45 protein-coding genes and 1 pseudogene (1 of these 46 running past the window's edge) are annotated in these 57,671 nt (G+C 67.8%); 28 read left to right on the forward strand and 18 right to left on the reverse strand.

What is annotated here, in order from left to right; all coding sequences use genetic code 11:
- Positions 1 to 31: 31 nt before the first annotated feature.
- The 3 genes from AAH991_RS14235 to AAH991_RS14245 form a co-directional block, all read right to left on the reverse strand.
- A complete protein-coding gene (locus AAH991_RS14235; protein ID WP_346226270.1) occupies positions 32 to 586 on the reverse strand; it encodes an HD domain-containing protein in 555 nt (184 codons plus the stop codon).
- Positions 587 to 650: 64 nt separating this feature from the next.
- A complete protein-coding gene (locus tag AAH991_RS14240; RefSeq protein WP_346226271.1) occupies positions 651 to 1,130 on the reverse strand; it encodes a GntR family transcriptional regulator in 480 nt (159 codons plus the stop codon).
- Positions 1,114 to 1,467 (reverse strand): hypothetical protein, encoded by a 354-nt coding sequence (locus AAH991_RS14245; RefSeq protein ID WP_346226272.1) that lies wholly within the window; start codon positions 1,465 to 1,467, stop codon positions 1,114 to 1,116. The genes AAH991_RS14240 and AAH991_RS14245 overlap by 17 nt, the downstream gene beginning before the upstream one ends.
- Positions 1,468 to 1,632: 165 nt before the next feature.
- Here AAH991_RS14245 and AAH991_RS14250 point away from each other — a divergent pair, with 165 nt between their 5' ends.
- On the forward strand, positions 1,633 to 2,358 hold the full coding sequence (locus AAH991_RS14250; RefSeq protein WP_346226273.1) for an XRE family transcriptional regulator: 726 nt from the start codon (positions 1,633 to 1,635) through the stop codon (positions 2,356 to 2,358).
- Between the two features lie 553 nt (positions 2,359 to 2,911).
- Here AAH991_RS14250 and AAH991_RS14255 read toward each other — a convergent pair.
- Positions 2,912 to 4,266: pseudogene (locus AAH991_RS14255) on the reverse strand (IS481 family transposase); the annotation flags it as partial.
- Between the two features lie 1,115 nt (positions 4,267 to 5,381).
- Between AAH991_RS14255 and AAH991_RS14265 the strand changes: the two are divergent.
- From AAH991_RS14265 to AAH991_RS14295, 7 genes are all read left to right on the forward strand, one after another.
- On the forward strand, positions 5,382 to 7,829 hold the full coding sequence (locus AAH991_RS14265; RefSeq protein ID WP_346226274.1) for an McrB family protein: 2,448 nt from the start codon (positions 5,382 to 5,384) through the stop codon (positions 7,827 to 7,829).
- Positions 7,826 to 9,133, forward strand: coding sequence for an McrC family protein (locus tag AAH991_RS14270; RefSeq protein ID WP_346226275.1), 1,308 nt, complete (start codon positions 7,826 to 7,828; stop codon positions 9,131 to 9,133). Before AAH991_RS14265 ends, AAH991_RS14270 begins: the two co-directional genes overlap by 4 nt.
- A gap of 109 nt (positions 9,134 to 9,242) precedes the next feature.
- On the forward strand, positions 9,243 to 12,437 hold the full coding sequence (locus AAH991_RS14275; RefSeq protein WP_346226276.1) for a helicase-related protein: 3,195 nt from the start codon (positions 9,243 to 9,245) through the stop codon (positions 12,435 to 12,437).
- Entirely contained in the window at positions 12,437 to 13,195 is a 759-nt protein-coding gene (locus AAH991_RS14280) for a DUF4391 domain-containing protein (RefSeq protein ID WP_346226277.1), read from the forward strand. The genes AAH991_RS14275 and AAH991_RS14280 overlap by 1 nt, the downstream gene beginning before the upstream one ends.
- A gap of 17 nt (positions 13,196 to 13,212) precedes the next feature.
- A complete protein-coding gene (locus AAH991_RS14285; protein ID WP_346226278.1) occupies positions 13,213 to 15,141 on the forward strand; it encodes a site-specific DNA-methyltransferase in 1,929 nt (642 codons plus the stop codon).
- Between the two features lie 13 nt (positions 15,142 to 15,154).
- A complete protein-coding gene (locus tag AAH991_RS14290; RefSeq protein ID WP_346226279.1) occupies positions 15,155 to 18,121 on the forward strand; it encodes a type III restriction-modification system endonuclease in 2,967 nt (988 codons plus the stop codon).
- A 769-nt stretch (positions 18,122 to 18,890) separates the two neighbouring features.
- On the forward strand, positions 18,891 to 20,651 hold the full coding sequence (locus tag AAH991_RS14295; protein ID WP_346226280.1) for an ATP-binding protein: 1,761 nt from the start codon (positions 18,891 to 18,893) through the stop codon (positions 20,649 to 20,651).
- A 510-nt stretch (positions 20,652 to 21,161) separates the two neighbouring features.
- Here AAH991_RS14295 and AAH991_RS14300 read toward each other — a convergent pair.
- From AAH991_RS14300 to AAH991_RS14315, 4 genes are all read right to left on the reverse strand, one after another.
- Entirely contained in the window at positions 21,162 to 22,220 is a 1,059-nt protein-coding gene (locus AAH991_RS14300) for an ATP-binding protein (protein WP_346226281.1), read from the reverse strand.
- 30 nt (positions 22,221 to 22,250) lie between these two features.
- A complete protein-coding gene (locus AAH991_RS14305) occupies positions 22,251 to 22,568 on the reverse strand; it encodes a hypothetical protein (RefSeq protein WP_346226282.1) in 318 nt (105 codons plus the stop codon).
- Between the two features lie 144 nt (positions 22,569 to 22,712).
- Entirely contained in the window at positions 22,713 to 23,183 is a 471-nt protein-coding gene (locus AAH991_RS14310) for a hypothetical protein (protein ID WP_346226283.1), read from the reverse strand.
- Entirely contained in the window at positions 23,183 to 23,791 is a 609-nt protein-coding gene (locus AAH991_RS14315; RefSeq protein WP_346226284.1) for a hypothetical protein, read from the reverse strand. The genes AAH991_RS14310 and AAH991_RS14315 overlap by 1 nt, the downstream gene beginning before the upstream one ends.
- A gap of 379 nt (positions 23,792 to 24,170) precedes the next feature.
- On the opposite strand from AAH991_RS14315, the gene AAH991_RS14320 reads away from it, so the two are divergent.
- Positions 24,171 to 24,485 carry an endonuclease/exonuclease/phosphatase family protein gene (locus AAH991_RS14320; RefSeq protein ID WP_346226451.1) on the forward strand — a complete coding sequence of 105 codons (315 nt, stop codon included), beginning with the start codon at positions 24,171 to 24,173 and terminating at the stop codon, positions 24,483 to 24,485.
- A gap of 40 nt (positions 24,486 to 24,525) precedes the next feature.
- Here AAH991_RS14320 and AAH991_RS14325 read toward each other — a convergent pair whose 3' ends face one another.
- The gene (locus AAH991_RS14325) at positions 24,526 to 26,382 is read right to left on the reverse strand and encodes a serine hydrolase domain-containing protein (RefSeq protein ID WP_346226285.1); all 1,857 of its coding nucleotides are present in this window, start codon (positions 26,380 to 26,382) and stop codon (positions 24,526 to 24,528) included.
- 167 nt (positions 26,383 to 26,549) lie between these two features.
- On the opposite strand from AAH991_RS14325, the gene AAH991_RS14330 reads away from it, so the two are divergent.
- Together AAH991_RS14330 and AAH991_RS14335 are read left to right on the forward strand one after the other, a co-directional pair.
- On the forward strand, positions 26,550 to 27,701 hold the full coding sequence (locus tag AAH991_RS14330; RefSeq protein WP_346226286.1) for a sensor histidine kinase: 1,152 nt from the start codon (positions 26,550 to 26,552) through the stop codon (positions 27,699 to 27,701).
- Positions 27,679 to 28,332 carry a response regulator transcription factor gene (locus tag AAH991_RS14335; protein ID WP_346226287.1) on the forward strand — a complete coding sequence of 218 codons (654 nt, stop codon included), beginning with the start codon at positions 27,679 to 27,681 and terminating at the stop codon, positions 28,330 to 28,332. Before AAH991_RS14330 ends, AAH991_RS14335 begins: the two co-directional genes overlap by 23 nt.
- Before the next feature lie 119 nt (positions 28,333 to 28,451).
- Here the strand turns inward: AAH991_RS14335 and AAH991_RS14340 are convergent, their stop codons facing one another.
- The 3 genes from AAH991_RS14340 to AAH991_RS14350 form a co-directional block, all read right to left on the reverse strand.
- Positions 28,452 to 30,125 carry a hypothetical protein gene (locus AAH991_RS14340; RefSeq protein ID WP_346226288.1) on the reverse strand — a complete coding sequence of 558 codons (1,674 nt, stop codon included), beginning with the start codon at positions 30,123 to 30,125 and terminating at the stop codon, positions 28,452 to 28,454.
- 226 nt (positions 30,126 to 30,351) lie between these two features.
- Positions 30,352 to 30,873 carry a hypothetical protein gene (locus AAH991_RS14345; RefSeq protein ID WP_346226289.1) on the reverse strand — a complete coding sequence of 174 codons (522 nt, stop codon included), beginning with the start codon at positions 30,871 to 30,873 and terminating at the stop codon, positions 30,352 to 30,354.
- Positions 30,874 to 30,990: 117 nt separating this feature from the next.
- Positions 30,991 to 31,794 (reverse strand): helix-turn-helix domain-containing protein, encoded by an 804-nt coding sequence (locus AAH991_RS14350; protein WP_346226290.1) that lies wholly within the window; start codon positions 31,792 to 31,794, stop codon positions 30,991 to 30,993.
- 119 nt (positions 31,795 to 31,913) lie between these two features.
- On the opposite strand from AAH991_RS14350, the gene AAH991_RS14355 reads away from it, so the two are divergent.
- From AAH991_RS14355 to AAH991_RS14370, 4 genes are all read left to right on the forward strand, one after another.
- Positions 31,914 to 32,336 carry a hypothetical protein gene (locus AAH991_RS14355; protein WP_346226291.1) on the forward strand — a complete coding sequence of 141 codons (423 nt, stop codon included), beginning with the start codon at positions 31,914 to 31,916 and terminating at the stop codon, positions 32,334 to 32,336.
- Positions 32,337 to 32,341: 5 nt separating this feature from the next.
- On the forward strand, positions 32,342 to 32,956 hold the full coding sequence (locus tag AAH991_RS14360; RefSeq protein ID WP_346226292.1) for an alcohol dehydrogenase catalytic domain-containing protein: 615 nt from the start codon (positions 32,342 to 32,344) through the stop codon (positions 32,954 to 32,956).
- Positions 32,957 to 32,970: 14 nt separating this feature from the next.
- On the forward strand, positions 32,971 to 33,807 hold the full coding sequence (gene lgt, locus AAH991_RS14365; RefSeq protein ID WP_346226293.1) for a prolipoprotein diacylglyceryl transferase: 837 nt from the start codon (positions 32,971 to 32,973) through the stop codon (positions 33,805 to 33,807).
- A gap of 329 nt (positions 33,808 to 34,136) precedes the next feature.
- Positions 34,137 to 35,558 carry a cellulase family glycosylhydrolase gene (locus tag AAH991_RS14370; RefSeq protein ID WP_346226294.1) on the forward strand — a complete coding sequence of 474 codons (1,422 nt, stop codon included), beginning with the start codon at positions 34,137 to 34,139 and terminating at the stop codon, positions 35,556 to 35,558.
- A gap of 107 nt (positions 35,559 to 35,665) precedes the next feature.
- On the opposite strand, the gene AAH991_RS14375 is transcribed toward AAH991_RS14370, so the two are convergent.
- The gene (locus AAH991_RS14375) at positions 35,666 to 36,139 is read right to left on the reverse strand and encodes a hypothetical protein (RefSeq protein ID WP_346226295.1); all 474 of its coding nucleotides are present in this window, start codon (positions 36,137 to 36,139) and stop codon (positions 35,666 to 35,668) included.
- 673 nt (positions 36,140 to 36,812) lie between these two features.
- On the opposite strand from AAH991_RS14375, the gene AAH991_RS14380 reads away from it, so the two are divergent.
- From AAH991_RS14380 to AAH991_RS14410, 7 genes are all read left to right on the forward strand, one after another.
- Positions 36,813 to 38,318, forward strand: a complete 1,506-nt coding sequence (locus tag AAH991_RS14380; protein ID WP_346226296.1) for an endo-1,4-beta-xylanase — start codon at positions 36,813 to 36,815, stop codon at positions 38,316 to 38,318.
- Positions 38,319 to 38,674: 356 nt separating this feature from the next.
- Positions 38,675 to 39,811: a lytic polysaccharide monooxygenase auxiliary activity family 9 protein gene (locus AAH991_RS14385; protein WP_346226297.1), complete on the forward strand. Its 1,137-nt coding sequence runs from the start codon at positions 38,675 to 38,677 to the stop codon at positions 39,809 to 39,811.
- Between the two features lie 414 nt (positions 39,812 to 40,225).
- On the forward strand, positions 40,226 to 42,151 hold the full coding sequence (locus AAH991_RS14390) for an AfsR/SARP family transcriptional regulator (protein ID WP_346226298.1): 1,926 nt from the start codon (positions 40,226 to 40,228) through the stop codon (positions 42,149 to 42,151).
- A 148-nt stretch (positions 42,152 to 42,299) separates the two neighbouring features.
- Positions 42,300 to 43,733, forward strand: coding sequence for an aspartate aminotransferase family protein (locus AAH991_RS14395; RefSeq protein ID WP_346226299.1), 1,434 nt, complete (start codon positions 42,300 to 42,302; stop codon positions 43,731 to 43,733).
- The gene (locus AAH991_RS14400; protein WP_346226300.1) at positions 43,715 to 44,755 is read left to right on the forward strand and encodes an NAD-dependent epimerase/dehydratase family protein; all 1,041 of its coding nucleotides are present in this window, start codon (positions 43,715 to 43,717) and stop codon (positions 44,753 to 44,755) included. Before AAH991_RS14395 ends, AAH991_RS14400 begins: the two co-directional genes overlap by 19 nt.
- A 15-nt stretch (positions 44,756 to 44,770) precedes the next feature.
- The gene (locus AAH991_RS14405) at positions 44,771 to 45,754 is read left to right on the forward strand and encodes a UbiA prenyltransferase family protein (protein WP_346226301.1); all 984 of its coding nucleotides are present in this window, start codon (positions 44,771 to 44,773) and stop codon (positions 45,752 to 45,754) included.
- A 21-nt stretch (positions 45,755 to 45,775) separates the two neighbouring features.
- Entirely contained in the window at positions 45,776 to 46,567 is a 792-nt protein-coding gene (locus AAH991_RS14410) for an AfsR/SARP family transcriptional regulator (RefSeq protein ID WP_346226302.1), read from the forward strand.
- On the opposite strand, the gene AAH991_RS14415 is transcribed toward AAH991_RS14410, so the two are convergent.
- The 5 genes from AAH991_RS14415 to AAH991_RS14435 all read right to left on the reverse strand — a co-directional run bounded on the left by AAH991_RS14415 (position 46,553) and on the right by AAH991_RS14435 (position 51,565).
- Positions 46,553 to 47,713, reverse strand: coding sequence for an endonuclease/exonuclease/phosphatase family protein (locus AAH991_RS14415; protein ID WP_346226303.1), 1,161 nt, complete (start codon positions 47,711 to 47,713; stop codon positions 46,553 to 46,555). The genes AAH991_RS14410 and AAH991_RS14415 overlap by 15 nt on opposite strands.
- Positions 47,714 to 47,777: 64 nt before the next feature.
- Entirely contained in the window at positions 47,778 to 48,818 is a 1,041-nt protein-coding gene (locus AAH991_RS14420) for a glycosyltransferase family 2 protein (RefSeq protein WP_346226304.1), read from the reverse strand.
- A 3-nt stretch (positions 48,819 to 48,821) separates the two neighbouring features.
- Positions 48,822 to 49,853, reverse strand: coding sequence for a glycosyltransferase family 2 protein (locus tag AAH991_RS14425; protein WP_346226305.1), 1,032 nt, complete (start codon positions 49,851 to 49,853; stop codon positions 48,822 to 48,824).
- Entirely contained in the window at positions 49,850 to 50,551 is a 702-nt protein-coding gene (locus tag AAH991_RS14430) for a sulfotransferase family protein (RefSeq protein WP_346226306.1), read from the reverse strand. The genes AAH991_RS14425 and AAH991_RS14430 overlap by 4 nt, the downstream gene beginning before the upstream one ends.
- Positions 50,552 to 50,557: 6 nt before the next feature.
- Positions 50,558 to 51,565 carry a glycosyltransferase family 2 protein gene (locus tag AAH991_RS14435; protein ID WP_346226307.1) on the reverse strand — a complete coding sequence of 336 codons (1,008 nt, stop codon included), beginning with the start codon at positions 51,563 to 51,565 and terminating at the stop codon, positions 50,558 to 50,560.
- 208 nt (positions 51,566 to 51,773) lie between these two features.
- On the opposite strand from AAH991_RS14435, the gene AAH991_RS14440 reads away from it, so the two are divergent.
- The 6 genes from AAH991_RS14440 to AAH991_RS14465 form a co-directional block, all read left to right on the forward strand.
- Positions 51,774 to 53,036, forward strand: coding sequence for an endonuclease/exonuclease/phosphatase family protein (locus tag AAH991_RS14440; protein ID WP_346226308.1), 1,263 nt, complete (start codon positions 51,774 to 51,776; stop codon positions 53,034 to 53,036).
- Positions 53,037 to 53,054: 18 nt separating this feature from the next.
- Positions 53,055 to 54,137: a glycosyltransferase gene (locus AAH991_RS14445; protein ID WP_346226309.1), complete on the forward strand. Its 1,083-nt coding sequence runs from the start codon at positions 53,055 to 53,057 to the stop codon at positions 54,135 to 54,137.
- Positions 54,134 to 55,129, forward strand: coding sequence for a lysylphosphatidylglycerol synthase domain-containing protein (locus AAH991_RS14450; RefSeq protein ID WP_346226310.1), 996 nt, complete (start codon positions 54,134 to 54,136; stop codon positions 55,127 to 55,129). Before AAH991_RS14445 ends, AAH991_RS14450 begins: the two co-directional genes overlap by 4 nt.
- 57 nt (positions 55,130 to 55,186) lie before the next feature.
- A complete protein-coding gene (locus AAH991_RS14455; RefSeq protein ID WP_346226452.1) occupies positions 55,187 to 55,537 on the forward strand; it encodes a cellulose binding domain-containing protein in 351 nt (116 codons plus the stop codon).
- Positions 55,538 to 55,875: 338 nt separating this feature from the next.
- Positions 55,876 to 56,895 (forward strand): hypothetical protein, encoded by a 1,020-nt coding sequence (locus tag AAH991_RS14460; protein WP_346226311.1) that lies wholly within the window; start codon positions 55,876 to 55,878, stop codon positions 56,893 to 56,895.
- A gap of 153 nt (positions 56,896 to 57,048) precedes the next feature.
- Positions 57,049 to 57,671 carry the beginning of an MATE family efflux transporter gene (locus AAH991_RS14465; RefSeq protein ID WP_346226312.1) on the forward strand. It continues 691 nt past the right edge of the window, so 623 of the gene's 1,314 nt are visible here — the first part of the coding sequence; its start codon is at positions 57,049 to 57,051; its stop codon lies off the right edge, out of view.

The following is a 57,671-nucleotide window of genomic DNA, read 5'->3' on the forward strand; positions in this document are numbered from 1 at the left end:
TACCTCAGATCGCCTAATGCAGTCGGGCGGTTCAGGCCCGTTGCGCAGCCAACGCGATCTCGACCGCCTGCACCGCGGTCAGAATGCAGGGCGTAGAGGTCGTGATGGAACGGCTCACCAGATGCTCGGGGCCATAACGGGAGTGGATCTCGGCTAGTCGCTCATGTACGTCGAGGTGCCGGCCGTCGGGGCCGGTGGTCATGTCGCAGTAAGTCAGCGCGTCGGCCAGCTCTCGCCGCTCTGGGGCGAACTCCTTGGTCAAGGCGTCGTACAGGTCGCGTTCGGTGGCCTCGTTGACGGCGCAGGAGTGATGGGCGACCAGGCGGCACAGGCGCTCGTCGGCGCCCGCCACATCACGCAGGTAGCGGGCGCCGTCGAGGGGGTGAAACCCGGTGTCGACCAGCTCCGGGGAGTAGCCGATGTCATGGAGGTAGGCGGCGGCTGCCAGCGTGTCGGCCTCCTCGCCGAGGATCGGGGCCAGGGACGCGGCCCGCGCCGCAACACCCTGGGTGTGCGCCCAGCGTCGGGGCAACGGCTTGGCTAGGAGTCGTTCGGCCAGATCACGCGCCCACTCAGCTTGTCCCATGAGACAGACGATAGGCACTCCGCAGCCCTGACCTAGAGCTCCAACCCGGACGTCCCAGGACGTCTCACTCCTGGTGCTGCACGAACCGGCCCTTGCCCTGCTGGGACACGATCAGGCCCTCTCGCTCCAACTCCGCGAACGCCTGCCGCACCGTGTTGCGCGACGCCTCATACAGCCACCGGAGTTCGGCTTCGCTGGGCAGCAGGTCTCCGGGGCTGAGGTCGCCCCGCTCGATTCGCCGCCGCAGCTCGCGGGCGATGAGCTGGTAACGATATGAGGCATCGACCGGCGCGTCAGCGCCTTGCACGAGCCGCCCCTTCGAGGGGACCGTCACAATCAACCCCTCTGACTCCAAGGTCCGCAACGCACGACGCACTGTGTTGCGGGCAATGCGGAACTCCGCCGTCAGAGCGGTCTCCGAGGGCAGCGCCCGCCCCGCCGGATAGACACCCGTCGTAATTCGCTCGCGCAGCCGCTCAGCCAGCTTGCCGGAGACGCGCTGCCCGGTCAGCCACGCCTTGCGCCGTTCAGGAGCGGTGTGCATCGAGGATCTTCGTCAGGTCGATCCCGAGCTCTCCCTGTTCGCCCTCGCGCCAGCCGTCCCGCGCAGCCTTCTCGATCCGGTCGGCCGCCAGCAGCAGGCGCAGGCATGAGACCCGCTCGTCATGCTGGTCACCCCAGTAGAACCACAAGAACGCCAGATGGACATAGACACGGCGGGGCCGCAGCCGGCTGTCGGTCACGTCCAGGGCGGGCCGGTTCTTTTCATCCAGGATCAGGACCGCCGTGGTCCCGCGCTGTTCCAGCTCATCCCGCAGCTCCGTCAAGAGCTGTTCCTGATACTCGCGCTGCCGCTTCTGGATCGGCCGCAGTTGCTCCATGCCCTGACACGCTCCTTTCGGCTTGGCGGTGGGCGCGTTCATCGCGCCCATGCCGAACGAGCTTCCGTCGAGGCGGGGGAACCTCTACACCGCAACTGAGGGACGTCTAGGGACGTCTCATGTTAACTTCGCAGGCAGAGCCGCCGCCCCCAGGAGGTACACCCCGTGAGCGACACCCTGCGCCATGCCCTTGCCCGGGCCAGACTCGGAACCGTCGACGTCGCCGCCGCCCTCGAAGTGGACCCCAAGACGGTCGACCGCTGGCTCAAAGGCCGAATCCCCTACCCGCGCCACCGCTGGGCGCTCGCCGACATGCTGCAACTCGACGAGGGGGACCTGTGGCCCGACGTCGCCCAACCGCGGCGAACCATTTCCCACGAAGTGAAAGCCGTCTATCCCCACCGCTGGGTCGTACCGCAGGCTATCTGGCGGCGGCTCTTCCAGGGCGCGAGTCGCGAGGTCGACATCCTGACCTACAGCAGCCTGTTCCTCGCCGAGGACACCGGCATGATCCGCCTGCTGGCCGGCAGAGCCGAGGTAGGCGTGAAGATCCGCGTCCTTCTCGGCGACCCGGACAGTCCCGAGGTGGCCGCCCGAGGAGACGAAGAAGGGATCGGAGCCGACGTCATGGCCGCCCGAGTACGGAACGCCCTCATGCTGTACCGGCCGCTCCAGGAGGTCGACGGAGTGGAGATCCGCCTCCACCGCACAACGCTCTACAACTCCATCTACCGGGCCGACAGCGAGCTTCTCGTGAATGTCCACGCCTATGGCACACCAGCAGCTCAAGCCCCCGTGTTGTACCTCACGGCCACCAAGGACGAAGACAGCGCAGTCGTCTACCTCACCAGCCTCGAACGCGTCTGGGCCACGGCCGAACCGCTCCGTTGACGACACGTCCCGCGACTGTCTAGTCCCATGAGATGCCTGACGTTTCTGTCCCAGGACATGGACGACAGGTGATCTAGGAAACATGGTCGACCTTGCGGGGTCGGTGAGCTTTGTGGTTCCGGATCGGGATGTCGGTGGTCCGTCGCACCGTGCGCGGCCCCTCGTCCAGGTCGATCGTGAAGGTCGTGTCGCTGACGTGCACGGTGACGACCTCGCCGGCGTGCCGGCGGCCCAGGGAGACGGTCTGACGGCACACCATGATCACACCGAAGGAGTTGGCCCGGCGCTGCACCGTGACCGGTGACCGGGCCAGCACAGGAGGCGGACCGGCGGGACGGGCACCTCGCAGCAGCAAGCACTTGGGCCAGATCAGCGGGTTGGGCCGGGTACGCAGCAGCTCTCGAGTGTCGGGGTCGAGGAACATCAGCGTGGTCTCCTCGATCCGGATGGTGACCCGGCGCCTGGCCAGGATCTCGGCGGCCAGCAGGTAGCGCCCTCCCAGGCTGACCATGCCGTACTTGGTCACCGTCCGCTCGACCTCGAGCGCAGCGTCGGTCTCGGCCTGCGGCAGCGGGGACGGCCCGGCGGCACGGCCACCGCGGGCGAACAACGCGGCCAGGTCCGCCGTCGACAGATGCGAACGCAGGCTCTTGAGCCGCACCCCACCGGCCAGCAGATGGATCACATCCGTATCGGCCCAGAAGGTGAGCACCTGCCCGGCGCGGGAGGTCCCGAGCCAGAACTGCTTGCCCGCCACGCCGAGGTTGCCGCTGGGCGGCACCACCCGCTCGAACTCGATCGGCCCGCCCTGCCACACAGCAGACACCGGGGCCGGTTCCACCTGCCCGACCCCGGCCTGATCGCCGCTGACCTCACCGGGCGGCTCCTGGTGCCTGGGGTCGGCGACATCGGCAGGCAGCTCAACAGGCGGCTCAGCGGCGGCAGATGAGGGTTGCGGCGCCCCGGTCAGGATGGGCGGCACCCGCAGCGGCAGCAGGTCCCGCTCAGCCTCCGGGACCGGGTTGAACCGCTCGGCTGGGCAGGCCATGTCCAGGCTCTGATGCGGCCGGACGGTGTTGTAGCCGGCCACCCAGGCATCCAAGGCGGCCTGCACCGCGGCCAGATCCTCAAACGGGCCGGCGTCGTCGAGTAACTCCCGGCCCATGCTCTGATGAAACCGCTCCACCTTCCCCGTGGTCGTCGGCGAGCGCGGCTGGGTGAGCCGATGGGTGATGCCGTTGTCGCGGCAGATCCGATCGAACAGCACCTCACCGCCATGACCGAACCGCGCGGTGAACTGCTTGCCATTGTCCGTCAGCACCTCACCCGGCGCCCCGAACGCGCGCAGTGCCTCGACGAACGCCAGGCAGACCGCCCGCCCGGTGGCCCGCAGCACCGCCTTAACGATGACGCAGTAGCGGGACTGATCATCGACGCCGGTCACCACCTTGACCTCGCGACCATCGGCCAAGAACACCCCGCCGACGATGTCCATCTGCCACAGCTCCATCGGCGCGTCCCGCTCCCAGCGGCGGAAGACCTGCTTACGACGACCCGTCCCGGGCTGGATCAGGCCATGACGCACCAGCGCCCGATACACCCCATCCGCGACGGCACCGGAACCACGCCCCGCCGGGCGACCTCATGCGCCAGCCGGACCGGACCCCACCGCGGATGCTGCCGCCGCAGCTCACACACCAGCACCTCCACCTGCGCCGGCATCTGCGACGGCGACGAGAGCGGACGCCGCGAGCGATCCACCAACCCGCCAAGGCCCGACTCCCGATAGCGCGACACCCACCCCGACAACGTCTGCCGCGCCACTCCCACCTCGCGCGCGACCTCGGTGACCGTCGCGCCGGCCAACACCGCCAGCACCGCCCGATACCGCTGCTCGACAACGGACAACTCCACCAGGGCCAATCCCGGCCTCCTGACGCGCGACGCCCGCAAACGACGCACGCCAGACTGACCGACAACGGCACCTGTCACCCATGTCTTGGGACCGGAGTGTCAAGCATCTCCCGGGACACGACAGGCACACCTGATCACTGCCGGAAGCAACTTTTCTTCTCGCCATCGAGGCGGTCCGCCTGCGGCGGCCCGCGTCGCGCGCCGGTCGGCCAGCCGGCCGGGCATGCGGCTCTCCGGCCGGTCCCGGCCGACGCCGCCCGCGCGCTCCTGAACCACCGACACCGGACGCCCCAGACGAGCAAAGATCACCGAAGCCAGCACCGGGACCAGGACGACGCGGACATGTCCGCCGAGGAGCCGGGGAAGAACCGCAAGGGGCTCCGCCCCCTGCACCCCCGGCCCTCCTTGGAGATGAGCCGGAAAGGGTACGGGTGGCCAGGCGGTCATCTCCTCGCCGGCCACCACGAGGGATGCCGGACCAACCGCCCGAGGTCAAGCCGCCGAGTGCGGGCAGGCCAACCAGCAGGCGAGGAAGGTCACCGGGACGCATGCACACACGACCGACGGCTTGACCCCAGGCGTCCGGCCCGGCATGGCTACGCCTGCCCGACGAGGAGATGCCCACCCACAGCGCTCGCTGCTTGTGGCACGTTGCGTTCCTCAGCCAGGTTTCGACATGAAAGCCGCCATTTGAGATCACACTTCGGCCGCTCTTTACTACTTGCTGCTACGCGTCGCTAGGCTGCTTGAGGATCTAGACGAGGAGGTGGCGAGTGTCTGACCATGTCATTGAGAAACGGATCATTAACTCGCCCTACGTGCGGCCGAGCACGCACTTTGAGTTCAACAGCTACGGAGTGCCCGGCCATGACGACCGGCTCGCCGACGTGTCTGCAAACCCAGGGCCGTAACGACGAGGCCCAAGTCTGGGCTCCGCGGCCTGCAGACGGTTAGGACCAAGCTCGGCATCCCGGAACTGCTCGACAACCACCTCTCCACCAGCGGAATGCAGCTCAACCTTCTCATGAAGTATTCGGAACGGTTGGGAAGCCAATCAGGCCGCCCTCGCCCACCTCGCCAACCACCGTCGCTGCCTGACCAGGAGCACCATGACCGAGCACATCATCCACTACGAGGGCCGGGACTACGACCTCGTCCCATCCACCGGCCGCGTCATTTGCTCGGGCCGTGGCTATGCCCTGCATCATCTGGAGGACTGCACCCACCTTGAGGGTGGGGCGCAGGAAACCTGGCGCTTCTACGATGATCCCGACGGTCTGACCTGGCGCCGCCTCATCGATTCCGCGCCCAGTGCGGACAGGCAGTCACGCCGCGAGTTCGCGGCGAAGGCGGGCCTCCTCAACGGCCAGGGAGCTCCCATTACGAGCACCTGCGAGAGCTGCCTGTTGAAACCGATCTCGGGGACTCGGATCTTGCCGCTCGACGAGGCTTTCGCGCAGTTCGACCGGACATCCGTCGCCGACCGCGTCGCCCAAGCTAAGGACGACATCGAGCGGACGCAACGGGACTTTCCCCGAGATGGCTGGACATCTATGCCGCTGGAGCGTTACGCGCTGGGCGTGGACGACTACAAGAACGCCTTCTGTTACCGCCTGGAGTTCGGTACGCGGGCGATCGCCAACATTACCGGCGGCAGTGCCCGCAAGCATCTGATCTTCCTGCAGAAGAAGGACAAGACCTGGTATCACGATGCCGCGTACTCCAACGAGCAGGCTGCATGGGCGGCCGTCCGTCAGGGCTTCGTGGATGCGTTCGACGCGGTCGAGGCGGGCAACCTGCAAGTGGTCGACGAGATCGACGCCCTCCGCTCAGGCGCCTCAGTAGCGGCCAAGGCATGTTATGTCTACTTCCCCCACCGGTTGCTGCCGATCTTCGGCAAGGACCACGTCCACCACTTCATCAGGCTGCTGTCCGACCATGACCCTAAGCACCTCGGCCGATTCGCCGCTATCGAGCTGCTGAAGAAGATAACCGACGACACCGGCCTGTTCACCGGCTGGCACACCCTGGAGATCGCCCGTTTCCTCTACTGGTGGTCTGACCCCCGGCAGGGCTTCTCGATGGTGAAGATCTCTCCTGGTAAGGAGGGCGTGCACTGGGAGGAGTGCCTGGCCGGCGGCTACATCTGCGTCGGCTGGGACGAGATCGGTGATCTCACGGCCTTCACCTCGGAAGAAGAGTTCATGGACACCTTCCGCGTCGTCTACGCCAATGTGTATGGCAACCAGAGCAAGATGACCGCGAAGGCTCGGGAATTGTGGCGGCTCACGCAGCTGAAGCCCGGCGATCGGGTCATCGCCAACCGAGGTACTCACGAGGTTCTCGGCCTGGGCACCGTAACTGACCCTGGCTATATCTGGAACGACGAGCGTGCGGAGCAGCGTCACACTGTGACGGTAGATTGGGACACCTCCTACGCTCAGACCCTGCCCGAACCGGAGAAACGCTGGGGCATGGTCACCGTCGCGGACGTCCCGCAGCGGTTATGGCGGGTCATCCTGTCAAACGACCGGACTGCCCCCGAGATCGAACCAACGACAATGCCGGTCCCGATCACCATCGAAGATCCGTATCTGACCAAGCTGGCCGATGCCCTGGAGCGCAAGGGCCAAGCTGTCCTGTACGGCCCGCCCGGCACGGGCAAGACCTACACCAGTCTGCGCTTCGCGGTCTGGTGGCTTTCGACTCGCCTGGGGCACGGCCTGTCGCCCGCCGACACCGACTACGGCAGCACTGAGTTCCGGGCGACCCTGGATCGGCTTGCCACGCGTCAGGGACGTGCCGCCGCCTACCTCACCCAGGTCACCTTCCACCCCGCCTACGGGTACGAGGACTTCATCGAAGGGTTCCGGCCCGTCGATGACGGCGCCGCCGGGCTGCGGCTGTCGCTGGTGGACGGCGTCTTCAAACGCATCTGCCAGACCGCCGAGCAGGACCCTGGTAACCCGTACCTGTTGTTGATCGACGAGATCAACCGCGGCGACATGCCAAAGATCTTCGGCGAGCTGATCACCCTGCTCGAACGGGACAAGCGCGGGCTGGCTCTCATCCTCCCGCAGAGCGGCCAAGAGTTCCGCGTCCCGCAGAACGTGTACGTCCTGGGCACCATGAACACCGCCGACCGCAGCATCCGCCTGCTCGACTCGGCCCTGCGCCGCCGTTTTTCGTTCGTGGAACTCCTGCCGGACACCTCAGTTCTGGAAGGCTTCCACGTCGGCAAGGTCCACCTGGCCGACCTGCTACGCGAGCTCAACCTCCGAGTACTTCGCGAACTCGGCCGCGAACGCCAGATCGGTCACTCCTTCTTCCTGACCGGCGGCTCCCCCATCAACGACGAGACCGTCCTGGGTGCGGTAATCCGCGACGAGATACTTCCGCTCCTGCAGGAGTACGCCTACGACGACTTCTCCATGCTGGCCCGCTTCCTGGGCGCCGACATCGTGGACGTCGTGGGCCACCGCCTCCACGACCTCAACGACGACGAACTCCTCGACGCGCTGTACGCCGAACTTCAGGTCGACGCGAGCCAGCGATGACGATCGTTGAACTGGACGAATACCGGACCGTCCGAGTCGCCGGGCTACGTCCCAGCCCGGCCGACCGCGACCTGGCCGTCTCACCGGAGCTGCGCAAGCGGCTGGAGCTCCGCTGGCTCGCCGACGGCGACCTGGAGATCACCGCGGGTTCGCACGTCGGGGTGGTCTCCCTAGACTGCGCGTCTATCCACATCCGGCCCAAGCTGGTCGGGCGTGAGCTGGCCGTCCTGCGGATGCTCGACTACGCCAGCGGCCTGTCGGCCCTGCGTCACCTGGACACGGTCCGGGATCTCCCCGGTGCTGGTCCTCACCTACGCGACCTGGTGTGTCTGTTGCTGACCGTCGAGTGCGAAGCGCTTCTACGGCACGGCCTGCGCCGCGACTACGTCCGGCGCGAGGAGTCCCTCCCCGCCGTCCGGGGCCGGCTGCTTCACGACCGGCAGCTCCTGCGCCGCTTCGGGCAGCTTGACCGGCTCGAATGCCGCTTTGAGGAGTTCGACGCGAACATCCTCGACAACCAGCTGTGCACCACGGCCCTGGACCTGGCCGCCCGAACCACCGCCGACGAGAAAGTCCGTGCCCGGGCCCGGCGGGCCTCCACCGAGTTCTCCAGCCTCTGCCCAGCCGTCGTCGTGGACCATCGGCTGGCCGCACAGGTGCTCACCTATCACCGTCACAACGAGCACTACCGCCAAGCCCACTGCTGGGCGTTGCTCTTGCTTGGGCACGGCGGTTTCGCCGATCTGTACGCCACGAGCGGCCCCAGCGGGCAGACGTTTCTACTGGATCTGAACTCCCTGTTCGAGGCCTTCGTGACTCGGCTACTGGAGGAGGCCTTCCACGGCACGGGCATCGCCGTCCGGGCCCAGCCCGAGCTGAAGGAGAGCATCGGCTACCGGGACGGGCGGCGGTACACCACGATCACGCCCGACATCCAGCTGACCCGAGGGCACGGGCAGACGGCCTGGCGCCGGTCGGTGGACGTCAAGTACAAGCTCTACACCGACCGCAAGATCAAGCCCGCCGACCTGTACCAGAGCTTCGCCTACGCGACGGCGCTCAGCCACGTGGGCTCAACCGAGACCCCGACCGCGCACATCCTCTACGCCAGCGACCGGGACCACACACCCGAAGAGGTCACCCTCCGCCGACATGACGGCTCCACGGCAGCCCAGATCACTGCGCTCGGCCTGAACGTTCCCAGCCTCATCGCGGCCCTGGGGACACCGAAACTTATGCTCGCTCTCACCGGGATCCGTACAGCAGTGACTTCTGGGGAACCTGTGCCGCGAATTACTCATTAGCGCAAAAATCATGAACAATATCAACAGCACGTCTCGGGGTACGGCTGGACATTTCAGCTGACCGAGGTCGGGGATCACGTCCAACACCTATGGGTTAGGAAGTAGCAACGTGAGGCTTGTCGCCAATCATGGAACAGATCGCGTCATCGACCTGATGCGCCCGTGGCTCCAACCTGGCAACCAGCTGGACATGATCACCTCGGAACTCTCCCTCTTCGCCTTCAACGAACTCCAAGACGCCCTGGCCAATCTGACAAAGCTCCGAGTGCTTCTCCCGGCGGACGGCGCCGCCCTTGCCCTCCTAGGAGGTCCGGAAGATCGAGCCGCCCGAAACCAACTGCGGACTCGATGGCTGGCTGCCCGAACCGCTGACTGGCTTGAAGGACAAGGCGAGGTGCGGCGTGCGCGAGGCTCGATCCCTCAGGGGAGCCTGGTACTCCGTGACGCAGAGGCCTCGCCCCAGCAGACGATCTCCGGCGCGCTGGCCTTCAGCACGCAGGGGCTGGGCACCACACCCGGAAACCCACTGAACATCATCCACGCCTCCGAGAGCAGGATGGAGAGTGCGGCATTGGCCGCCTTCTTCGACGCACAATGGGCGTCTCTGGGTGGAAGCAGAGACGCCCGCGCCGATGTCGTGGAGGCACTGCGGTCGATCGCCGCAGAGAAAGATGCCTCCGCCCTCTATCACCTGATCCTCCAGCACCTCTTTGGTGAACGCGATGACGAGCTTAACGAAGAGAAAATCGTCAATTCTGCCACAGGTATCCGAGAGACAGTCGTCTGGAACAAGCTCTACAAGTTCCAGCGCGACGGTGTTGTCGCAGCCATCGACAAGCTGAACCGCTTCGGCGGCTGCATAATTGCCGACAGCGTCGGCCTGGGTAAGACCTTCGAGGCACTGGCCGTCATCAAGTACCACGAGCTGCGCAACGACCGTGTTCTTGTCCTGTGTCCGAAACGGCTGCGCGACAACTGGACCTTGTACACAGCTAACGACAAGCGCAACATCCTCGCCTCGGACAAGTTTAACTACGACGTTCTCAACCACACCGACCTTTCGCGTGAGCGTGGGCATTCCGGTGACATCGACCTCTCCCATATCAATTGGGGGAACTATGACCTCGTCGTCATCGACGAGTCCCATAACTTCCGCAACAAGAAGTCCCCGAAGCAGGGCAGCGAGACCCGCTACGACCGGTTGATGCGCCAGATCATCAAGGAGGGCGTCAAGACCCGAGTGCTCATGCTTTCCGCGACACCAGTGAACAACCGCCTGGCAGACCTCCGAAACCAGATCGCCTTCGCCACGGCCGGAGATGACAACGCGCTCTCTGAGCGCGGCATCACCAGTATCAACCAAACAACTCAGGTCGCGCAGAAGCAGTTCAACCGCTGGCTAGACCTGGCGGAGGAGGACCGCACCCCCGCGAGGCTGGTGGAGATGCTGGGCTTCGACTACTTCACCCTGCTCGACCAACTCACAATCGCCCGTTCCCGTCGTCACATCGAGAAGTACTACGACACCGCGGAGGTCGGGCACTTCCCCGAGCGCCTGAAGCCACTTAACTTCAAGCTCGACGTCGACCTAGCCGGGGAGTTCCGTCCAATCCGGGAGCTCAACCTCGAAATCCGCAAGCTCAACCTCGGCGTCTACGCCCCTATGCAGTACGTCCTGCCGCACAAGCAGGCAGAGTATGAGGCGAAGTACTCCACCAAGCTCGGCAGCGGGAAAGGGATCTTCAAACAGGTCGACCGTGAGCGCAGCCTCATCAACCTGATGCGGGTCAATGTCCTCAAGCGCCTGGAGAGCTCCGTCCACTCGTTCGCGCTCACGGTGGAACGCATGATGCATGCGGTCGACGATCTCCTCGACCGCATCGCGGCGCAGTCCGGTGAGATCGAGGAACCCGACATCACCGAACTCGATATCGATGATCCCACCTTCGAGAGCCTCCTTGTCGGCAGGAAGGTGAAGGTCCTGCTCACCGACCTCGATCTTGTACGGCTCACGCAGGACCTGAGAGAAGACCGGCAACGTCTCAACTCCATGCACCGGGCCGCTCAGGAGATTGACGCCAGCCGCGACGCCAAGTTGCACGCCCTCCGCGACATCATCGGCAGCAAGTGCGACAACCCCATCAACGCCGGCAACCGCAAGATCATCGTCTTCACCGCCTTCGCTGACACCGCCGCCTACCTTTATTCCGAGCTCGCGGTCTGGGCGAAGGAGACCCTGGACGTGGAAAGTGCCCTGGTTACGGGGTCCGGCGGCAACAAGACCACACTCCCCGGCCTGCATAAGGATCTTGGTTCCATCCTGACCGCGTTCTCCCCGCGCTCGAAGGAGCGCCCCGAAGAGTTCGCGGCGGAAGGGGAGCTTGAGCTGCTCATCGCCACCGATTGCATCTCGGAGGGCCAGAACCTGCAGGACTGCGACTGGCTCATCAACTACGACATCCACTGGAATCCGGTCCGGATCATCCAGCGCTTCGGCCGGATCGACCGTCTGGGCTCGACTAACCAGCAGATCCAGCTGGTCAACTTCTGGCCCAACATGGAGCTGGAGGAGTACATCGACCTGGAGCGACGCGTCAGCGGCCGGATGGTCTTGCTGGACATCTCCGCCACCGGCGAGGAGAACCTGATCGAGCAGGACGCCGGAGACCAGATGAACGATCTGGAATACCGGCGCAAACAGCTCCTGAAGATGCAGGACTCCGTCGTCGACCTGGAGGACCTGTCTAACGGCATCTCCATCACCGACATGACGCTGACGGATTTCCGGATCGATCTCGCAGAGTATCTCAAAGCGCATCCCGGCGAGTTGGACGCGCTTCCCTTGGGGACGAGCGCGGTCATCACCACCGGCGAGGCGGACATCCCGCCCGGCGTCATCTTCTGCCTGCGCGTCGAAGGCGAAGCCGCCGCCCGAATCGCCGAGCCGGGCTATCCGCTCGCTCCTTACTACCTCGTCCACATGAGTAGCGACGGCGCTGTGTTATTGCGGCACGTTCAGGCCCGGCAGATCCTCGACCGGCTTAAGCGTCTGGGGTCAGGCCGCGACATGCCCGACACGGCGGCCTACGCACGGTATGACGAGGCGACCGCGCGTGGCCGGGACATGCATGCCGCACAGAAGCTCCTTGCCGGAGCGGTGCGATCGGTCACCGGCAGGAGCGAAGAGCGCGCCGTCGCGAGCCTTTTCACTCCGGGTGGCACTCACGCGCTAAAGGGCGAGTTCGCCGGCGTCAACGACTTCGAGGTGACCGCCTTCCTGGTCGTGCTCTCCGAGGAGCTCTGATGAGGGCAGCGGATCTGATCGCAGCCCTTGGGCTGCCCGCCGATACAACGATCGCCAAGCGTGTCCCAAAGTCCGAGCTGGTGGAGCACGGCCGCTTCACCGCGGCCGACAAGCGCCAGATCAACGCCGTGGTTGGGGAGCTCCGGTGGGAGGCGTCGCTCAAGCCGAACACCGTAGGTATCGCCGCTTATCGCGACGACAAGCACGAGTATCTCGAGATCCCGGTTCTGGCGGCAGTGCTTCGTGAAGGTGCCAGGTCGCCCCGGCTCAACGTGCTACTCCACCGGGCCGTGCCCTATCCCGTAGTGCTGGTCACAGAGCAGAGCGAGTCCGCGACGTTGTCGCTTGTCGGCAAGCGCAGGTCACTTAACGAGGCCGAGGCATTCGTCATCGAGGGTGAGCCGACCGAGGTCACCTTGGACGCTGGGGTCACCTCTGACCTGCTCCAGCCCTTCTTGGACGCCCTCGCCCTCTCACGTCAGCCGCGATACACCCTACGCGACCTCTACCTGGACTGGACTGAGACGGTCGAGGCGCTCCACGCCGCCCGCATCACCGGCACATTCTCCCTGGCGGCAACCCGGGAGCAGGCCGCTGTGCGGCGGCGCGCTCTGAGCGACTACGCCCGGCTGGAGACCGAGCTGTTGCGGTTGCGTGCCCAGGCGGGCAAGGAAAAGCAAATGCAGCGCCAGATCGACTTAAATAATAAGATCGGACGCCTCAAGGCCGAGTGCGCTGCGGCTCGCGACCACCTATGACCACGGAGCGAACCCTCGTGAAGAAGATCACCGCTGGCAACCCGGAGTTCAGCTCGATGGACCTCACCGCCGCGAACCTCACGCACCTCAAGGCGTTGTTCCCGGAAGCCTTCACCGAAGGAAAGATCGACTTCGAGGTCTTGAGGCAGCTCCTCGGCGGGGTTGTTGAGGAGCGTGAGGAGAAGTACGGCCTGAACTGGCACGGCAAGCGCCGCGCCCGGCAGCTTGCCCTCACCCCCAGCCTCGGTACTCTGCGCCCCTGTCCCGAGGAGAGCGTGGACTGGGACACTACCCAGAACCTCATGATCGAGGGCGACAACCTCGAGGTGCTGAAGCTCCTCCAAAAGAGCTACTCCGGCAAGGTCAAACTGATCTATATCGACCCGCCCTATAACACGGGCAAGGACTTTATCTATCGCGATGACTTTCGGGACAATATCAAGAACTACCTGCGGCTGACCGGACAAGTAGACGGTAACGGCTACACGCTGTCTAGTAATACCGAGGCCTCCGGCCGCTTCCACACCGAGTGGCTCAACATGATGTACCCTCGCCTGAAATTGGCCCGCAACCTCCTTAAAGAGGATGGAGGAGTAATCCTCGTTTCGATCAACGATGTGGAGGCAGCATCTCTCCGCTTCATGCTTGACGAGATATTCGGCGAAGAGAATTTTCTCTGTCAATTCATATGGAACAATGAAGGAAACGTAGACCAGCAGAGCAAGATCAAGGGCGTACACGAGTATGTGCTCGCATATGCAAGAAATCTGGCCACTATTGCTTCACCAGAAGTTATTGATCCAAATATCGAAGAGACCAGCAAGCTTTATAAAGATCGAGTAGAAAACACAATCACGAAGAATGGCCCAGCAAACCCACCATCGATTGTGACATTGCCGAAAGGATTCCCGGCAGTCTTTGATAATGGGATGATTAAGGAACGGACGGATGCATGGCCGCACATCTTGGATGATCTAGTTGTGAAAGACGGTAAGCTGGAAAAGCCTGGCAGGGTTAAAAGCGGCTGGAGTTCACGAAATCTTCTGCAGCTGTTCATCGATAATGGCTGTATTCCCATTCAAGATGGCGCGGGAAAGGAAACCAGCTTTGCACTCACCGCCCAAGGTGCCATCTATGTGTACAAGCAGCGGCAGCAGAATGGAGGGCACGTTGTTTCGGTAATTCGAAACGTGGGCACGTCGAAGCAGAACAGCATGAGACTGGCCAATTGGGGCATTAATTTTCCATACCCCAAGCCCTTGCTGCTAATTCAATATCTCGTCCAGATCTTTACTCGCAATAATGATAATGATGTCGTTATGGACTTTTTTGCGGGATCTGGAACCACGGGGCATGCAGTTTATCGCTTGAACTCGATTACGGCCGGAAATAGGAGACTGGTTCTTGTTCAATTACCCGAGGAGGCGACCACTGAAAGCCTTGCACAGATAACTCCTAGGCGCCTGCGAATGGCGGCACAAGAAATTAGAGAAGAAAACCCTCTATTCGAGGGCGACCTCGGCTTCAAGATGTTTAAGTTGGATGCTTCCAATCTGCGCGCCTGGGATCCAAACGCAGAAAATCTTGAGCAGATTATATTCGAGCACGTCGAGCACCTGTTGCCCGGCCGTAACGAAAAAGACCTTCTCTACGAGGTGCTAATCAAACGCGGGGTAGACCTCTGCAGCCCGATCGAGACACGGAAGATCGCGGGCAAGACGGTCTACACCGTCGGAGGGGTACTGTTCGCCTGTTTGGGGCAGGAGATCACCCCGGATGTGACGGAGACGCTTGCGCTCGGCATCGTCGAGTGGCGTAAGGAGCTCGACCCTGCGACTGAGAGCACGGTGGTCTTCCGGGACAGCGCCTTCACCGACGACGTGGCGAAAGCCAACACCACGGAGATCCTGAAGCAGCACGGTTTCGTCAAGGTCGAGAGCCTGTAGGGAAGGTTTTGCGTTGAAGCTGCATTTCGAGGCCGATCTCGACTACCAGCGCGCGGCAATCGACGCTATTTGCGGACTCTTCCAGGGGCAGGAGATCTGCCGGAGCGAGTTCACGGTTGTCCGTGAGAGCGGAGGCTCGGCGCTTTTCGGCGTCTCCGATCTGGGCATCGGCAACAGGCTGACCCTGCTCGATGACGAGATCCTGAGCAATCTGCGGGAGATCCAGAAGCAGAACGGGCTGGTCACCTCCGCAGAGCTGACCTCGGGTGACTTCACCGTAGAGATGGAGACGGGTACCGGGAAAACCTACGTCTACCTGCGCACGATCTTTGAGTTAAACCAGAAGTATGGGTTTACTAAATTCGTCATAGTCGTGCCGTCGGTTGCGATCAAGGAAGGTGTCTACAAGTCCCTCCAGATCATGGGGGAGCACTTCAAGACCCTCTACAACGGTGTCCCGTTCGAGTACTTCCTCTACGACTCTGCCAAGCTCGGCCTGGTTCGCAACTTCGCGACCAGCCCGCAGGTTCAAATCATGGTCACCACGGTTGGCGCGATCAATAAAAAGGACGTCAATAACCTCTACAAGGACACCGAGAAGCTCGGTGGTGAGCGCCCGATCGAGCTGATCAAGGCAACCCGACCGATCGTGATCGTGGATGAGCCGCAGAGCGTCGACGGCGGGCTCAAGGGCGCAGGCAAGACCGCGCTCGGTGAGATGAACCCCCTTTGCACACTCCGCTACTCCGCCACCCACGTGGACAAACACCACATGGTTTACCGGCTCGACGCCGTCGACGCCTACCAGCAGAAGCTGGTCAAGCAGATCGAGGTGGCCGCCGCCACCGTGCAGGACGGACACAATCGGCCCTACGTCCGACTCTTGTCAACCAATAACAAGAATGGCGTCATCACTGCCAAGGTCGAGCTGGACGTCGAGATCGCCGGTCACGTTCAGCGGCGCGAGGTGAGCGTCCAGGACGGCGACGACCTTAGGCAGACCACCAACCGCGGTGTCTACGCGGACTGCGCCATCGGTGAGATCCGCGCCGCGAAGGGCGACGAATACGTCGAGCTCAGGGTGCCCGGCGGTGAACAGTTCCTGCGGCCTGGACAAGCCTGGGGGGATGTGGATCCGCTTGCGGTACAGACTGAGCTAATCCGTCGCACGATCCTGGAGCACCTCAGGAAGGAGCAGCGGCTGCGCTCGCATGGCATCAAGGTGCTGAGCCTGTTCTTCATCGACTCGGTCGAGCGATACCGCGCCTACGACGCCGGCGGGAACGAGATCAAGGGCGCCTACGCGGAGATCTTCGAGCGAGAGTACCGGCGAGCCGCGCGTCGGCCCGAATTCCAGACTCTGTTCGACAAGGTTGACCTCGACGCCGCAGCGGAAGAGGTACATGACGGCTACTTCTCCATCGACAAGAAGTCCAAGCGGGCGATCGACACGAGCGAGAGCAACGCGAGCGGCCGTGAGAGCGCGGAGGACGCCTACAACCTCATCATGAGGGACAAGGAGCGTCTTCTCAGCTTCGATACACCGCTCAAGTTCATCTTCTCCCACTCGGCGCTCCGCGAGGGTTGGGACAACCCGAACGTGTTCCAGATCTGCACCCTCCGTGAGATGGGATCGGAGCGGGAACGCCGTCAGACCATCGGCCGCGGTCTCCGTCTCTGCGTGAATCAGCAGGGTGAGCGGGTCCGCGGGTTCGAATACAACACGCTGACGGTTATCGCTACAGAGAGTTACGAGGAGTTCGCCGAGAACCTGCAGAAGGAGATCGAAGCGGACACGGGGATCCGATTCGGTGTCATCCGGCCGGACGAGTTCGCCGCGATCGTCATCGTTGGCGATGACGGACAGGCCGAGCAACTAGGCGCGGAAAAGTCGCGTCTCCTCGTCAACTACCTAAAGGCCGAGGGCTATGTCGACGGCAAGGGCCGGGTTCAGGATTCATTGCGGCAGGTCATCAAGGACGGCACCCTCTCAGTGCCGGAGCCGCTGAAGGCACACCTGCCGCAGATCACGGAAGTCATCAAGAAGCTGGCAGGTCGCCTGGAGATCAAGAACGCGGACGAGAGACGTTCCATCAGGGCCCGCAAGGAGGTCCTCTACAGCGAGGAGTTCAAGGCACTCTGGGACCGGATCAAGTACAGGACCACCTATCGGGTCCAGTTCGACAACGAGAAGCTCATAAAGGACTGCACGGACGCGCTCCGAGGGGCTCCGCCGATTCCAAAGACGCGGCTCCAGTGGCGCAAAGCGGATCTCTCCATCGGTCAGGCCGGGGTGCTGGCCAAAGCGCAGACCCATAGTGCCGACACTGTCACGCTGAACGAGTCGGATATTGAACTGCCTGACCTCCTCACCGATCTGCAGAATCGCACGCACCTCACCCGACGTAGCATCCATAGGATCGTCGTCGCGAGCGGCAGACTTAACGACTTTCGCCGCAATCCACAGCAGTTCATCGAACAGGCCGCGGAGGCCATCAACCGCTGCAAGCAGCTTGCACTGGTTCAAGGCATCAAGTACGAGCGCATTGGCGACAGCGAGTACAGCGTCCAGGAGCTATTCGAAGCCGAGGAACTCACCGGATACCTCAAGAGCATGCTGTCCGACGTCCAGAAGTCGGTGATGGAGAGCGTCCTCTACGACTCCCTGGTCGAGAAGGGCTTCGCCGAGGACCTCGAAGCGAATGACCGAGTCAAGGTGTACACCAAGCTTCCCCGAGACTTCAAAGTCCCGACTCCGCTGGGCTTCTACAACCCTGACTGGGCCATCCTGATCGACACAGAGGACGGTGAGAAGCTGTATCTGGTCGTGGAGACCAAGGGCGGCCTACAGCTCGGCGACCTCCGCGACAAGGAGAGTGCGAAGATCGAGTGCGGCAAGGCCCACTTCAAGGCCATCGCCATCGGCGACAATCCGGCTCAGTTCCGAACCGCGACCAGCGTCGAAGACATCCTTACATGATCCTCATATGAGGAAGGCGACCCGCCGTTCCCGCGATCGGCCGCGGCCGCCTCCGTAGTGACCTGCGATCCCCGCGTTCTTCACGGAGCAGCCCCAACGCGGGGATCGCTGAAAGGCCTGTGCGGTCGTAATGCCGCTGGGCATCTCTCCGCACTGCGCAATTTGCCTGCGCCGACAGCGCCTGGTAGACGCCTTCTGGGCGGCAGATCGGGGTGATCTGGAGGATCATGCCAGCCTCGCCGGCCAGGGTGACCTGCTTGAGACGGCTGGTTTCACAGCTGATCTGCCGCCGACTTTGCCCCGCCAAGGTTTGACGACGCGGGTCAGCAGCAGCCGACAGATCAACGCATGCGCGCGGATGCGGTGTTCGAGCCCGATGGAAGACCGGTCGCAGGAGGATGTCGCGGAACCCGCCTCTCTGCCTCCAGCGGTGTGGGACATACACGGGATGATCTTTGCGACGGCGTTGGACGCGCAAGGCAAAGATGCAGCTCACACTATGTAAGCCGGGTGCAAGGCCGCCGCTCTCCTAAAGCGGGTGCCGCAGGTTCGAATCCTGCCGGGGGCACTTTTCCGCACAAAGGTGGACATGCCGCCTTTCCTCGCTCTGCGATGCATCGATCACGCTCGATCTTGGCCCGTCTACCTCTGGTCTTCCAGTCGATCTCCAGTAGCTGCATCCTCTATAGCAACTCGGCATGCTAACGAGCATGCTTGTTGGCATGCTCGTTAGCATGTTCCGTCTGTACTGGCTGGCGGGGAGAGAGTGGTGCAGGACGAGGAGCTAGCCGAGATCATCAGGAACCTGCGAACGCTGGGCGGAGACATCTCCGATGTGGAGGTGAAGAAGTCCCAGCGCGAGTTGCCGAAGACAGTCCGGGAGACCCTCTCGGCCTTCGCCAACACCGGTGGTGGGGTGGTTATCCTCGGTCTGGACGAGACCAGGGGGTTCGCGGCGACCGGCGTGCACGATGCCCTGAAGCTCTCCAACGATCTGGCCTCGCTCTGCTCCACCGACATGGAGCCCGCCTTGCGACCGCTGATCCATGTCCATGATTTCGAAGGCGTGAAGCTCGTCGTCGCGGAGATTCCGGAACTGGATCCGGCCCAGCGGCCGTGCTTTTACCGAGGCGCCGGGATGACCAAGGGCAGTTTCGTCCGCGTCGGTGACGGTGACCGACGTCTGTCGAGTTACGAGGTCCAGATCATGCTGTCCTCACGAGGTCAGCCTCGCGAGGACGAGCAGAGCGTTGCGGGGACCGGCCTTGATCTTCTCGATCCGGTCATGCTGGAGACATTCATCGCGCGGGTACGCACCAGTAGGCCGTACGCCTTCAAAGATCTGGACCGCGATGCGCTGCTCAGACGGGCCCGAATACTGGTGACCGGGCCTGACGGCGCGGATAGTCTTTCCCTTGCGGCACTGATCGCGCTCGGTTCCTATCCTCAGGAGCACTTCCCACAGCTGATGATCAGCTTCGTCCACTACCCGCCGCCCACCAGCGACGCATCGGCGGTGGGGACTCGGTTTCTTGACAATGTCACCATCGAGGGCCCCATCCCTGTCATGGTCCGCGACGCGCTGGCGGCGGTCCGGCGGAACATGTCCAGAAGGGCCGTCATCGGAGGAGCCGGCCGACAGGACGTGTGGGAATACCCCGAAACCGCTCTCCGAGAGGCTGTAGTCAACGCGCTAGTACACAGAGACCTCTCCAGCGCTGCCCGTGGCACGCAAATCCAGATCGAGATGTACCCCGACAAGCTGACCGTCCGGAACCCCGGCGGCCTGTTCGGCCCGGTCACCATCGACAACCTCACCGACGAGGGAATCTCTTCCACACGCAACGCGACCCTAATGAGGATCCTCGAAGACGTTCCCATCCCAGGTGAGACACGAACGGTCTGCGAGAACCGGGGTTCCGGAATCCGCGCCATGGTCGCCGCGCTCCGCGCAGCCGGAATGAGCCCACCGCAGTTCGATGACCGGATCTCCTCTTTCACCGTCACCATCCCCAACCACGCGTTGCTGAGTGAGAAGACCGTGAGATGGATCGAAAGCCTCGGAGAGAGAGGACTCACCGACAGCCAGTGCATCGCACTGGCGATGCTCCAGGACGGGGAAATCTTGGACAACCGCTCCTACCGGAGTACAGCCGGTGTGGACTCGCGGGTCGCCACGGCCGAGTTGCAGGATCTCGTGGCACGCGAGCTCGTGTTTCAAACAGGGACCCGGCGGTGGGCCCGTTACGAACTGTCCCAACGGCTGCGCGGCCGTACCTCTGCTGGGACCTCGGCATCCACGCGGGCCGACCGGCGTCCGCAGTTGCTGGACGCGCTCGGCGACGAAACTCTCTCAAGAGCCGAGTTGGCCCGGCGCACCGGGCTCACGGATCAGACGGTACGGCGCTGGCTCTCGATCATGCGAGAGGAGGGCACGGTGGAACTGGTCGGTAGTTCTCCCCGCAGCTCAACCGCCCGGTACCGCAAGACGCGTCAGGGCTCTCTTTTCCCGCCGGCCGGTCCTCAGTAGTGAGAGATCGGCACCCGGTCCATGGCGTGATTATGCGGTTGATCAGTGTCCGAATCGTCCCCTGGCTACCGCAATCCACGCCTTCACGACAAGGCGACCGCGGGAAGCCGCAGATGGTAGCGCTGTAGATTTGCGTGTGCCTGGCCGGGGCACTCTTTGATCAGCTCAAATAGCCCCTCACCTGGGATTTCTCCTCAATCACTTGATGCTCTGATCCGGTCGCGCGCCGCTGTAGGCAGGCGCAGGTCAGCGACCCCGGACTATTCGCGGGATGATTCCGGGGCGTGGCGCTACTGCTCGCACACTGGTACGCACCGCTGGCACGCCGACCAGGCAATCCGCGGATGTAGCAACGGCACAGGTAGACACTGCACATGCAGCCACACACAGCCTGCCGGCCGGCGTGCAAGGCAGGTTGCTCCCAGGTAGCGTCTCGGTCTCGCCCGGCCGTACCCACAGTCCTCTGCCGGGCCGTTCAGAGGCGGCCGTGAGCGATCGACTGTTCGCTTGTCAGGTCGTCGGCGAAAGAGAAGGCGGGCCGTCGGCCGCTATTTCGTGGCCCGGGACTTCGGACAACGGCACGGTCTCCTCGCTCACAAGCCTGATGTCCGGATGGCTCTTGCCCACCTCGACCCGGGCGCGGCGGGCCGCGGCGATGTGCGTGCGAAAGTCCGCCATCTGTACGTGCTGCCCGTCCAAGGACCGGGTGGCGGCGTTCGCGGCGGCTAAAATGATCACGTTGACCAGGTCGCCGCCCGCGAGCCCGAGGGACTCCTGTGCCAGCGACTCCACGTCGAGGTCCGTACCCCTCGGCAGTTCCTCCGGCAGCATGTGCGACCACAGCCGCCGGAGCGTGTCGAGGTCGGGTAGTTCGAACCTGATGTGATCGAGGATGCGCCGAACGAACGCGGCATCGTAGTTCTTGGGGAAGTTGCTGGTGAAGACGACGAGACCGTCGAATCGATCGAGCTGGCGCAGCATGACGGCCCGTGAGACGTTGACACCATGGTCGGCACTCTGCCGGACCTCACTGAGCCGACTACCGAGAATGGAGTCGGCCTCGTTGAACACGAGGACGGCGTTCGCTTTCCTGGCTGCGGCGAAGCAGCGGATGATATTTTTCGGCGTCTGACCGACATAGCGCGACTCCATCGCCGCGTAGTCGACATCGATGATCGGGCGCTTGAGGCGATGCGCAAGGGCCTCGGCACACAGGGATTTACCGGTCCCCGAAGGGCCGTAAATGTTGATCGCGGTGCCGCGCCGGTAGGGGTCGAGTTTCTTCAGACCCCATTTGTTGTAGATCAAATCATGGTGGTCGAGTTTGCCCAGCGTAACTTCGATGCGCTTCTTCACCTCGTCCGGGATGATGAGGTCGTCAAGAGAGCGAAGCGGATCCTCCGCCACGAACCGGATGTCCCGCTCCGACTCGTCCATCGCCGCGCGGAGTTCGTCCGCCGCCTTCGCATCGGGAGACCGGTCCGTGTAGCTCCCGGCGGACCGGGGCGCCCGCCCCTCCGGACCTTGGCCGCCGTGTTCGTCGTGTATGGGGTGCCAGTTTTTGGGCATGCGGTCTTCTTCTTCCTCCGCCGGGGACCGTCAGAGCGGCCAGTTCCGGATGACCTCGGTGCCACCGGTGTTCCAGAAATCAGCTCGGATCTCGGGTGGCAGGTAGTCCCGGTGCAGCCTGAGCTCGGCCTTGACCGTGGATCCGTCTCGGTACTGGCACTGCAGCACGGCGTCGATGTTCGTATCGCCCCTATGGGCTCGGTGGAAAGTGCAGGTGATCTCAGAGATCAGGCCACGAAGGCGACTGTCGGTCGCGGCCGGCCCCCGGGAGAGTGCCGCGTGCACCTGTCCGGCGTCAATGCCAGTTTCCTCTGCCACCTTGGCGCTGAGGGTGTCCGCGACGAGCATCCCGAGTCGGGAGACCGCTGGGCGCGGGCGCTTCCGGCGGATAACGAGGACAGCCACCCCGGCAGCGACGCATGCCAGCACAATCAGGGAGGTAGGAACCATGGCCCGCGACCATTCCCTTCTATCTTTTCTCATCTCAGGCGCCTAATGCGTCATCGAAAGTTCTTCGTCGCGAAGCTCCGTTAAATTTACTTTTACGGTCGACTGCTTGCGATTCAGCCATGCATCCTTGACCTCTTGTGGGATCTCGTCACGGGAGACCTTCTGTGTGGTCGTGATCTGCTGCACTTCACGTGCGCCGATTTTCTCGATGACCCACGTGGTCACTGTCACGATCCAATCTCCGGACAGTTCGCGCCTGAATTCCATGAGCTGCCCGATGAGCCGTTCCCGTACCTTCTCCCAGGCGGTCTTGATCTTTCTTCGGATCTCGGATACAGCATTGTCCACGGACCTGAACGCCGCTTTCGCGGTCTCGTACAAGTATGGAAGGTGGATCTCCACCCAGGGCAGGAAGCTGTTCTCGGCCCACTTGCAGATGCGATCCCAGAACGTGATGGCCACCGCGCCACCCACGAGCAGTGCAGTTGCGAGCAAGGCGATGAACACCGCCATCACACACCCCCGGGAAAGACCTGGAAAACAGCTGTGCCGCCGTCGCGCAGTTTGTTTCTGATCTCGTCTGTGAGGAGGTCCCAGTCGTGCACCTGTTCGGTCCGCGCGGAGACGTTCTCCTTCCCGCTCCCGTCGGGTGTGTAAAGAACTTCCACCACCCGCCTGACGCCACCCCGCGAAAAGCCCGGATTGAGCGATTCATACCTGGCTGTCACCCGCAGCAGCACATCGGAAAGAGCCGTGACCGCGTGGGAATCGGGCGAGGAGAGACCCTTCAGAAGCGGTGAATCCGCGGGGACCTGACACAGGTCGAGGAGAGCTCGATAGGTGTCCTGCTCGGGCTTACGAATTATCGATGCCATCTGCCGGGCAACCGTTTGGTACACGCTCGCGTCCTCGGCGTCGTCAGCGTCCATTACGTCGGCCAGCGCGGATTCCACCGCTCTCACAAGGGGAGTCAGGGTCGTGATGGCCATCTTCCGGAAGGCGGGAGTGCCGACAGGGCGGCCGTCTCGGAGGATGCTGACAGCCTGCGCTAGAAGGTCCCGGAGTTTGTGAAGGTTGTCCGGATTTTGTCCGCCCATTCTTCTCCTCAGGGCAAGTGCCACCGGGCGGCTTGTCGGCGCGTCAGAGTTCTGGCATTTGTCCACCGAACCCCACCCCAAATACTGACACGCCGGGCGACACGGGCCCAGTATGGAGCAGTGCCATCGAAGATTCCAGAGGGATTACTGATTCGTCTGGTAGGACCGCTTTTCGGGAACGGCATAATTGATGTTTCCGGACATGCGGACCAATCCTGACTGAAGGTGGTCAGCCCTTTCGCCTGTCGGCTGGACCTACGGATAACCGCCCAACGAGCCATGGCGGACAACGGGAGTGCCCCCGATGTATGGACACCGGCTGTTATGCGACAGCCGGCGTTTTATCGGGCTGCTGCTCGTAGTCGATGGGACTGAGGGGTAGCCCAGGCTGGAGTTCCTCCGCATCGGTGCCGGGGGATTCGACGCCGTACGCCGCGACGAGAGCGCCCACCGGCTCGGCGCGGTGCTGGCCGCCGAACCGCTCGATCGCATCCTTCTGCTCGGCGACCTCAACAGCACCGTCGACGACCGCGGGCTGGGCCCGGTCCTTGCACTGATGGCAGCCCCACCCCGCGATTTCGCCTTCAGTTGGCCGGCTCGCGCCCCGCTGGCACGTATCGACCAGATCCTGACCCGCGCGATGACGGTGACCGACATCCACGCGCTGCCGAGAACGGGCAGCGACCACCTGCCGATCGCCGCCCATATCCGCCTCTGACCGGTACGGCAGGTCATCCCCGGATCGACCCTCCGAGTGATCACAGGTGCCAGCCGAGCAGGTTCCAGTGCCGGCAGAACCAGAGGAGGGCGACCAGTCCCGCCAGCACGACCACCTGGTGGACGCGGGCCAGGACGCCCGCGTGCGGCCAAGCCTTCACAGTGGTGGCGATCCCGGCGACGGTGAGTGCGAGGACCAGCAGCGGCAGCACCAGGAGGACCTGGACGTTGGCCGGCACGCCGTACAGGATGCTCGTGTCGCCGGTCAGGACCAGCGTGAACAGCACCACGAACACCAGTCCGGCCGCGGCGGCGAGCCCGGTCAGGACACGCCCCGCGCGCCAGACACGCGGTACGGGACGCCTCTTGGCCCGGCGGACCACCGCGGCCACCGGCAGGCCGAGCACGGCGGTCAGGGCGGTGACGGCGAACAGCAGGACGATGACGACGTTGACCGGCGGGGTATCCCACCAGGAAACGTGTTGGTAGGCGGGGCCGTCCGTGGCCACGTAGGCGGCACCGCTCCCGCCGGTCACGAGCGCCAGCCGCTGCGTGCCGCCGTCCTGCTGATACAGCCCGGGCCCCAGCGGGCTCCATGTCGAGCCCCGGAAGATCAGCTTTCCGCCCTCCACCCGCAGCCGGGTGGCGCCGGTCAGGGCGACCACCTTCTCGATGCTGGACTCGGCGGACCGGGTGAGCTTGTAGAAGCCTTCGACAGGCGTGACGGAAGCACCGCCCTCGGGCACGGCGCGCTTTCCGGGCAGGAAGCGGTCGAAGAAGGCGGGAATCATGTCGGTGAAGGCGTCGGCACCGCCCAGACCGTTCATGGAGACGAACAGGCCGAGGTCGGCGTCGGGCACCAGCAGCAACGCGCTCTGGAAGCCCTCCCAGCCACCGTCGTGCATGATCACGCGATGTCCGTTGAGCGTCTGCTCCTTGAACCCGTGGGCGTACCCGTCGACGCGCGGATCGGCCGCGAACGACCGCCGGTGCATGAGCCGGGCCGTCGGCTCGTCGAGGATGCGCCGGTCGCCGAAGCGTCCGTTCCGCAGGTGGGCGATCATGAAGTGGGCCATGTCGCTCGCGGTGGCGCTGATCGATCCGTCGGGGGCGAGGTTGTCGAAGACGAACGGTTTGCGCCGATACGCCCCGCCCTCGTAGTCGTAGCTGCGCGCCAGGTCCGCGGCCAAGGGGGCGGGGACGGGCTCGGCGGCCGTGCTGTGCCGCATCGCGAGCGGGTCGAGGATGTGGTCGCGCACGTACTCGTCGTACGGCTGCCCGCTCACCCGCGACACGATGTATCCGGCCAGCGCCGCCCCATAGTTCGAGTACGCGGACACCTCGCCGGGCGGGCGCACCCGCGCGGGCATGTTGCCCGCGAGATAGTCCGCCAAGGGCGGCACGTCGTCCTTGCTCCGCGCCCCCACGCCGATCGTGCGGTCCTCGAACCCGGCCGTGTGGTCCATCAGATCCTGCAGCGTGATCGGCCGGGGGTAGGTCGCGGGGATCCGGACCGCGGTGAGGTAGCGGTTCACGTCCGCCTTCAGGTCCAGCTTGCCCTGCTGAACCTGCTGCATCACCGCGGTCCAGGTGAACAGCTTGGTGATCGAGGCGATCCGGACCATCGAGGTGTCCGGGTCGAAGGGCCTGCGGTTCTCGACGTCGGCCAGTCCGTACCCCTTGCTGAAGAGCGTCTTCCCACCGCCCACCACCGAGACGACCGCGCCCGGCACGTGGCCCGCCGCCAGCCCGTCCGCCATCGCGGCGTCGAAGAAGTCCGCCAGCGCACGTTCGTCCGGGATACCGGTAGCCGCCGCGGCAGGGGAGGCGACGCAGGGCGGCACGAGGATCATCAGCGCCGCGCACACCGCGGCGAGCATCGAACGGAAGACATACACGGGACGACTCCTGACCTTGTCCAGGCCGTCCACGATGCGGCCGGCGAGGGTGCGGCCACATCGCCATCGCGGCCAGAGTCGTCTGCGACGAAAGTCGGAGACCGCCCGGCGTCCGGCATCGACGCCGGTATGAGGTGGCGCGCCGCCGCCCTGGCTACGCTGAACCGATGCTGTCGTACCGCGCGGCGCTGCGGCGGGTGGCCCCGCTCGGGCCACACGCGATCAGCGCGGCCTCCATGGCGCTCTGCCTGTTCCTCACCGTCCTGGCGGTCAAGACGCCGTGGGCGCCGCTGCCGCGACCCGTCATCGCCGCCGCCGGGCTGGCGGGCACGGGTGCGGTGTGGTTCCGGGACCGGTGGCCGGTCGCGGTGGCCGTCGCCGGAGCGGGCGCGTACGTGCTGTCGGGCAATCCTGGGCCGCTGCTGATCAGCCTGTTCTCCGGCGCGGGCACGCGCTTCCCGGCGCTGGCGGCCATCGGCATGGCGGGGTTCCTGGCCCAGCAGTGGGTGGACGGCGGCCGGTTGGGCACGGACGCGCTGATCGCGGCGCTGACCGCCACCGGGGTCACGCTGGCGGCGGGCGCGTACGTCAGCACCCGCCGCGAGCTGACCCGATCACTGCGCGAGCGCGCCGAACGCGCCGAGACCGAGCAGCGTCTACGCAACGAGCAGGCGCGGTTAGCTGAGCGCGGCCGGATCGCCCGGGAGATGCACGACGTGCTCGCGCACAAGATAACGCTCATCTCGCTGCACGCCGGCGGCCTGGAGGTGAACGCCGGCGCAGCGCCGGAGCGCGTCGAGCGGGAGGCGGCGCTGATCAGGGTCAGCGCGCAGGAGGCGCTCGAAGAGCTGCGCAAGATCCTCGGCGTGCTGCGCGCCGGGCGGGGCGATGACGACGACGGCTTCCCCGACCTGCGGCGGCTGGTGGACTCCTGGGTATCGGCCGGCGGGACCGTCACCCTGCACGGCGACATCGGCACGTGGCCATTGGAGACGGCCAGGGCCGCGCATCGCCTCGTCCAGGAGGGCCTGACCAATGCGCACAAGCACGCCCAAGGCGCCCCGGTCACGGTCACGGCCACCGGGAGCAGGGAAGACGGCGTCGTGATCGCGGTCGCCAACGGACGATCGCCCCAGCCGAGTACGGAGACCGGCGCCGGGGTCGGACTGGTGGGCCTGGCGGAGCGTTTCCGGCTTATCGGCGGAACGGTGCACGGCGGGCCGGACGATGCGGGAGGCTGGCGTCTCGAGGGCCGGCTGCCGTGGCACGCCGCGGACGCATCGCCGAGGGAATCACATGATCAGGACACTGCTGGTTGACGACGAGTCGCTGATCCGCGCGGGGCTGCGGTTCATCATCGAGTCCGCACCCGACGTGGAGGTCGTGGGCGAGGCCGAGGACGGCATCCAGGCCGTCGACGCGGTCCGCCGCCTCCGGCCCGACGTGGTCCTGATGGACGTCAGGATGCCCCGGTACGACGGCCTGGCCGCCACCGGGGCCATCCGCCGGCTCTCCCGGGCACCCGCGGTGATCATCCTCACCACGTTCGACAGCGACGAGCACGTTTTCACCGCACTGGAGGCGGGAGCCTGCGGGTTCCTGCTCAAGGACACCTCGCCGCACGACCTGATCCGGGCGATCCGTCTCGCGCACGGCGGTGACTCGATGCTGTCCCCGCAGGTCACTCGGCGGCTGATCCACCGGCTCACCACCGACCAGCCCATTCGGCGCCGCCGTGACGCGCTCGCCCGGCTGGAGACCCTGACCGGCCGCGAGCGCGAGGTGCTCGTCGAGGTCGGGCTCGGCCGCTCCAACACCGAGATCGCAGCCCGCCTGAACATGAGCGAGGCCACGGTCAAGAGCCACATCTCCCACCTGTTCGACAAGCTCGCCGTCACGAACCGCGTACAGGTGGCCATCGCCGCCTACCGCGCCGGTCTGGTCGACTGACCCAGACAGGCCCCACCGCGAATTCCGCGACCCCGCCCGGCATGGCCGTGACGGACGCCACGGAGAGCTTGACCGTGGGTGACGGCGATCGGGATCGCCGTCACCCGGTCGTCGGGACGCTACGCGTCCGGCTGGAGGACGGTGACCACGTGGCTGGTGTTCGCCGATCTGATGACCGAGTTCCCGACCAGCGTGACGATGTACGTGTGCTCCCCGGCCGTGGCCGGCGTGTCGGCGAAGCCGAACGACCCGTCGGCGGCGGGGGCCACCTTTGGCAGGGCTTTCGAGGTGACGGTGCCGTCCGGGCCGACGACCTTGCGCGAGACGATGATCGTCGTTCGCGGGAAGGAGACGCCGTCGGCGCCGAAGGTTCCGCTGAAGTCCAGTCGCTCGCCGACGGCGCCCGTCGCCGGTCCGGTCACGGTGAGCACCGGCTGGTACGGGGCCACCGTGACGGTCGCCGAGGCGCCGTGACCGTCGAACCATGAGTTGCCGGGCCAGTACACCTGATACCGGAACGTCCCGCTGGAGGGTGGCGTGTCGGTGAACTCATAGGTTCCGTCCGCCGCCGTGGTGATCTCCTGGTAGGGCCTGTAGGTGCCGTCGGGGAGCCAGCGGTACAGCTCGAGCGTCTGTACGCCGGGCGGCGACCCGGTGCTCAGCGTGAGCCGTCCGCTGAAGGTCGACTGCGTGAGCGCGGTCGCCGCGGCGGGAGCCGTCAAGGTCAGCGAGGAGGAGTGGTAGGGCGAAGGCGGCAGCCGCCACAGGTGCATCCGCCCGGTGCCGGGGTCCTTCAGCACCGCCCAGGTGTATATGCCGTGGAAGGCGATGCTGCCCGCGATCAACGCCTTCCCCTGGTGGCCGGCCTCGTAGATCACCTCCGCCGTGGCCGGGTCGTACACCACGAGCTTGGCCGAGTCACCCGCGGAGGAGTTCCAGCCACCCACGACATAGGCGCCGTCCGGACTGGCCGCGACAGCGGCGGGGACATCGTGCTCGCTCGACCCGCCGCCGTCGTAGGCACGGGCCTGAGTCAGGGTCGTGGTGTCCCAGGCGTCGAACCGGTGGGTGTCGGCGAGCGCCGTCAGCGCCGCCGAGGTGTCCCCGTCGACGGCGAGATCCCGCAGGAGCGGCAGCCCGTCCGCGTCTCCGCGTATCTCGCCGCGCGGGATGCCGGGGGTGGTGTTGACGTCGTACACCCTGACCACGGCGGGACTGACTCCCGGCTCCCCGGCCACCAGCGTGGCCCCGCCGACGGCGACCAGCGGAGGCCGTGTCGTGGCCGGCCCGACGCGGACGGGGGCGGATGGTGCCGTCGCCGACGCGATGAGATGGACGACACCTCCCTCTCCCGCTTCGCCGCACCCGTATCCGATCCACAGCCGGTCGTGGGACTGCGCCAGGGTCGACGGGCACGGGTATGCGGTGAGATCGAAACGCCGGGTGATGGCGACCGTTACGGGGTCGATCTCGATCAGCTCATTCGAATCGCGCAGCGCCGCGTACACCTTCCTGGCACCGTCCGATACGGACAGGGCGACGGCGCCGGACAGGCCGCCGATCGTGCCGATGGGCCGGCCGTCGTAGGACGCGACCACGATCCGGTCGTCGGCGGCGACGAAGACCTTGCCACCGCCCGCCACCACGTCTCCGCCCCTCCCCGCGACGACACCGAGGTCACCGACGACACCGAGGTCACCGACGACACCGAGGTCACCGACGACCCCGGCGGCCGCGGCGGCGGGCGACTGAGCGACGAGCAGGCCCGCCGTCACGAGCAGGGATCCTGCCAAGGCGACTAATCGGCGGGATAGAGGAGCACGGCCAGAGGTCGATGGGCGCACATGCACTCCGTTCTGGATGTGGCGAGAAGCGAGCGCCCTGACGTGACTTGAGCAGCTCACTTCCGCTGATGATCTCCGTCAATCGAACGTATATTCGCATAGTGCAGCACTGTCGTCCAGAGCACACCGAGCTCACATCAGCGCGATCCGCGCATTTTCGAGAGCCGGTCTCGCATCAGTCGTCGGCGGCGACGAGCAGCGAGAGGACACCGGCCATGCGGTCGATGAGGATCAGTTCGTGGAAGTCGGTGTGGACTCCGCCCCAGTCGTGGAAGGCCTCGTGGCCGAGGTCCTCGAGTCGATATCGGCTCGTCGCCGCCGCGAGCGGCAGGTAGACCTCTCGTTCCAGGCGAACGGCCAAGTCAGGGGGAAGTTCCCCGTACTGTCCGGCCCATCCGCGCAGGAGCCCGTTCGCGTGCTCCTCATCGATCTGGATATATCGGGCCGGGGTGATGTGCCGCAGCCAGTAGGGCCCATGCCGTAGTCCTTCGGGCTCTACGCCTCCTCCCGCATAGTCGTCGCGGAAGGCCGTATGGCCGATCAATGCCGTCAGCAACCAGTCGTCGCCGGGATCGGAGCGAGGCAGATCGAATCGCTTGATGTCCACCCATCGGAACGCATGCCCGGCCGGAACGTCGAAGCGGAAGCTACGAAAGTTGACGAAGGTCTGATCCCGGTAGGCGAGAGTTTCCGACACCTCGCAACGATAAGACCGGCCGGACAGCCAGTAGAGGGCAGTCCACGTCCCGGCAGAGCCGGACGCGTCCCGCACGCGGATCTCCGCCGCCCGCCCAGCGATGTGAGCGGATGTGGTTCACCACGAGACGAGCTCGGCCAGTGCGGCGCCGGTCGCCTCGTCGGCCGGGAGGAATGCTTCCAGTCGCAGTTCGGCGATGGTGACGTCGGTGGCCGTACCGAAGTGAGTGAGTGTGGTGATCAGCCGGAGTTCCCGGCTGTCCGGGTCGCTCGTGCGGAGCTGCAGCGGCACCGCGAAGCCGAGGTGATGCGGCGGCAGGTGCCGTGGACGCGGTGGCGCCAGGTCGGCGAGTTCCGCGGCGAGGCGGCGGAGCCGATCGCTCGGATTGCGCAGGCTCTCGGCTTGGACGCGGTCGATGATGTGCCATGCCCACTCGTCGAGGTTGACGATGCGCGGCGCGAGACCTCGCGGATGGAGCAGGACCTTGGGGACGCTCGCCGGTGGGGCGAGCAGGGCCGGGTCGACTCCCCTGGTGATCATGTGGAATCCGGCGTTGGCCGACACGAGATCGCCGTGCCGGTCGACGATCACGGCCGGGTACGGCAGGTGGCCGTGCAGGACGCGATCGAGGGCGGTCCTGACCGGCGCCAGCTGGGGATCGTCCAGGTCGGTCTGTGGGTACGCGGGCGCGTATCCCGCGGCGAGGAGCAGTTCGTTGCGTTCGCGGATCGGCACCTCCAGCGACTCGGCCAGCCGTATGATCATCGACCGGCCCGGGGTCGAGCGTCCGCTCTCGATGAAGCTGACGTGCCGTTGGGTGGTGCCGGCGCGCACCGCCAGTTCGAGTTGGCTGACGCGCCGGCGGGTGCGCCACGTGCGCAACGCACCCGCGAGTCCGCCGCTCGCCGATTCGGTGATCATTGCTCCTGTGTACCGGGTTCGGCGCCGGCGGGCGATTCCCTGCGGGGAATTGTGGCGGTGCGCCGGGCGCAGCAAGGTCGTGGTCGCGAACCACTCTCCACGACCACCGAAGGATCACCATGGCCGGCCTCGACCTCAAGGACCTCACAGACCGCTACGTCGCCGTGTGGAATGAACCCGACCCGGAACGCCGCCGCGCCGCCATCCGCGAGCTGTGGTCCCCCGACGCGGTCCACGTCCTGCGGCCCCCTCAGGAGATGCGAGAGGCCGCCGAAGGGCTGGGGTTCGACCGTCTCGTCCTGGAGGCGCGCGGCCATGACGCACTGGAACCGCGGGTGACGCGAGCCTACGAAGAGTTCGTCGCCCCGGGCACCTTCGTCTTCCGGCCCTGCGGCGATGCCGAACGCCTCCACGACGTGGTCAAGTTCCACTGGGAGATGGTGACTCGCGACGGTGGCGATGTGGCCGCCATCGGGCTGGAGATCCTCATGCTCGGCGCGGACGGTCGCGTCCTCGGCGACTACCAGTTCATCGAGGGATGACCGCGATGACGGCGGCACTGCCATCGTCCGTACGGAGCTATCACGTCAACAGCGGCGACGGCATCGACGGGCTGTCGCTGCGGACCCACCAACCGCGCATGCCGGGCGTCGGCGAGGTCGCGGTCGTGGTCCACGCCGCCTCGCTCAGCTTCCGCGATCTGCTCGTGCTGCGCGGGCGGTACGTGCTGCCGGTGAAGCCGGACGTCATCCCCGTCTCCGACGGCGCCGGGCAGGTCGTCGCCGTGGGACCGGGTGTCCGGCGGGTGCGTCCGGGTGACCGGGTCACCGCCACGCTGTTCCCGCAGTGGCTGGACGGCCCCCTGCAGCCGTCATCCCTGCCACAACTGGGAGGTTCTCTCGACGGCATGCTCACCGAGCTCGCCGTCATGCCGGAGCAGGCCCGCCCAACTGAACGAGATCATCGCCGCGCACCGGCTTCGGCCCGTCATCGACCGAGTGTTCCCGTTCGAGGAAGCGGGCGCCGCGTTCCGTTACTACGAATCGGCCAACCCGTTCGGAAAGGTCGTCATCGGAATGCGATAACCGGTTTCTCCCGATTTCTGGGAACCGATTGTTTTTTGCGATCAGGTCACGGAGGCGGCCGGGAGACCTCGCGTTGACTAGCCTCATCGGCATGCCCCTCGCCTCGATTCCCAGCCCTGCCGAGGGGGTTTGGCATCTCGGATTCATCCCGGTCCGGGCCTACGCATTGTGTTTCATCGTCGCGATCATCTTCGGCACCTGGCTCGGCGAACGCCGCTGGCACGCCCGCGGCGGCGAGAAAGGGGCGATCAGCGACATCGCGGTTCCCGGGGTGATTTTCGGCCTGATCGGCGCCCGTCTCTACCACGTCATCACCGACTGGCAGACCTATTTCGGCCCGCGCGCGATCAAGGAGCCGTACCGGGCGCTGTTCATCTGGGAAGGCGGGCTCAGCATCTGGGGTGCGGTCGCCCTGGGAGGCGTGGGCGTGTGGCTGGCCTGCCGCCGCCGGGGGCTCGCTCTGGGCGCCGTGGCCGACACGATCGCGCCCGGCCTCGCGTTCGGGCAGGCGATCGCCCGCTGGGGCAACTGGTTCAACCAGGAGCTGTACGGCGGTCCGACCACGCTGCCGTGGGGCCTGGAGATCGACCAGGCGCACGGCGGCGAGCCGGGTGTGCTCTACCACCCGGCGTTCCTGTACGAGTCGCTGTGGGACGCGGCACTCGGTTTCGGACTGATCCTGGCCGGTAAGCGGTTCACGCCGCGTCACGGCCGCCTGTTCGCCCTCTACGTCGCCGGCTACACGTTCGGGCGGTTCTGGATCGAGGGGCTGCGGGTCGACCCGGTGGGCGGCGTCGACCACGCGGTGACGCTCCTTGGGCTGCGGATCAATCAGTGGACCTCGATCGTGCTGTTCGCCGGCGCGCTGGTCTACCTCTGGACGACTCGCGACAAGGAAGGCGAACGGATCGCGCTGCCGACTTCATGATTCGGATCAGCACCGCCCGTTTCAGCGCGGAGCAGGGCTGAAAGATTCATCGCCGTCGTGACGGCCGGTCTTCCCCATGCTCGCGCGAAGCGCCTGTTCGAACGGCATTCCACGCGGCGAGGTGAGAACAGGGCAAACGTCACCTCGTTGACTCGCCCCTCCCCGCCGGGATTGGCTCACCGCGGCAGAGCACCGTCCGCGGACATCGGCGTCGCGAAACGTCAGCGCCAGGAGCCCGCTCCGCGCCGACGCCGGTCCTCAACTGGTGTTCCACCAGGGCGTATTCGGCGCCCCGAGGAACGTCACATCTCGGAAAGTGGAAGACATCTATGCGACAAGTCAGCTCTTTGCGCCGCCGGTTGAGCCTGTCGGCCGCCGCCGTCGCGCTGTTGGCGGCCGGCGCCGGAGTGGCCGGCGCGCACGCCGCCTCGGCGGCCGCGGCCGGATGCCAGGTCAACTACACGGTCACCAACCAGTGGCAAGGCGGCTTCGGCGCGAGCGTCAGCGTCCGCAACCTCGGTGACGCGATCAACGGCTGGAAGCTGACCTGGTCGTTCCCCGCCGGGCAGACCATCACCCAGCTCTGGAACGGCAGCCACACCCAGTCCGGCTCCCAGGTCACGGTGAGCAACCTCTCCTACAACGGCAGCCTCCCCAGCGGGGGCAGCACGGAGTTCGGGTTCAACGGCAGCTGGAACGGCTCCAACCCGGCGCCCTCCAGCTTCGCGCTGAACGGCGTGACCTGCACCGGCGGCGTCACGTCCGCCAGCCCGTCCCCCTCCCCCTCGTCCTCCCCCACGCGTTCGCCCTCTCCCTCGCCCTCGCCGAGCCCCAGCGTCACGCCCGCCACCGGCACTCCCGTCGAACGGCACGGCCAGCTGCACGTCTGCGGCACCACGATGTGCGACAAGAACAACGCGAAGGTCCAGCTGCGCGGCGTGAGCAGCATGTGGCTCAACTGGGAGACCGCCCCGTACGCCGAGAACCTGTCCGCCCTGAAGTGGATGCGGGACAACTGGAACCTGCAGGTCTTCCGGGCCGCGATGGGCGTGGAGCCGGCCGGCGCCTACCTGAGCGACCCGAACAAGGCCCGCGCACAGGTGGAGACAATCATCAACAACGCCGTCGCCGCCGGGGTGTACGTGATCGTGGACTTCCACGCGCATGAGGCCCACAAGGAGCAGGCGCAGGCGGTGGCGTTCTTCTCCGACCTGGCCAAGCGCTACGGTCACCTGCCCAACGTCATCTGGGAGGACTGGAACGAGCCGCTGCAGCTCAGCTGGACCGGCGTGCTGAAGCCGTACCACCAGGCGGTCGTGTCCGCGATCCGCGCCGCCGATCCGGACAACATCATCGTGCTCGGCACCCCGACCTGGTCGCAGGACGTGGACACCGCGGCGACCAGCCCCGTCTCCGGCACCAACCTCATGTACACGCTGCACTTCTACTCGTGCACGCACGGCGCCTCACTGCGCGCCAAGGGCGACGCGGCGATCAGGGCCGGCCTGCCGCTGTTCGTCACCGAGTGGGGCGCGAGCAACGCCGACGGCGGCCTCGACGGCAGGGTCTGCCTCGACGAGGCGCAGACCTGGATCAACTGGATGAAGGCCAACGGCATCTCCTGGGCCGCTTGGAAGCTCGACGTCGGCACCGACTCCACCAACATCCTCTCCCCCGGCGCGCCGGTCACCGGCGGGTGGAACAACTACCTGCACGGCCACGCCCCGTTCGTCGTCGCCAACATGAAGTAAGGCGACGTTCCCGACGCTGTCGGCCTCGCCGTCACGGGCGGGGCCGATTCGCGCGTGTCACGGCTGCCCGCGGTGGCGTAGCGGACGATCTCGCCCGCTTTCGACCCTCAGAGCAGGTTCTCCGCCATCCACCGGACGATGCCCGTGAACTGGGCGACGGCGCTCGCCATGTCGTTCTCGGCGGTCGGCCGATCGGTCTGAGCGTCGTAGCCCTCCAGTCCGGTCTCCTCCTCGACCACGCGCGCGAGCCGGTACGCCTTGGTCAGCACGGCGACCGCCTCCTCGGCGGCGTAGTGATACGGGATGTAGATCTGTGCGGACTCCCCGTCGTAGTCGAGCTGGAAGGCGTGCGGCCCCCGAGGGCGGAGCGTGAGACCGGACGGGAACTCCTCCACGTCGACCGGCCCGAATTCCTCCGTGGCCCGTCCCACGATGCGATCCCACGCGGCACGATGCCCGGTGGTCAGCCGTGTGGGGGGAAGCTCGTCATCGTCCGGGTCGTACTGCTCGTTGAGCGCTTCCAAGGTCTCCGGCAGGGTGCGACCGGGGAGACGGCGGACGAGATAGACGTCGTAGGTCACGATCGCAGCGTAACGACCCTTCCGCCGAGGACCGTCGGGTCACGGCCCGGCGGACTCGCGCCGGCATCGGCAGCGGACCAGGACATGGTGTCTGTCCGGGTCACGCGACCTCCGGTCGCCGCAGTCCTGCAGGCACTGATTGTTAACGTTCACATTTCACATGTCGTTCACGGTCGCCTCTCCCTCGGATGGGTGGAGGTGGTGGTGGCCGGAGCAAATACGAGGCCGGGATGCACTGTCAAGTAGCCGGGCGCTCACCGGGCCGACACACAGGGGTGCGGTGCGCCCATCTGGGCATGGAGATCACCGGAGCCGGGCGCCCGTCGCAGCAAGTTGAAAGTTTCATCGTCCATCGCCCCGGCCGGCGCCCGCCCAGGCCCTCGTCACAGCCCCGACGCCTCGACGTGATCGAAAAAGTTTCGTGCTCTGACATGTACGAGGCCCCCTCAGGGAGCGAATATGCCGAAACTTTTCTAAATAGTCTTGACACATTTCGGCGCGGTTCCCACACTGAGTCCCCAAGGCGGTCCCCCTGCCCGGTGGTGGTGCACTGCAGGGGGCCCGCATCTACGACGCCCTCGTGGTGTGCGCTCCCGGCGGAGCGCGGCGTCGATTCCACGGGATCCCCCGTGTGTCCCCCCCTATTCGTTCGTTCAGCTATGGAGGCTCAGGCATGGGCGCAAACGCCTTACCCCCGTCTGGAAGCCCGCGTTCCGTCAACAGCTGGCGCCGGGCCCTGGTCGCCGGCGCGATCGGCGTGCTCGGCGCGGCCTCGGCACTGGTGACGGTGTCGGTTCCCGCCGACGCGGCGGCCAGCACGCTGGCCGCGGCGGCCCAGCAGAGCGGCCGCTACTTCGGCACCGCCATCGCCTCGGGCAAGCTCGGTGACGGGACCTACACCGGCATCGCGAACCGTGAGTTCGACATGATCACGGCCGAGAACGAGATGAAGATCGACGCCACCGAGCCGCAGCAGGGCCAGTTCAACTTCAGCAGCGGCGACCGCATCTACAACTGGGCGACCCAGAACGGCAAGAGGATGCGCGGCCACACCCTGGCCTGGCACTCCCAGCAGCCCGACTGGATGCGGAACATGTCCGGCAGTTCGCTGCGCCAGGCGATGATCAACCACATCAACGGCGTCCTGAACCACTACAAGGGCAAGATCCCCTACTGGGACGTGGTCAACGAGGCCTACGACGACAACAACGGCGGCCGCCGCGACTCCAACCTCCAGCGCACCGGCAACGACTGGATCGAGGTCGCCTTCCGCACCGCGCGGGCCGCCGACCCGTCCGCCAAGCTCTGCTACAACGACTACAACATCGACAACTGGACCTGGGCCAAGACGCAGGGCGTCTACAACATGGTCAAGGACTTCAAGGCCCGCGGCGTGCCGATCGACTGCGTCGGCCTGCAGTCGCACTTCAACAGCCAGAGCCCGTACAACAGCAACTACCGCACCACCATCTCCCAGTTCGCCGCCCTCGGCGTGGACGTCGCCATCACCGAGCTGGACATCCAGGGCGGATCGGCCTCGACCTACGCCAACGTCGTCAACGACTGCCTGGCCGTCTCCCGCTGCATCGGCATCACCGTGTGGGGTGTGCGTGACAGCGACTCCTGGCTCGGCGCGAACACCAGCCCGCTGCTGTTCGACAGCAACGGCAACAAGAAGGCCGCGTACAACTCGGTGCTGAACGCGCTCAACGCCGCCTCGCCGAACCCGCCCACCTCGCCCAGCCCCGGCACCTCGCCCAGCCCGGGCACCTCGCCGACCCCCGGCGGCGGCACCGGCAGCGGCCCGATCAGGGGTGTCGCCTCCGGACGATGCCTGGACGTGCCGAACGCGAGCACCTCGGACGGCACCGCCCTGCAGATCTGGGACTGCAACGGCCAGACCAACCAGACCTGGAGCTCCACCTCTGCCGGTGAGATCCGCGTGTACGGCAACAAGTGCCTCGACGCGGCCGGCACCGGCAACGGCGCCAAGATCCAGATCTACTCCTGCTGGGGCGGCGACAACCAGAAGTGGCGCGTCAACTCCGACGGCAGCATCCAGGGCGTCCAGTCCGGGCTGTGCCTCGACGCCGTCGGCGCCGGCACCGGCAACGGCACGCAGCTCCAGCTCTACTCCTGCCACGGCGGCAACAACCAGAAGTGGACCTGGAACCGATAACCAGGCCCTGACGGGCGATCCGGCCCGGCACGTCACCTGATCCACGGCCCGCCACGCCGGTCCCCTCCGGCGTGGCGGACGACCCGCCGATCCGGATCGATCCCACTTCTGACACCTACCGGCCTCCGGTGCGGCGCGATCCGCCGCACCGGAGGCCTTGTCGTGTCCCGGACCGGTTGAAACTTTCCCGGCGCCCCTGTCGCGTCTCTCCCCGTCTGCCCAGGTCACTGGCGTACTTCCTTTTCGCGGCTCTCGTCCGGTTGCCGTCGCTGACTCGGTTGAGCAACGGTGTGCGAGGCCGGCGGTCAAGAGAACACGTCCTGTGCCGGCCACTCTGCAGAAGGAGACTCGTGCGGATGACGAGGTTGCGTATGCTCCTCCCCTCGAATGACCGGAACCACAGGACCGGCCCGGGTGACCCGGGACCGGGCGGGGAGCGCCGGTCCCGCGGCCTGACCCGGGCCGGGCGGATGGTCGTCGCGATGGCGGCCGCGCTCCTGCTCACCCCTCTTCTGGCCTCCCCCGCTTCGGCGCACGGCGCGGTCAGCGACCCGCCGGCCCGGCAGTACGGCTGCTACACGCGCTGGGCCAGTGAATGGCAGTCGCCGCGGATGGCCACAGAGGACCCGATGTGCTACAAGGCCTGGCAGGCCGATCCCAGCGCGATGTGGAACTGGAACGGGCTGCTGCGGGACGGCGTCGCCGGTCAGTACCAGACCGCCGTCCCCGACGGGCAGCTGTGCAGCGGCGGCCTGACCGCCAACGGCCGGTACGCCGCGATGGACGAGCCCGGCCCGTGGAAGACGGTGGACAAGCCCAGCCGCTTCACCCTCAACCTGCTGGACGGATCGTCCCACGGCGCCGACTTCATCCGCGTCTACGTCACCAAGCAGGGGTTCGACCCCACCACGCAGCGGCTGAAGTGGAGTGACCTGGAGCTGGTCACCCAGACGGGCCGGATGCCGACGGGAAGCACGACGCCGGTCGAGGTGTACGCCCCCGGCCGCACCGGCCACCACATCGTCTTCACCCTGTGGCAGGCCAGCCACCTCGACCAGTCGTACTACTTCTGCAGCGACGTCAACTTCACCGGCGGTCCGGGCGCCTCGCCGTCCCCGACGCCCACACCGTCCCCGACGCCCACGCCCACGCCCACGCCCTCACCCTCACCGACGCCCACCCCCTCACCGACCGGCTCACGGGGCTGCTCGGCCACCTATCGGGTGACCTCGCAGTGGCCCGGCGGCTTCCAGGGCGAGGTACGGGTGTCCGCCGGCACCACGGCGATCACCGGCTGGACCGTGACCTGGACCTTCGCCAACGGGGAGAAGGTCTCCTCGGCGTGGAACGCGACCGTGACCACGAGCGGATCCACGATCAGCGCGCGCAACGCCGCCCATAACGGCTCCCTCGGCGCCGGCGCGGCCACCACGTTCGGATTCATCGGCTCCGGCACCAGCGGCACCCCCACCCTCGGCTGCGTCGCCGCCTGATCCGACGGCCCGTCGCACTCCCTTCGCACATTCCGGCGCCCGGGAGGTGCGGGGCGATCGCCCCGCGTCTCCCGGGCGCAGTCGTGCCCGCCGGCGGACGCGGCGAGCGCGACCGGGCTTCCGCGCGGCGGATTATGCGCCGGTCCTTTCACGTCGACGGCACCGCAGTCGCCCCCTAGAAAGAAGGCCGATCCCCGCGCCGATATGAATAAGGAAAGACCGTAACACCACATGCCCGCATACTGTCCACACAATTCCGGCGAGCCCGGAATCCGTATGACGTAATAGCATTATTCCTTTTACGCGAGTACCGCCCGCAGGCCGATTCTCCCGATCATAGTTGCCAACAAATCAGCCTTTATCGGCATTTGTACGGTTCCTGTCGGTGAACGCCGGGCACTGCAGGGTGGTCACATGGATTTCAAGATCCTCGGACCGATCGAGGTCCGCACCTCCCACGGGACGCCGCTGCCGCTCGGGCGGCGCAAACAGCGGGTGCTGCTCGCCGCCCTGCTGCTCAACGCCGGCAGGGCGATCCCGAGCAAACGGCTGCTCGACTGGCTGTGGGGCGAACGGGCTCCCGCCGCCGCCGAGTCGAACCTGTACACCTACATCTCCGCGCTGCGCAGGGTGCTCGGCACCCCCTCCCGCATCGAGGCGGGATGCAACGGGTACGTGCTGCGGGTCACGCCCGGCGAGATCGATGTGACGTCGTTCGAGGACCTCGCCGAGCAGGGCCTGCGCGCGCTGTCCGAGGGGCGGCACGACGCCGCGCTCGAACGGCTGACCCGGGCCCTCGCCCTGTGGCGCGGCGAGTCCGTCCTGGAGGGGCTGCCCCTGCCCGCGCCGCTGCGCGGCGAGGCGGCGCGCCTGGAGCGGCTGAGGGGGGTCGTCCTGGACGCCTCGCTGGAGGCCCGGCTCGCGCTCGGCAGGCACGGCGAGATGCTCGCCGATCTGGAGACCCTCACCAGCAGAGACCCGTTGAACGAACGCCTCCGGGCGCACCTCATGCTGGCCCTCTACCGCTCCGGCCGCCGGGCGGACGCGCTGGCGGCGTACCGGCGCGCGCGGGGGGTGCTCGCCGCCGAGCTCGGCATCGACCCCGGCCCGGATCTGCGGCGCATGCACCAGCGCATCCTCGCGGACGATCCCGCCCTGGCGCCGCCCGAGGCGAGCGCCGCGCTCAGGCTCCCCGCCCCGGCCGAGCTGCCCATCGACTGCCGGGCCTTCACCGGCAGGACCGCCGAGATCGCCCGCCTGCGAGCGGCGCTGACCTCCGCAGGCCCGGGCGCGGTCGCGGTCTCGGCGATCACGGGCGCGGCGGGGGCCGGCAAGTCCGCGCTGGCCGTACACGTCGCCCACCAGGTCGCGGACCGTTTCCCGGACGGGCAGCTCTACGTGGACCTGCACGGCTCCACACCGGACGCCGCACCGCTGAAACCCGCCGACGTGCTGGCCCGCCTGCTGCGCTCCCTCGGCGACGACAGAGCCGCCCGGCCGGACGTGGACGAGGTGGCGGCGCGGTTCCGTTCGCTGACCGGCGGCAGGCATCTGCTGCTCCTGCTCGACAACGCCTGCGACGCCGCGCAGGTTCGCCCGCTGCTGCCGGCGAGCCCCACCTGCCGGGTGCTGATCACGGCCCGCAGGACGCTCACGTCGCTGGACGCCGTGGCGCATTTCCCCCTCGGCGTCATGACCGAGGACGAGACCTGCATGCTGCTCGGGCGCCTGATCGGGCCGGAACGCGTCGCCGCCGACCCGCGGGCGGCGCGCGCCATCGTGCGGCTGTGCGGAGGGCTGCCGCTGGCGGTCCGGATCGCCGCAGCCCGGCTGATCGCCCGGCCGGGCCTGTCGCTGCGCGCCCTGGCCGACCGGCTCGCGGTGGAGGACCACCGCCTGTCCGAACTCCAGACCGACGACCGGGCCGTGCGGCCGTGCTTCATGACGAGCTACCGGAGGCTCGATCCCGAGTCCTCCCGCATGTTCCGGCTGCTCAGCCTGGCCGGCGGCTCGGCCGTCAGCGTCGCGGCCGCCGCGGCCCTGGCCGACCGCACGGAGCCGCGCACCGCCGACCTGCTGGACCGCCTCGCCGACGCGCACCTTCTCGAGGCGGGTGACCAGGACTGGTACGGCATGCACGACCTGCTCCGCCTGTTCGCACGCGAGCGGGCCCGGGAGGAGGAGACCGCGGAGGACCAGGCGCAGGCCGTGCGGCGGTTGCTGCGCAGCATCTGGTCGTCGCCCGGTCCGCCGGCCCGCGGCGACCGCGAGCGGCTGAGACCGGCGAGCCACCCGGCCCACGGGAAATCCTCCGCGGGAACCGTGAGATCCGACCGATGATTTCCGGCGGCCGATTCCGGCCGCTTTTTCTTTCCGTCGTCCCGCTCCTCCACACCGACCTACACGCATTCGTGTGGGGTGGGGTGTGGCCGCATTCACCAGCATTGACCACGTGCAATTTCCTAGCACGTAAGGGGATGGGCGGAACGTGTCTGAACTGATCGGGCTCGACGCGTGTGAGAACCTCACCGTGAAACAGGTCCAGGACCTGTACAAGAAGTACGTCAGCCGCAGTCAGGTCAATCTCATGACCTCCTTCGGCTTCGGCCGGGAGCTGGTCGAGCGCGCGGAGGGCGCCTGGATCTGGACCCGCGACGGGCGGAAGGTCCTCGACGTCACCGGCGGGGTCGGGGTGCTGAACCACGGCCACAACCACCCCCGCATCCTGGAGGCGCGGCGCCGGTTCGCCGAGCGCCGGCGCATGGAGGTGCACAAGGCGTTCTTCTCGCCGTACGTGGCCGCGCTGAGCCACAACATGGCCGAAGTGCTGCCGGGCGACCTGAACATCTCCTACTTCCCGAACTCGGGCGCGGAGGCCAACGAGGGCGCCGTCAAGCTGGCGTACAAGTACCACGAGGGGCGGCGCAACACGATCCTGCGCTCCGACATCAGCTTCCACGGCAAGACCCTCGGCGCGGGGAGCCTGACGGGCTCGGCCGAGAACTCCTTCCGCTTCCCCGGCCTTCCGGGCATCGCGGTGTACCCCTACGGCGACGTCGCGGCCGTCCGCGAGCTGATCGAGAGCTCGCGCACCCCGGACGGGAAGTGCGACGTCTACGCGATCATGGCCGAGCCGTACAGCGCGTCGAGCATGCGCTGCTGGTCGGAGGCGGACCTGTACGAGCTGCGGCGGCTCTGCGACGCGAACGACATCATGCTCATCTTCGATGAGGTCTACACAGGGTGGGGCAAGACGGGCAGCCTCTTCTACTTCATGCGCTATCCCGACCTCCTGCCCGACGTCCTCGTGTACTCAAAGTCGCTCGGCGGCGGGAAGGCGTCGATCTCCGGCTACACCGCGCGTGAGCCGGTCTTCCGCAAGGCGTACGACCGGCTGTCCGACGTCATCCTGCACAGCACGACCTACTACGGGTTCGGCGAGGAGACGGTCACCGCCATCGAGGCGATCAACATCGCCGTCGAGGAGGACTACCCCGCCAGGGCGCGGCAGATCGAGCGCGTCCTGGGGCCCGGCCTGGAGAACATCGCCAAGCGCCATCCGGACGTGGTCGGCCGCGTGAGCGGCGTGGGCGCGCTGTGGGGGGTGTTCCTCGCCGGCGGCCCCAGGATCCTCGACCTGGCCGGCAAGCTCGCGCCCGGCTTCTCCCACGATCCGCGGTTCCGCACCAAGCTGATCACCCTCTCGGTGATCGCGGACCTCTACCGCGAGCACGGCATCGTCTCCTACTACAGCCCGAACGCCGACAATCCCCTCGTCGTCGCGCCGACCCTCGTCATCGAACCCGAAGAGGTCGAGTTCTTCCTGGAGGGCCTCGACAAGACGCTGTCCAAGGGCCTGCCGCGGCTGCTCAGCCGGTTCGTACGGGAGAAGGTGGGGTCGCGGTGGTCCAGCGGATCGTAGTCACCGGCAGCGCCGGGATGCTCGGCGGCACCCTGGCCCGCCGGCTCGTCGTGGACGGGCACGACGTGCTCGGGGTGGACCTGCGCCCGCAGGCCGACCCGCTGCTCGCGGCGCGGCACCGGTGCGGCGACGTACGCGACCTGCGGCTGTTGCGCGAGGCGATGACCGGGGCGGACGTGGTCGTCCACTGCGCCGGGGCGCTGCCGAGCTACCCGGCCGAGCAGATCCACGACCTGATCGTCGGGGGCACCCACACGGTGTTGGAGGCCGCGCGCCTGGCCGGCGTGGAGCGGATGGTCCACATCTCCTCCACGGCCGTGTACGGGCTGCCGACGCTCGTCCCCACGCCGGAGGACCACCCGCGCGAACCGGTCGACCCGTACACGAGGGCGAAGGCCGAGGCGGAGGAACTGGCCGAGAAGTACCGCGCCGGGGGGATGTGCCTGCCCATCCTGCGTCCCAAGACCTTCCTCGGCCCCGGCCGGATGGGCCTGTTCGCGATGCTCTTCGAATGGGCCGAGGAGGGGCGCAACTTCCCCGTCCTCGGCAAGGGCGACAAGCGCGTGCAGATGTTCGCCGTCGAGGACCTGGTGGACGCCATCGTCGGCGTCCTCGACGCGCCGGCCGGCGTCGCCAACGACACCTACAACCTGGCGGCCGCCGAGTTCGGCACGCTGCGCGAGGACTTCCAGGCGGTGCTCGACGCGGCCGGCCACGGCAGGCGGGTCGTCTCGGTGCCCGCCGGCCCGGCCCTGGCCGGGCTACGGCTGCTGGAACGCACCCGGCTGTCCCCGGTGTACGGACGGCTGGTGCGCAAGCTGCTCGCCGACTCCTACGTCAGCATCGACAAGGCCCGTGAACGGCTCGGCTTCCGGCCGCGGCTGTCCAACCGGGACGCCATCCTCCGCACGTACGCGTGGTGGCGGGAACAGCGCGCGGCCGGGTCGGCGCGCGGCGCGGGCCAGACTAGCCGCGACGCGTGGCGGCAGGGCGCGCTGGCGCTGGCGAAAGTCTTCTTCTGAGCTGACGGGGAGAGCATGCGCGTCGTCGAACCTGCAGACCTTCCGGACAGCCCGGAGCGTCCGCACCAGGCGCGGGACCGGGTCGTGCGGACCCGGACCCGCCTGGTCGCGGACCTCGCCGGTCTGATCCGCCCGTCCCACGCGGCCAAGGCGATCCTCCTCGTCCCCGTGGCGCTCATCGGCGCACCCGCCTACGGCCTGGCCGAGGTGGCGGGCGTCGTCTCGGCCACGGTGGCCTTCATCGTCGCCTCGGCCGCCGTCTACATCGGCAACGACATCGCCGACCGGCACCGCGACCGGCACCATCCCGTCAAACGCCACCGCCCCATCGCGGCCGGCCGGGTGGGTGTGGTGACCGCGGGCGCCTGCTGCGCCGTCCTGCTGGCGCTGCTCGCCGCGATCGTCGCCCGGGCCCCGGCGTCGTACTGGCCGGTGCTGGTGTATCTCCTGCTCAACATCGCCTACAGCCGCGTCCTCAAGCACCTGCCGCTCATCGACGTGGGGACGGTGGCGGCCGGCTTCGTCCTGCGCGTCGTGCAGGGGTTCGAGGTGACCGGAGGCCGGGCGCCCGCCTGGCTGCTGATCACGGTGTTCTCGATGTCCCTGCTGCTGCTGCTCGGCAAGCGCCGCCAGGAGCTGCTGCACGGCGGATCCGTCCACCGGCCCGCGCTGCGCGGCTACTCGATGGAGCTGACCAACTGGCTGCTCCAGATCGCCTCCGTGCTCGCCCTCGTCTCCGGCCTGATGTACCTGCGTGACGAGGGGCCGTTCGGACCCCAGCACGGTCAGACGGCGATGATGCTGTCCACTCCGTTCGCGCTGTTCGCGCTCTTCCGCTACCTGCAGATCCAGCTGATGGACAAGGAGGGCGGTGACCCGGTCCGCGTCCTGCTGCGCGACCGCGTCATGGTCGCGAACTCGATGGTGTGGGCCGCGACCCTGGGTGTGACGCTCCTGCTCGTCCACCACCCGTCCCTGGCGGCCGCCCTCTCGTGGTGAGAGCGACATGGAAGGAAGCCGATGGACGTCCGCTTGCTCGGACCGGTCGAGGTGACCCTGGACGGCCGCCGCGTGCCCCTGGGACCACCCCAGCGGCACGCGGTGCTGGCCGCCCTCGCGGTCGACGCCGACCGCCCCGTGTCGCTCCGTACGCTGATCGAGCGGGTCTGGGACGACCCGCCGGACCGGGCGACCGACTCGGTGTACGCCCACATAGCCCGGCTGCGGCAGGCGCTGACCGGGACCGGGGCCGCCATCGAGCGCCGCGGCGGCGGATACGCGCTCGAGGTCGACCCCGAGCGGGTGGACGCCCACCGGTTCCGCCGGCTGACCAGGCAGGCGCAGAACGCCCGGGACGACACCGTACGGGCCGCGCTGCTGGCCGAGGCCGTGGAGCTGTGGCGCGGCGCGCCGCTGACCGGCGTCCCGGGCGACTGGGCGGCCCGCATGCGCTATGGCATCGAGCAGCAGTTCGTGGGCGCCCTCGCCACCTGGGCCCAGGCGCACCTGCGCCAGGGCCGCCCCGACATGGTGGTCGCCGAGCTCACCCCGCTGGTGCCGCACTACCCGCTCGCGGAGCCCCTCGCGGACATGCTGATGCGCGGCCTGTGGGCCCTCGGCCGCACCGCGGAGGCGGTCGCCCTGTACGCCCGTCTGCGCGGGTATCTCGCCGACCGCCTCGGCGTCGAGCCGGGCCCCGAGCTGCGCGCACTGCACCTGCGGATGCTGCGCGGCGACGCGGAACCGCTCGTGCGGGCGGGCCTGCGGGCTCAGCCGCGCGACCTGCTGCTGGCCAGGTCACCGGGTCAGTGAGAGGACCAGACGCTGGCCTCTGTGGTCGGACTGGCCCTCGGAGGGGATGAGCCGATACTCGTGTACGGCGACCTCGGGGCTCGTGAACGCCCAGTCGATCCGCCACAGGGGCCACCGCTCGTCCCAGGTGGCGGGATAGAGCGAGTCGATCGCGGGGGCGGCGTCGGTCAGCCGCTCCGGCAGCAGGCGCAGGATGCCCATCGCCGGGGAGGCGTTGAAGTCCCCGGCCAGGAAGGCCGGCAGCGGGTTCGCCCGGACGTCGGCCGCGAGCGCGCGGAGGTTGGCCTCGCGCGCCTCGTGCTGGGTGCGGTTCAGGCGGCGGGGGTCCGGGCCGGGCGGCGACGAGTCGACGGGCGTGTTGATGTGCGCGTTGTAGAACGAGACGGTCCTGCCGCCGACGCGCAGGTCCGTGCGCAGCGTCTTCACCGTGTGGAAGCCGGGCCAGCCGGAGCCGGGCGGCACGGGCGTGTCGCGGCCGTCCTCGAGCCACGGGCGCAGGTCGAGGCCGCGCTGGGCGACGATCGGGAAGCGCGACAGCGTCACCAGCTCGCTCACCGTGGCGACGTGGTAGCCCGGGAACTCGCGGCGCAGCCTGTCGAGGTCGTTCACCCGGATCGGCCGGGAGTCGGCGCCGAAGTAGACGTACTCCTGCAGCAGGAGCACGTCGGCGTGCTGGGCCCGCAGATAGCGGTAGAAACCCTTGACGTCCCGCCGGGGCGTGCCGGTGGGCGGGGGCATCGGCCGCCCGCCCGCCGCCGGCTGGTCCCAGTACCAGGTGTTCCAGGAGAACACGCTGATCGCGTCCGGCGGAGCGGGGGCGGCGCGGTGCCACAGCGAGGCGAGATTGAGCCCGCAGGCGCCCCCGCCCAGCACCAGCGACAGCACCGCCATCGCGAGAGCCGTACGGCGCGCGCGGCGCGCCACCGCGACCGCCGCGAGCAGCACCATGGGAACGGCCGCGAACGCCAGCGGCGGGACGAGCTCGGGGACCTGCCACCACCAGACCCGGCCGGACAACGCGCGGTGCAGCCCCGCGAAGATCAGCCAGGCCGCCGCCGCCGGCATCACCACAGGGATCCTCCGGCGGGCCCGCGGCGTGCGCAGGGACCCGCCGGGCCGCGTCACGATCCGTGTCCCGCCGGTCATGCGCCGCGCCCCGTCCTGTGTCGATCTGCTTCGGGGCGCGGCGCGGCGGGCGCGGCGAGCGCCGTCACCCGGCCTCCCCGAGGGCCGGGGAGCGCACGGGCAGGTCGGAGTCGTAGAGCCGGCGGAACCTCGCCGAGCACAGCCAGCGCGCGGCCCCGGCCGCCACACCGGCCGCGATGGTCACGTTCACCAGGAAGTGCACGGCGCCGAAGTAGAGCAGGAACAGCGGGCCGCGCCGGCGCAGCACGAAGCGGTACATGCCGAGGTCGGCGGCCACCGACACGGCCAGGGCGAGGGCCGGGAGCGCGGCGCCGGCCGCCCCGAGCGGCACCGCCACGGGTATCGCGGCCAGCGCCGCCAGCGCGGCGAGGCTGCCGCCGGCCCTGTTGGAGGTCTCGAACCCGCGGGCGAAGCGCCGCCGCCGCGCGTACAGCGGCACCCGGGCGCGGCCACGCCGGTACAGCTTGCGCAGCAGGCCGCGCAGTTCGTGGTCGTGGTCGTGCCGTGAGCGGATCGCCGACGTGAGCACCATCCCGTACCGCTGGGTGAGGCGGTGGCCGTAGTCGACCTCCTCGGTCTCGCGCAGCCGGGTGTTGAACGGCCCGATCTCGTCGAACACGCGGCGGGGCATCGCCATCAGCGCCGAGAACAGGAACGAGATGGGCCCCTCGGAGCTCGCCGTCCAGTAGTAGTACTGCAGCGCGCGGTATTCCTCGACGAGGCTGTGACGGATCAGCGGCTCCGGGTCGTGGATGCTGCACACCGCCCCCAGCCGCGGATCGGCGGCGAGCATGCCCACGGCGGCCTCGACGGCGTCGGGGTAGGCGGCCACGTCGGAGTCCACGAACACCAGGATTTCACCACGGGCGTGCGCGGCGCCCAGGTTTCGCGCCGCCGCCACCCCCATGTTGCGTTCCGTACGGACGACTCTCACGCCGAGCCGCCGCGCGACCTCGACCGAGTCGTCGGTGCTGCCGTCGTCCACCACGATCAGCTCGATCGGCCGGTGGGTCTGCGCCTGCATCGCCCGCAGGCACAGCTCCAGCGAGGCGGCGTAGTTGTAGTTGGGCACGATCACGGAGACCAGCGGGGAATGTTCGGTCATCGGTCACACCTCCACCAACGCGGAGCGGGCGGGGATGTCGTAGGTACGCCGGAACCGGCTCGACAGGACGCACTGGGCGACGCCGGCGAACACGGCCACCGCGACGGTCACGTTCACCAGGAAGTGCACCGCGGCGAAATAGAGGGTGAACCGGGTGCCTGCGTAGCCCAGGACGAAGCGGTACATGCCGAGGTCCGCCGCGATCGACGCGGCCAGCAGCGCGGCCGGCGCCACCAGCCAGACCGGCCCGAGCAGCAGCGGCAGCGGCGCGCAGAGCACGGCGAACAGGGCCGCGAGCGAGCCCCAGCCGCGGCTGCTCTGGGCCGGGCCGCCGTTGAAGTCCGGGCGGCGCAGGTACAGCGGGATGTGCAGGCGGGCGCGGTGGAAGAACTTCGACAGCACCACGCCGAGCCTGTCGTCGTGGTCGTGCCTGCCCCTGATCCGGTTGTCCAGCACGATGCGGTACCGCTGCGTGACCCGGTGGCCGTACTCCGCGTTCTCGCTGTGCCGCAGCGCGGGGTTGAGCGGGCCCACCTCGCGGAAGACCTCGGCCCGCATGGCGAACAGCGCGGAGTAGATCGTGCTGATCTCGCCCTCGTCGCCGGAGATCCAGTAGTGCAGCTGGAGGCTGCGGTAGCGCTCCACCCGGCTGTCCGGGATCAGCGGCTCCGGGTCGTAGGTGCCGCACACCACTCCCAGGGTGGGGTCGGAGGTGAGCAGGTCCACGGTGTGCTCGACCACGTCCTCGGCCAGGGCGAGATCGGAGTCGAGGAAGAACAACACGTCCCCGCTCGCGTACTCCACGCCGAGGTTGCGCGCCGCCGGAGCGCCGATGTTGGTCTCGGTCTCCACGACCCGCACCCCGTGCCGGTGCGCGATCTCCACCGAGTCGTCGGTGCTGCGGTCGTCGACGACGATGACTTCGATATGCGGATAGGTCTGCCGCTCCAGTGCGCTCAGGCACAGGTCGAGCGTGCGGGCGTAGTTGTAGTTCGGCACGATGACCGAGACCAGCGGGCGTACCTGTGATGTCATCGGTGTCCTCCTCGCCTCGTACGGCGCAGCAGCAACGGCAGGGGCCGGCTGAGGCCGCTCCTGGTGAAGTCCGTGGCGCCGTTCACGCGGGGGAACGGCTCGTCCGGAACCGGGACCCCGAGGAACGCGCACAGTGGGTTCCAGCCGTCGGCGGCGTCGAAGACGAGCAGCCGCTCGGCCGGGATGGCCGCGATCACCCTGGCCGCGTGCTCCTCGAACAGCCGGATGGCCCGTTCGGGTTCGCGGTCGGCGGGTGTCGCGAAGGTCCGCGCGTCGAGGGTCGTGTCGACCATCCCGACGAACGCGGCGAGGTCGGTGCGCAGCAGCGACGACAGCAGGACGGCGGTCCGGCCCGGCAGCGACTCGATGCGCCGCCGCTGGGCGAACAGCGTCCGCCGCATGCTTGTCAGCCAGCGGTCCGGGTCGCGCGTGGTGAGGATGACCTTGGCCTTCGGGTAGTGCTCGGCGAGCTGCCGCCAGTAGATCGAGGTCGGGCCGTCCACGCACGACTCGTAGCCGAGGAGCAGCCGGTCCCAGTCCACCTCGCGGGCCGTGGCGGCGGCGAGCCAGCTCCTGATCTGCCACGGGTGGTCGAACACGTCGACCATGTGGTGGCACGGCCCGAAGCCGAGCCGCTCCAGCGCGGTCTTGAGGGAGAGCGTCCCCGTCCGGCCGAAGCCGGTGCCGATGACCTGCATGGCCGGTCAATCCTGGGCCGCGAGCATCTGGGCGGGCTTCTCCAGGCGGGAGAGCGCGAGACGCTGCAGGACGCCCACCGCTCCGCCGAGGGCGCCGGTGAAGGTGACGGCGAGGTGCACGCCGGAGAAGTAGACGCCGAACGCGGCCCCCCGCTGGGCGAAGGCGAAGCGGTGGGTGCCGGCGTCCAGGGCCGCGGCGGCGGCGACGAGCGCGGGTGGCACGAGTGCCCCGGCCCGGCCCGCCACCATGGGCAGGGCGAGCGCCGGGACCGCGGCGAGCAGCAGGACGCCGCCGACCGCGCGGGGCACCGAGTCGCCGGGCGTCTCGCCCTGGTGCCAGTCCAGGGCGCTGAGGCGGGCGCGGCGGAACACCTTGCGCAGGATCGTCCGTACGGTCGGGTCGTGGTCCTTCCTGCCGCGGATCGCGTCGCTCAGCTTCACCTGGTGGGAGCACGTCACCCGGATGCGGTAGTCGGAGGAGACGGTCTCGCGCAGGCGGGGGTCGAAGGGACCGACCTCGGCGAACACCTTGGCCGGGACGGCGAGCACGGACGCGTGCAGCTCCAGGGTGGGCCGGTGGGCGGGCATCCACCAGCGGTGCATCTGCACGGCGCGATACTGGGAGGCCAGGCTCTGGGACACCAGCGACTCGGGCCGCAGGACGCCGCCGAGCGCGCCGATCTCCGGGTGGGACTCCAGTATCCGCACCGCGTTCTCCACGGCGTCGGGGTCGAGCGCGATGTCGGCGTCGAGGAAGAACAGGATGTCTCCGGTGGCGTGCTCGGCGCCGAGGTTGCGCGCGGGGGTCGGGCCGCCGTTGACGTGGGTGCGCACCACCGTGGCGCCCTTCGACGCGGCCACCCGGGCCGCGTCCTCGGTGCCGCAGTCGTCCACCACGATGACCTCGATGTGCGGATAGGTCTGCTCCTTCACCGCGTCGAGGCAGAGTCGCAGTACGTCGGACCTGTTGTAGCTGGGGATGATCACCGAGACGAGCGGGTGCTCCTGACTCATGATGTGCTCCAGAGGCCGGAGGTCGTCGGTTCCGAAACGTGCATGTCAGACCTCGTGTTCGGCACACGCTAGGCACAGCGGCTTGTCCCAATCTTGTCGCCTGCGCGCGGGCCGGCCGCGCCGCCCGCCGTCGGCCGCCGACAAGGATGCGACAAGGAGCGCTCAGTAGGTTCGACGCCGGTCCCCCCACCGAGGATGGTGTCGATTGATGAGCGATCGGGACGCCCTGGTCGAGGAGCAGCCCATGACCGCCCCGCCCGAGCCCGGGACGGGCTGGGCGGCACGTGTCCGCCGATTCGTCCGCCCCCGGCGGCGCTGGTGCCTGGGCACCAAACTGGTGGTGACCGCCACCATGGCGTGGCTGCTCTTCGTGGTCTGCCACCTGCTGGCGAGCGGGCGGACGTCGCTGTGGGCGCCGCTCGAGCTGATTCCGCCGCTGCTGTTCCTGGCGGTCCCCGTGTCGCTGATGGTCGTGGCGCCCCTGGCCCGGCCGGTCCGCTGGCGGATCGTGTCGCTGCTGGTGGTCGCCGCGGTGCTCGGCGCCGGGCGGAGCGGGGTCAACTACGCCACCCTCTGGTACACCCCGCCGCCCGCCCGCCCCGGAGCCGTCACGGTCGTCGCCTGGAACACCGAGTTCTGGGACCAGGACCTCCGCAACTCCGACGGCACCCGGTTCTCGCCCGGGTTCTACGACTACCTCCACAGCCTTGACGCCGACGTCTACCTGCTCGCGGAGTACCTGCACAGGGACATGCGCCCGGCGCGACGCTGGACGGGCGACCTCGCGCTGCGCATCGACAAGCTGGCGGAACTGCGCCGCGAGTTCCCCGGCTGGCACGTCGCGGTCTCCGGCGAGCAGATCACGCTCTCGCGGTTCCCCATCACCGCGCACCGCGGCCTCGACATGCGCCCGTGGCTGCCGGCGGACCAGAAGGAGATCCCCGACGTCCTCCGGCACTGGCCGGAGGGGTACACGGTCGAGACGCTGCGCACCGACATCGACGTGAACGGCACCGTCGTCTCCTTCTACGACGCGCAGGTCGTGCTGCCCCCGCTCGAATGGCGCCTGTACGACGCCGAGTCCCGCGAGGTCAACGAGAGCCGGACCCTGCGCCGGGAGGCGAGCTACCGCGCCATCAGCGCGGACATCGCCGCCAACCCCAATCCCGTGGTGCTCGCCGGCGACCTGAACACCTCCCCGGCCATGGGCATCCGCCGTCTGCTCCCCGAGGGGCTGGTCGACTGGACGCCCGCGCTCTCGTCCCTCTACCCGGCGACCTACCTGGCCGGGACCGCCGAGCTGTGGCGGATCGACTGGCTCTACACCACCCCCGACGTGACGGTGCACGACTACGAGCTGCCCGGTGCGGAGGGACAGTCCGATCATCGGGCCCAGCGCATGCTCATGTCGGTGTCCCGACCGGCGCGGGCCCCACAGACGACGCCGCGGACGACCCTGCCGACGACCTGACCGACGAGAGGAACGGACATGCCCGACGAGCCGATGTGGCGTGATGACGTCGCGGTCATCGTGCCGAACTACAACAAGAGGAAGACCCTGCGCGCCTGCCTGAAGTCGGTGTACGCGCAGACCTACCGCCCCGCCGAGGTCATCGTCGTCGACGACGTCAGCACCGACGGCTCGCTGGAGATAGCGCGCGACTTCCCGTGCACGATCGTCGAGTCGCCGTACAACGGGGGGCCCGCGGTGGCCCGCAACCTCGGGGTGGCGAGGAGCTCGGCGCCGCTGCTGTTCTTCGTCGACTCCGACACGGCGCTCGCGCCGGACGCGATCCGCAACGCGGTCAAGGCGTACCGGAGCACCCCGGACTGCGGCATGGTGCAGGGCATCTACGACGCCGATCCGCTGTACGACGACGGCCCGGTCGAGCGCTACCGGGTGCTGTGCGAGCACTACGAGCGCAGCCAGACCACGGCGACGTTCCTGTCCTGCACGCTGATCCCCCGCCATGTCTTCGAGGAGGCGGGCCGGCTCGACGAGCGGCTGCGCGACGGCGAGGACTTCGAGTTCGGCACGCGTGTCCCGGCTCACTACCGGCTGGTGGTGACCACCTCGGTGGTGACGAAGGCCGACGACGAGGACAAGTTCTGGGGATGCCTCGTGGAGCGGTTCGTCCGGTCCACGACGCTCCCGGTGATCATGGTGCGCGCCCGGCGGCTGCGCGACGAGGGGAAGGTGGGCTTCCAGCTCAACATGATCGGAACGGGTCAGCACAAACGGCGCAAACCCCCCAGCATCTCCTCGGCGTCCGCCACGGCCACCTTCCTCACCCTGCCGCTCGCGCTGGTGAGTCCCTGGCTGCTGGCCGTACCGGCGACGACGCTCGGGGTGTTCCTGTGGAAGAACCGCAGGTTCATCGGCTTCGCCCGCCGTCACGGGGGCGCCCGCTTCGCGTCGTGGGTCGCCTGGATGCAGCTCTGCTTCCACACCGCGTTCTTCCTCGGCGCCTGCGTGGGGCTCGTACGCGTCGCCTACGAACTGGCCCGCAGACAGGGGGAGCCGGTCAGGACGGGCCTGTCCCCGGTGCCGTCGAGCGGCGCGCCCGAGTGAGGGCGATCAGGCTCCCCCGCCTGCCGCGCCCGGTCCGTCGGGCGCTGGTGGCCGCCTTCGTCCTCGTCGCCGCGGGCGCGATCGCGCTGACGCTGAGCCGGCTGGACTGGGGCGTGGTCGCCGTCCTGTTCGCCCGGCGCGACGCCGGGCAGATCGGTCTCCTGCTGGGCGGCGCGCTGCTGGCGAGCATGGCGGGGCTGTCGTTCGGGTTCCTCGCCTGGCGCGTCGTGCTGCTGGAGAGCGGCCCCCCGGTCAGCGAGCCGCGGGTGGTGCGGATCTTCTTCGTCGGCTTCCTGTCCAAGTACGTGCCCGGGCGGGTGCCCGGGATGATCGCGATCACCAAGGTGGCCACGGCCAACGGCGTCGGTTTCGGCCGGCTGATGAGCACGGCCGCGCTCGTCATGAGCCTGGTGCTGCTGAGCGGGTTCACGGTCGGGCTGCTCGCGGGGGTGCAGATGCTGGGCGCCCGGGCGGCGTGGCTCGCGGGCGCCGCCGTGCTGATCGTGCTCGTCCTGGTGCGCCCGCAGATCGTCAACCGGGGCTCGGCGCTGCTGCTGCGGCTGCTGCGCCGCCCCTCTGCGGCCAGCGCCGTCTCGGTCCGGGGAGTACGGCTCGCGGTCGCCTGGCAGAGCCTGTCCTGGGTGGTCACCGGGCTGCACCTGTGGCCCCTGGCCATCGCGGTGGGCGCGCCCCCGTCGCGCTCCCTCGCCCTGTGCGTCGGCGCGTTCACGCTCGCCACGACGATCGGCATCGCCAGCGTGTTCATCCCCGACGGCATCGGCGTCCGCGAGGCGGTGCTGGCGGCCGCGCTGGCCCTGGTGCTCCCCGCCCCCGCCGCCGCGGTGGTGGCCCTGGCCAGCCGCCTGGTCTCCACCGTCAGCGAGGTCGTCCTCGGCGCGGCCGCCCTCGCCACCGCCGAATATCTCATCCGCCGCAAGCCGCGGAGTTTCACTGGGCTCCAAACTATTGACGGTGAATCCGCTGGTGTGTGAGCCTTCCCTTTCAGATTTCCAGGCCCGCGGGAGGAGGACGGTCAGGGTCCCCGCCTGATCGGCCAGTGGGGCGGCGGCTTCCAGGCCGAGGTCAAGGTCACCGCGGGCCGCTCGGCGATCAAGCGCTGGACGGTGACGCGGACCTTCGCCGACGGCCGATCCGTCACCGACGCCTGGAACGCGACGGTGAGCGGCAGCGGGGCGAGCGTGACCGCCCGCGACATGAGCTACAACGGCAGCCTCGGCGCCGGGGCCGGCACGACCTTCGGGCTCCTCGGGTCGCGGAACGGCGGCAACAGCGTCCCCTCGCTGTCCTGCACCGCGAGCCGACCGGATGAACAGTGCGGGCCGGGCGCGGCGTGCGCCCGGCCCGCGGCCGTGTGGTGGGGCATGGGCCCCACCACATGAGATCAACGTCTCGGATGGCCGGAGAATCTGAAATCCGTCGATCCCCCGCGACCTGCCGAAAGGCGACCGGACCGTCTCATGGCCCGGATTGCCCCGAATGGAGTCGGCGTATATGGGGAAGGTCTCCACAATCCCTCGGAAGCGACACGGTTTGGCAACAAATCCGCCCGTCGCTTCCATCGGATATCGGGGCAGAGCGCTCCGATACGACCGCCGCCGTTCGGCGGAGACCATCGGATCGACGATACGGAGGAACGGTGATGCCGACCAACCCCCACCACCCGAGTAAAGGACTGCGGTCCCGATCGGGTGGGTCACGCCGGCGCATCTCCCCACCCATGATCCTCGCGACCGCGTTCGTGCTGACCGCGGCGGGCGGCGCCGGGGCGTCGGCGGCATCCGCCGCCACGCCCGTCAATACGCCACCCGAGACGTCCGAGCCCGTCGTGACGGCCACCGTGACGATCACGCCGACGGCCGGCCCGGCGGAGACCGCCCCCGGCTCCCCCGCGGCGACCCCTGCCACCGGGGTCCCCCTGGTGGGGCCGTTCCTCGGCGCGCTGCACGGCGAGGTGGTCGTGCCCACCAAGGACGGATGCGGCACCGTCCCCGTCTTCACCCAGACCGGGCAGGCCGTCGCCGTGTCGGAGGACTCGATCACCCTCCGCAGCCAGGACGGCTTCGAGCGGTCGTACGCGATCGCCGACTCCACGCGGGTGTTCACCGGTCGCCGCGGCGGCGAGATCCGGCAGGACGCCTGGGTCTCGGTGGTCGCGGCCGTGCAGCCCGCCCCGCAGAGCCCCGCCCCCCAGAGCCCGGCCCCCCAGAGCCCGGCCCCGCCGACCGATATGCCGACGCCACCGGACAGCACGCCGGCCCCGCCGACGGAGGGCACCCAGACTCCGCCCGGCAGCACCCCGACGCCGCCGACGGAGAGCACGCCCACTCCTCCGGAGACCACGCCGACCGAAGGCACCGCGGCCCCCTCCGAGGGCACGCCCACGCCGCCCGTGGACTCCCCCACTCCCCTTCCGGGCGGGACGGACTCCGTTCCTCCGCCGATCGAGCAGACGACGCCCGCCGCCCCGCAGGGGGAGACGGCGGCGGCCGCCTACGTCTTCGACCTCTCACGGCCGGGCAAGCGGCTGTGGTACCACGGCAAGAGCACGCCGTACTCCCTGCAGTGGCGCTCCGGGAAGCCCGTCTGGCGCACCCCCAAGCCCTGCCCGACGCCGACGCTCATCCCCACCGAGCCGCCGGCCGCCACACCCGAGCCGACCACGACCCCCACGGAGACAGCGGCTCCCAGCCCTGAGCCGACGCCCGCGGACACCCCGACCCCGAGTCCCGCGTCCTGATCACGTGCCGGCCGGCCCTCGCATGACCAGTGAGGGCCGGCCTTTCTCTGCCTCACCCCTCGGCACTTGTTGCAAATAGCTCGCAATAACAAGAGACTGGCAACAAGTAGATCGCGAGGTCCGGCGCACTGGGCCCTTTCCTTGAGGACGTCCATGGGTGATGGGGATCGAGCCGGGTCACCGCTGCGCCAGATACTCGCGCTCGCCGTGCCCGCGCTCGGGGTCCTGGCCGCCGAGCCGCTCTACCTGCTGGTCAACACGGCCGTGGTCGGCCGTCTCGGCGCGGTGCCGCTCGCGGGGCTGTCGGTCGGCGGGATCGTGCTGGCGCAGATCGCCTCGCAGATGACGTTCCTGTCCTTCGGCACGACCGCACGCGCGGCCCGGCTGTACGGCGCCGGCCGCCGGGCCGACGCCGTGACCGAGGGGGTGCAGGCGACCTGGCTCGGCGCGGTCGTGGGGCTGGTGATCACCCTGGCGGGACAACTGCTCGCCGCACCGGTCGCCGGTTTGCTCGCCGGTGACGGCCCGGTCGCCGACGCCGCGGTGAGCTGGCTGCGGATCGCCCTGCTCGGCGCGCCCCTGATCCTGGTCACGATGGCCGGCAACGGATGGATGCGCGGCGTCCAGGACATGCGGCGCCCGCTGCGCTACGTGCTCCTCGGCAACGGGATCTCCGCGGTGATCTGCCCCGTGCTGGTGTACGGGCTCGGCTGGGGGATCAACGGCTCCGCGGTCGCCAACGTGGTCGCGCAGCTCATCTCCGCGAGCCTGTTCGT

Source organism: Microbispora sp. ZYX-F-249 (genome assembly GCF_039649665.1).
In the GTDB taxonomy this organism is placed as follows: Bacteria; Actinomycetota; Actinomycetes; order Streptosporangiales; family Streptosporangiaceae; genus Microbispora; species Microbispora maris.

Excerpts from the sequence above, each read along its gene's own strand:
- AAH991_RS14235 (WP_346226270.1), bottom strand. The coding sequence starts at position 586 with ATGGGACAAGCTGAGTGGGCGCGTGATCTGGCCGAACGACTCCTAGCC.
- AAH991_RS14240 (WP_346226271.1), bottom strand. The coding sequence starts at position 1,130 with ATGCACACCGCTCCTGAACGGCGCAAGGCGTGGCTGACCGGGCAGCGC.
- AAH991_RS14245 (WP_346226272.1), bottom strand. The coding sequence starts at position 1,467 with ATGGAGCAACTGCGGCCGATCCAGAAGCGGCAGCGCGAGTATCAGGAA.
- AAH991_RS14265 (WP_346226274.1), top strand. The coding sequence starts at position 5,382 with ATGACCGAGCACATCATCCACTACGAGGGCCGGGACTACGACCTCGTC.
- AAH991_RS14270 (WP_346226275.1), top strand. The coding sequence starts at position 7,826 with ATGACGATCGTTGAACTGGACGAATACCGGACCGTCCGAGTCGCCGGG.
- AAH991_RS14280 (WP_346226277.1), top strand. The coding sequence starts at position 12,437 with ATGAGGGCAGCGGATCTGATCGCAGCCCTTGGGCTGCCCGCCGATACA.
- AAH991_RS14300 (WP_346226281.1), bottom strand. The coding sequence starts at position 22,220 with ATGCCCAAAAACTGGCACCCCATACACGACGAACACGGCGGCCAAGGT.
- AAH991_RS14305 (WP_346226282.1), bottom strand. The coding sequence starts at position 22,568 with ATGCTCGTCGCGGACACCCTCAGCGCCAAGGTGGCAGAGGAAACTGGC.
- AAH991_RS14310 (WP_346226283.1), bottom strand. The coding sequence starts at position 23,183 with ATGGCGGTGTTCATCGCCTTGCTCGCAACTGCACTGCTCGTGGGTGGC.
- AAH991_RS14330 (WP_346226286.1), top strand. The coding sequence starts at position 26,550 with ATGCTGTCGTACCGCGCGGCGCTGCGGCGGGTGGCCCCGCTCGGGCCA.
- AAH991_RS14335 (WP_346226287.1), top strand. The coding sequence starts at position 27,679 with ATGATCAGGACACTGCTGGTTGACGACGAGTCGCTGATCCGCGCGGGG.
- AAH991_RS14350 (WP_346226290.1), bottom strand. The coding sequence starts at position 31,794 with ATGATCACCGAATCGGCGAGCGGCGGACTCGCGGGTGCGTTGCGCACG.
- AAH991_RS14355 (WP_346226291.1), top strand. The coding sequence starts at position 31,914 with ATGGCCGGCCTCGACCTCAAGGACCTCACAGACCGCTACGTCGCCGTG.
- AAH991_RS14360 (WP_346226292.1), top strand. The coding sequence starts at position 32,342 with ATGACGGCGGCACTGCCATCGTCCGTACGGAGCTATCACGTCAACAGC.
- lgt (WP_346226293.1), top strand. The coding sequence starts at position 32,971 with ATGCCCCTCGCCTCGATTCCCAGCCCTGCCGAGGGGGTTTGGCATCTC.
- AAH991_RS14370 (WP_346226294.1), top strand. The coding sequence starts at position 34,137 with ATGCGACAAGTCAGCTCTTTGCGCCGCCGGTTGAGCCTGTCGGCCGCC.
- AAH991_RS14380 (WP_346226296.1), top strand. The coding sequence starts at position 36,813 with ATGGGCGCAAACGCCTTACCCCCGTCTGGAAGCCCGCGTTCCGTCAAC.
- AAH991_RS14385 (WP_346226297.1), top strand. The coding sequence starts at position 38,675 with ATGACGAGGTTGCGTATGCTCCTCCCCTCGAATGACCGGAACCACAGG.
- AAH991_RS14390 (WP_346226298.1), top strand. The coding sequence starts at position 40,226 with ATGGATTTCAAGATCCTCGGACCGATCGAGGTCCGCACCTCCCACGGG.
- AAH991_RS14405 (WP_346226301.1), top strand. The coding sequence starts at position 44,771 with ATGCGCGTCGTCGAACCTGCAGACCTTCCGGACAGCCCGGAGCGTCCG.
- AAH991_RS14410 (WP_346226302.1), top strand. The coding sequence starts at position 45,776 with ATGGACGTCCGCTTGCTCGGACCGGTCGAGGTGACCCTGGACGGCCGC.
- AAH991_RS14415 (WP_346226303.1), bottom strand. The coding sequence starts at position 47,713 with ATGACCGGCGGGACACGGATCGTGACGCGGCCCGGCGGGTCCCTGCGC.
- AAH991_RS14420 (WP_346226304.1), bottom strand. The coding sequence starts at position 48,818 with ATGACCGAACATTCCCCGCTGGTCTCCGTGATCGTGCCCAACTACAAC.
- AAH991_RS14425 (WP_346226305.1), bottom strand. The coding sequence starts at position 49,853 with ATGACATCACAGGTACGCCCGCTGGTCTCGGTCATCGTGCCGAACTAC.
- AAH991_RS14430 (WP_346226306.1), bottom strand. The coding sequence starts at position 50,551 with ATGCAGGTCATCGGCACCGGCTTCGGCCGGACGGGGACGCTCTCCCTC.
- AAH991_RS14435 (WP_346226307.1), bottom strand. The coding sequence starts at position 51,565 with ATGAGTCAGGAGCACCCGCTCGTCTCGGTGATCATCCCCAGCTACAAC.
- AAH991_RS14440 (WP_346226308.1), top strand. The coding sequence starts at position 51,774 with ATGAGCGATCGGGACGCCCTGGTCGAGGAGCAGCCCATGACCGCCCCG.
- AAH991_RS14445 (WP_346226309.1), top strand. The coding sequence starts at position 53,055 with ATGCCCGACGAGCCGATGTGGCGTGATGACGTCGCGGTCATCGTGCCG.
- AAH991_RS14460 (WP_346226311.1), top strand. The coding sequence starts at position 55,876 with ATGATCCTCGCGACCGCGTTCGTGCTGACCGCGGCGGGCGGCGCCGGG.